Here is a 57,671-nt window from a genome sequence, read left to right as displayed (position 1 = left end):
GGTCCGCCGCGTCCGCCGCCGCGTAGACGGCGTCCGCAAACGGCTGTGCGGCTACAGGATTAGCCTGCGCCGGGACGGAACCCGACTGGCCGGCAGCGGCGGCGGACTCGGCGATGGTTTGGGCTTGTTCGCGGCGGGTGGCGCCTCGGCGGACCGGAACGCCGCTTTGCGCGGAAAGCAGCGTGACCGCGCGCCAGCCGTTGGCGCAGCGTTCCGGGGGAGTGCCGTGCGTGCGCCAGCGGCGCAATCTGAAAGCCTTGACGACGAGAATCGCCGCGCAGACGGCGATGAACAGCCATACCGGCGACCCCCAGAGCGCAACGAGGCCGGCGACGTGGCCGATCGTACCCCAGATCGACGAGTCTGCAACCGTTTCCATATCGTCGTCGGCTTCCGACGTGCGGCCGGTGGCCTGCGAATCGTCGCGCAGCGGATCGTTGAGCGGTACCGGCGGCTGCCGTACCAGCGACTGCGGATCCGGCGGCGTGAGGTTCTCGTTGTCGTCCGGAGTCTTGGTCTCCTTCGGCGTCGGGTAGAACGCGACCCAGCCGTAGCCGTCGAGATTCACCTCGACCCACGCGGCGATGTCGTTGCCGGTGAACTCGACGACGCTGGTGCCGCCCTGTTCCTTCGTACGGTCGGCGGAAACGGCGCCGGAATCGTCCTTCGGGAGGAACCCGAGCACGACGCGCGCCGGCAAACCGCAATCGCGGGCCATCAGCGCCATCGCCGAAGCGTACTGTTCGCTGTCGCCGACCATGGCGGTGCCGCCGAGCAGCTGCGAAATGCGGTAGTTGCCGTGCCCCGGCGTCGACGGATAGTCGGATGCCAGGCCGTGGGAGAACCAGCCGTTGTCGGCGAGGGCCTGCGCAAGCACCCGCGCCGTTTCGCCGTCGCTGCCGCGCGCGCCGGCAATCGTGGCCGCATACGTATGCACTACGGAAGGGACGTTTTCGACTTCCGGCTGGGAAACGTTTGCAGCGTTCGCTTCGTCGATCTGGTCGTCGGTCGGCTCGTACGGCAGCGTTCCGGAAACGGTATAGGTCAGGCCGTCCGACGTTCCGCTGGTGAGGATCGCGGCGTCGGATTCGACGTTGTAGTACAGCGACGACGAGCTTTCGCCGTCTTCGAACGAGATTTCGCTGGCGGCGCCGGCCGTCGGCAGCCACTGCTGCTCCAGCCCTTCATGGGTGGTGAACGTCGCCGTAAACGGCGAGTTTCCGGCCGAATCTTCCTTATTGTTGGGAATGACGGTGCCGTAGCGCCGGTACTGCGAGGAGTCGGCGGCGTCGTTCGTATCGTCGAGATTCCAGACGTTGCCGTCGAAGCGGTCCATGACGGCGAGCCGCACCGCCGACCCCGCGGGCAGCCCGGTGACGGTGAGGAGCGTATCGTCCTTGTGCTCCGCGATATAGGAACGCATGGTGCTCAGCGGGCTCGTATTGTCAAACGATTGCAGCGGAGGGTTGTATTCCGTGCGCAAAGCGGTGCGACCGTTTGCAAACAGCAGATTGGCGCCGAACGCGCCGCCGATCGACAGCGCGAGGATGATGACGATGCTCACCCAGCGCGACAGTTCCAGCGTTTGCCAGCGTTGCGCGAGCCAGACGAGGAACACGATGGCGAACGCGACGCCGGCGATCCAGTACCAGCGGCCCGACGTCGTGCCGAACAGGCCGCAGACGATCCAGCAGGCCAGCAGCGGCACGGCGGACGCGAGCGACAGCGGGCGCTTGCCGGCGAAAACGCACAGCGACGTCAGCAGCGCCGTCCACAGCGCGACCGTCCACAGCGCCAGCAGCGTGCCGTCGGCGGTGCCGACCGGCGGGTTGAGCGCAAGGATGGTGGAGAAGGAGCCGAATGTGCCGCGCCAGCCTTCCGAAATCGTTTGCAGCGTCGGAATGACGTGGCCGATGGTGGTGTCGTTGAACGCGATGATGGGGCCGATGACCCATTGCGCGATGATGGCGAACGCAATCTGCCACCATAATTGCAGCGGCTTGATGAGCGTGGCGGCGCCGATGAGCGCGCCGAGGATGGCGGCCGGGGCGGCGACGGCGAAGAAGAGGGCGAAGGAGCCGTACACCGGTTCCAGCGCGCACGACGCGAGCAGCGTCAGGATGACGACGACGGCGCAGCCGTTCAGCGCGGCCATCGCGGCGGATTGCGAACGCGCCGGCGCCGACGGCCCGGCGGACGAAGCCGTCATCCAGATTGCCGAACGGGTCGAGCCTTCCCACGTTCCGGTGCGCGTGTCCCAGCTGCCGGTGCGGCTTGCGGTCGCGGTGCGGCTTGCGGTCGCGCTGAACGTATGGTGGCGCGAGGTTTCGTGGCCGAAGATTGAACGGCTGGATGTCGCGTGGCTGGACGTTTCATGACCCGCGGTTCCGAGAGGGAGTCCGGAATTCCCAGTAGAGGAACCACCCTTGGGGGAGGAACCGGCGTTGGCAGAGAAAGCGGATGCTGTGAAAGCGTCGGAGGCGGCGGAGTGGGAGGGGGCAGGCTGCGCGAAATCGTCAAGCGAGACAGGGGCTCCGACGATGTGCGTTTCGTCGGCAGGGTTTCCGTCGGGATTTCCGGCAGAATTCCCGGCGCCGTATCCTGCGGCATTGGGGACGCCAGCGTTCGCGGCGTTGGCCTGGCGGGAACGGCGGGAGAAGAACGAACTCACTTCAGGGCTCCGATCGCGGCGGGGAGGTCGGCAAGATTGCCAACGGTTGCAAGAATAAAGCGCGGAAAACGTTGCAAAGCGGGGGTCGCCCCGGCAATCGTTTGCACCACGATGCAGCTCGCTGAACGCGGCATCGAGGCGGCGATGCGCTTGATGGCGTCCAGCGGCATCAGCGAACCGACGGTGATGACGTACAGCGACGCGTTTGCGATGTTGCGCAGCGTCATGTGCGCGAGGTTCGCGGCTTCGGCGGACGTTTCGGGCTCGATCATCGAGCACCAGTCGAGGAACTCGAGGCCGTTCTTCGGGTGCCGATGCACGGAGCCGACGTCGGTGAACAGCGCGCGGTTCTCGGCGAGGCACTGCACGCCGATGGACGCGTGGACGGAGACGGCGAGCTCGAACTCTTCGGCGCTGGCGTAGTCGGCCGGCTGCGCATCGAGCGTCAGCGACGTATCGGTGCGGCGCGTCTCCTGGTACTGGCGCAGCATGAGGTCGCCGCTTTTGGCGGAGCTCAGCCAGTGGATGTGCCGGATGTCGTCGCCCGGCTCGTAGGAACGCAGCCCGTAGAAGTCGAGGTCGTCGTCGACGACCTGCGACTGCGGATGCCCCTCGAGATCGCGCGGCAAGCCGGCGTGCAGCGGTGGGATGGCAATGATTGCAGGATGCACGAGCACCGTCAGTTCGTCGGCAAGCCGCTTCTCGCGGCGCATGAGGCCGAACGGGTCGCCTTTGCGCACCGTCAGTGGTCCGATATGCAGCACCGCTCGTGAAACAGCCGTGAAACTTACGTCGGTGACTTTCGATTCGTGGGGCTTGAGAATCGGGATGCCGAACCGTTCGTGATGGTCGGCAATCGGCAGTTCGGCGCGGGCCGCAGCCGTTGGCGACGCGCTCGGATTCGTTACGGTAACGGTAACGTCGACCCTTTCGTCCACCTTCACCCGCGTGCGCGAGGCGCCCAGCTTCGCTTCGAACGCCGTGTTGCCCAGCGACATCGCGACCGCGCAGGCGCACATGATGGCGAACGCGGTGCCCATTGCGAGCATCTCGCCCCAACGGCGCCAGCAGAACAGCGCGATGCATACGATTGCAAGTGCCAGGAACACCCAGCCGAGCGGGGAAACGCAGCCGACGATTCTCTTCACGGCGGCAAGCATGCGCGATGCCCGCGAGGAGGAGCGGTTGGTGTGCCGAAGCCGGCCACGGCTGCGGCTGCCGCTGCGACGGAAGCTTCGGCTGCGGCCGACGTCGTCGGCTGGTGAGGCCGGCGAGGCCGGTGAGGCCGAGGTGCCTGGGGTGGCCGCGTGTGCCATTGCCGGAGCGCCCGCTTGTGCCATTGCCGGCGCCGCTGCCTGTGCCGCTGGAACGTTTGCGGCCTGCGTCATCGCGTCCCTCCCATGACCGGCGCTGCGGTATCGTTCAAGATCTTCTCGAGCACGGCGTCGGCGCTTTGGCCGGAGAACGTCGCCTCGGACGTCAGCGTCAGGCGGTGGCCAAGCACCGCCGGAACCAGCGCCTTGACATCGTCGGGGATGACGTACGCGCGGCCTTCCGCGGCGGCCCAGATCTTGGCGCAGCGCGTCAGCGCCAGCGCGCCGCGCATCGACGACCCGACAGCGACCGCGTCGGCATGACGCGTGGCCTCGACGATGCGCATGATGTATTCGAGAATCGCGTCGTCGACGAACACCTGCTGCGCCGTCTCGCGCATGCGCAGGATGTCGGCGCCGCTCGCCACGGGCGCCGCGCCGGCAGCGCGGTCGGCCATGTTCGCCTCGCGCAGGATGTTGACGCTGGCGCCATGATCGGGGTAGCCGAGCGCCGTCTTGATGACGAAACGGTCCATCTGCGCTTCAGGCAATGAATACGTTCCCAGCTGTTCAATCGGATTCTGCGTTGCAATCACTGCAAACGGTTGCGGAACGTCGTAGGTTGCGCCGTCGACGGTCACCTTCTGCTCTTCCATCACCTCGAGCAGCGCGGACTGCGTCTTCGGCGACGCTCGGTTGATTTCGTCGGCGAGCACGATGGACGCGAAGATCGGGCCCTCGCGGAAGGAAAACTCGCCGCTCTTCTGGTCATAGAACGTCACGCCGACGACGTCGCTCGGCAGCAGATCCGGCGTGAACTGGATGCGCTTGAACGGCACGCTGATCGAATTCGCCAGCGCTCGCGCCAGCTGAGTCTTGCCGGTGCCCGGGTTGTCTTCCAGCAGCACATGGCCGCCGGCGACGATTGCCGTCAGGCACAGCTTGATCGAATGTTCCTTGCCGACGACCACTTGCGAAACGTTGCGCAGAATCTTGTTGAAATCCGTACGGAACTGCGCCATCGCCGCATCGCTTGCTCCCGCAGGTGCCGGGGAGCCCGAAACGCGGGGAACCGAACCCGCTGGAGTCTGGGGAACCGAAACCGCCGCAGGCGGGATGGAAGCTGCTTTCGGTTCCTCTGGAACGCCGTTTTGAGGAACCGAAACCGAGGGGGAAGCGGAAGTAGTCGGGTTGGGTTCCTCTGAAATGGCGTTTTGAGGAACCGAACCCACAGAAACGATAGGAGTGACTGGCGTCGGTTCCTCTGAGGGGGCGTTTTGAGGAACCGAAGCGGAAGGAGCCGGGGTGGCGGAGGCTTTCGGTTCCTCCGGAGTCGCGGTTTGAGGTGCCGAAGTGCGGTGGATGTTCTTGCCGTTGGGGCGGATGCCGTGCACGATTGTGCGATGCGCGGATTCCAGCGACGCCGGTTCCTCCGCAACCGGCGCAGGAGCCGCGGCGGCTGCGGAGGCTGCGGAGGAACCGGCGGCTGTAGAAGGCGTAGTGGCAACGGGTGCCGAAGTCGGAACGGCTACCGGCTTCGACTTCGCGGGAACAACCGTTTCATCTGCGGAGGGAGGAACCGAAGCGGATGGCGGTACGACTGTTTCGTCGGAAAGGGAAGCGGTGCCGGCAATCTTGGGTACGGAAGCGGTCTTCGCGGGGACGATCGTCTCGTCGGAAAGAGGGGCGGACGCCGACGCCGGGCGCGTCGGGATGATGGTTTCGTCGGACAGAGGGGTGGAAGCCGATGCCGGGCGCGTAGGAACGACCGTCTCGTCGGAAAGGGGAGCGGTTGCCGGGGTCGGACGCGTCGGGATGATGGTTTCATCGGAAAGGGACGCGGGAGCCGTCGCTGGGCGCGAGGGGACGACCGTTTCATCTCCCAGATTCATTGCGTTCTGGGAAACGATCGTGCCGTCGGCTACGCTCGCTAGTCTGGATTCGAGCGACGCCGCGCCGACGCGCGTCATGTCGTTCGGATCCGCGGGGAGCGGCGCCTGCGTGGTGGCGTGCTTCTTGTTTTTCCTGAGATTCATAGTGGTTCCTTTGCTCTCTTTGTTCCTTTTATATATACGGTGCGTTTCTTGCGTTCCAGCGGAGGGACCACCCCCCGGTTCGCCTTCGCCTTCGGCTTGGCTTGCCGACCCCCGCCAGCGGGGGTGAGGGGGGGCGATTTGCGGTTTTTGGCGTCTTGCTCCTCTCACCTTCCAGCGGGGGACCACCCCCCGCTTCGAGCTGCGCTTCGCTTGCTCTCAGCGACCCCCGCCAGCGGGGGTGGGCAGCGGATTAGGAATCGCTTGACGAGGACGAGTCCGAGTCGGGGGCGGACTCGGACGGGGTTTGCGACGGAGTGGGGTCGGGGGTGGCCACCGGGGCGCGGGAGCCGGAGATGCGCTGGGTGGGGAGGGTAGCTTTCTGGTCTTCTATCGATACCTCCAGGGTCCAGCGGGCGTTGTCGGAAACGTTTTCACCGATTTCGATTTTGCCGCCGTTGTTTGCCCACGCGCTCTGTGCATACGTTTTCCCATCAATCGTGAGCGTATAGGTAACGCTCTGCTGGTACGAATCGGTCACGACGCCCGAATCCTTGACGACGACGGTGCCGCGGTCGTCGGCATCCCACGTCACGGAGAACCTCGAGCGATCGACCTGAGGGGGCGCCTTATACGTATGGTCGGCCTTCGACGACGTGCTCGCGCCGGTATGCCCGTTGAGCACCCCGGCCGCGCTCGCCTCCGGACAGCTCGTCCACGGTTCCAGCGTCACGCGCTCGCTGCCGGACTTGCCGGCCTTGTATCCGCTCGCCGAACCGAAATCGAGCTGCACGCCGTCCGCCTCGCCGCCGATTGACCATTCGACGACGCAGGTACGGTCGCCGTCCACCGACGTCTTGAGCGACGGAGTCTCGATCGTGTACCCGGCGGTAATCGGCTTCGACGTGCCGACGACCGCCGCGACGCCCGGCTTGGCCGCCTGCATGGTGGCGCTGACCGAAATCTCCCGGAACAGCTCGTCCGAGCCCAGCTCGAAGCTGAACGAACCGCCGGAACACGACACCGATCCGCGGCTGAGCGTAATCGAGGCGCACCCGGCGCCGTGCGTATTGCCGACGGTGACGGTGCCGGTAATGAGCCGCGGATCCGTCGACGACTGCGCAATCGTGACGCTCGGCGCTTCCGGATTGCCCCAGGCGCTCGCCGCCGCGCTCGCCGTCGACGGCCCGGAACCGACCGCGTTGTGCGCCGAAACGGTAGCGACGAAGCCGCCGGAATCGGACAGCACAGCGTTGGGAATATCGAACTTCGCGCTCGTTACGCCGCCCTTCACGCTCTGTTCCGACGTCCAGCCGTTCGGCCCCGAGAGCACGATCTTGTACGAATCCGGCGCGGTGCCTTCGTACGACGGCGCAGCCCACTTCACCGTCGCCGACAGGTAGCCGCCGGCGACGGTCACGGCCGCCGGCGCGCTCGGCGCGACGTCGGGCATGCCGGAAACGCTATTGGACGCTTCCGACCAGCCGACCGCGTTCTTCGCGCGCACGACGAACGTATACGTCGTGCCGTTCTTCAGCCCGGTAATGCGGCACGACGTCGCCGCGCCGCACGACTTCGAGCCGCCGTCCCACTCCACCTGGTATTCGCTGATCGGGCTGCCGTTCGTCGCTCCCGGCGTCCAGCTGAGATTGACGGCGCCGTCTTCCGGTTCCCCGGCGATCGGCGAGAGCAGCGGCGCCGCCGGCCGGTCGCTGACGTTGAACGTCAGCGTCGCGCTGACCTGCCGCGATTCGCTGCGCGTGGCGTCCTGCACCGTCACCGTCACCGCGTACGTCGCGGCGCCGATGTTCTCGCCGGCCTTGACCGTCACCGACGTGCCGAATCCGGAAACGCTCAGCGCGCCGTTGTTGCTGCGCGCCGACACGACGGTCAGCTGGGCGTCGGGGAACGGGTTGTACGCGCCGTCGGTGACGTCGATCGTCTGCGATTCGCCGGCCTTGATGTCCAGCGTGCGCGATTGCAGCCGCGCCAGTGGCCGGTTCGACGCGACGACGCGCGCGGTGATGCCGGTTTCCAGCGCCTTCGTGCCCGAACCGCTCGAATACGACACGGTGACCGGCACGTTCACGCTCGTTCCGGGGCTCGCCTGCTCCGACGCAGACAGCGTCAGCGTGCCGCCGGCGCTCACCGTCGCGTTCACGTTGCCGGAATTGACGCCGCCGGAGTACGAATACTGCTGCACGGCTCCGGCCGCCGAATGCGTCAGCGCCGTCAGGTCGACGCTGGTCGCCGCTTCGCCGGCGACGACGTCGACGGTAGTCGACGAGAACGTCGGCGCCGGCGCTTCCTTGCCGATGACGGTAATCTGCAGCGTCAGCCACGCCGTGTTGACGCGCGCGCCGCTTTTCGTGACGGCGACGCCGGAACCGGAAACGTCGTCGGCTTCGCCGTCCGCCGCTTCGAACGTAATCGACGCGGGGCCGCTGTAATCCGAGATTGCGGTGAATCTCAGCGTCGTATCGTCCTTAATGAAATCCGAATTCGACGCTTTCGTGGCGGAAACGCCGTCGTCGGCGCGTATGACGGCGCTCTTGCCGGCGCCGACGCGCACGTAGTCGGCGATGTCGATTTCGATCGTCTCGCCGGCGTTCACCGTCAGCGCCGGCGCCTTGGGCCGCAGCGTCGGCGGGAACACGCCGTACGCCGGCACTTCGATGAACGCCGTCGTCGAAATGCCGTATTTCGTATTCGTCACGGTGTACGGCACCGCGCGCGCTTCGTCGGTCAGCTCCACGGCAATCGTCGTCGAGCCGCCGGAAGAGGAACCGGAACCGCCCGAAGACCCGGATTTCTGGCCCCGGTTCCCCGACACGCCGCTGCCAGAGGAACCGGACCCGTTCGAGGAGCCGGATTTCTGGCCCCGGTTCCCCGACACGCCGCTGCCAGAGGAACCGGACCCATGCGAAGAGCCGGAAACGACGGAGGCGTGGTCGGTCGCCGACGGGTCGACCGACACTTCCAGGTCGGACAGGGAGCCGGAAGGATTCGCAATGTACGACGACACGTCCACGTTGACGGTCCGCCGGTCGATCGTCGCCGACGCCGGCACCGGAATGTCGTAGGCGGTCGGCGCTTCGATCGGCGCGTCCGGATCGACGGTGACGGTCAGCGTCGCCGTATCCTTCAAGCCGGCCTCGTTGCGCACCGTGTAGTTGACGTAGAACACCCCCGCGGAATCCGGCGTGGTGAACTCGACCATGTTCCCGCTCACCTTCGCGCCGTCAAGCCCCTGCGTTTCCAGCGTTTCGTCGACGGTCAGGTCGGAATCGTCGGCGCTGATGTCGTTGAGCGCCACCGGCACCGTCGCCTCGGTGCCCGGCCGCAGCGTCACGCTGTCGTCGCGCGCGTACACGCCGGCTGCGGACGCGTCCGCGAACACGCCGACCTTCACCGTCGCCTCCGCCTTCTGCCCGGTCCAGTCCTCCACGGCGTACGTGAATTCGTCGGTGCCGGACGCGTCGGCGTACGCTTCGTACGTCAGGTAGTTCGCGCCGACTTCCACGATCCGCCCCAGCTGCGGCGCGCTTTTGCCCAGGCCCAGCAGCTGCACGTCGTCGCCGTCGGCATCGATGCCGGTGAGCGTGATCGGGATCGAGATTGCCTGCCCGGCGCCGACCTGCGCCTCCACCGACTTCGGCTTTGGGGCCGCCTTGTGTTCGGCGTCGCGTTCGTGCACCGAGAACGTGATCGTTCCGGACGCCGCGTTGCCGAGATTGTCGGTGACGGTGTACGTCGCCTTGTATTCGCCGGCTTCCTGCGGCGCCTGATAGCGCACGTTGTCGCCGGAGACGAACGCGAGCCCTGCGAACGATTCGCCGGTTTCCAGATCGTTGGACACCGACACCGTCGTGCCGTCGGCATAGGTGACGTGGTCGAGCACGTCGACGGAAACGATGCCGCCGCAGCGCACGGTGGCGGTGACGTTGCCGGCTTCCGGCGCGCGGGTGACGGCGGACGCGGCCGGCGGCTGCAGCACGATCGACCCGGTGGACGTGCCGACCGCGTTGGCGACGGTATAGGTGATCGTCACCGGCTTGCTCGGCAGCTGCGTCGCCGTGATGTAGATGCGCTTGTTCGCCACGAGGCCGGCCTTCAGGCCGCCCGCGGCGCCGGCGTCGACCTTCGTGACCGACAGCACGCCGCCGAGCGGGTCGATGTCGTTGGCCAGCGGCTCGATGATGGCGGTGCCGTCCGCCTGCAGCAGCGCGACGTCGTTGACGGCGACCGGCTTCGACGAATCCTTCGACACGGCCGCCACTTCGAAGCGCGCCAGCCCGGTGGTGCTGTTCGTGCCCTGCGCCACCGTGTACGGCACGTAGTAGGTGCCCGGGTCGGCCGCGGTGAGCGTAATCGACATGTCGGCGGCGTTCATCGTCGCCGTCGCGCCGGTGGGGGAGTCGACGGACGTGAGCGACACCGGCGTCGCCGAGTTGCCGTGCACGACGTCGGCCAGGTCGAGCGTCGCGGCGGTGTCGGGCGCCGTCTTCTTCGTGGCGGCGTCGACGGTCGGCGCCAGCGTGCCGGCTTCGCGCACGGTGACGTAGAGCATGCCGCTGGCCGTTTCCTGCCCGTCGGACACGGACAGCTTGACGCGAATCGTGCCGGACGTCATCGAGCCGGCATTGACGGTGAGCTTGCCGTCGGCGCGCGTCGTCGCCACCGCCTGGTCGGTGTTCTCGATCGTCGCGCCGGTCAGCGTCAGCGGGTCGCCGTCGGGGTCGGTGAACGTGCCGAGCGCGTTGACGGTAACGGTAGCGCCCTGTTCGACATCCACCTGTTCGGCGATGTCGGTCTGCTTCGGCGCGCGGTTGCCGTCATCCGAGATTGCGACGGTGACGTTCGCCGACGACGTCTGCCCGCGGCCGTCCGAGATTTCATAGGAGAACGTCACGGTGCCGGAACGCACGCTGCTTGCGTCGAACTGCAGGTAGCGCCCGTCGTAGGCGGCGGCGACGGTCGCGCTGGCGCCCTTCACCGCGCCGACCGACGAAATGGACAGCACCGAGCAATCCGTCTGTTCGTCGTTGCGCAGCACGTCGAGGGTGGCGCGTTCGCCGGCGCGCACGCCGAACGAGTCGTCCACCGCCTTGATTTCGCCGGACTGCGCCGAGCATTCCTGCGCGAACTGGTGGGCGGTATTCGCCGAATCGTCGGTTTCGCTCGTTTCGCTCGTCGTGTCCGAGTCGACGGTGTGCCACTGGATCTTGATGACGTCGGTCGAGTCGTTCGGGTTCCAGATGTTGCCGTTGGACACGTCGTTGAGCACGATGAGCCGGTGGTTGGCGCGGAACGCGAGCTGCGAGGTGGGGCTCACCTCGTCCAGCGTGAGGAAATCGTCCTCGGCGTTCGCGCTCGGCTCGGCGTCGGCGCCGCACACGCGCAGCTCGTTGTTCGCTTCCTGGCTCCATGCGCCGAACACGCAGCCGCCGGTCGAGGCGGGGGTGGCGGGGGCGCCGGAACCGCCGGACACGAACGTGCGCACGGTCTGCTTGCCGCTGCCCAGCGGCACGGTGACGAGGCCGGATTGCGAGGCGGCGGCGACCCAGCCGCTCTGCGCGCCGTCGACCGGCGCCGACTGCAGCGTCAGCTTCGCCGCGTCGGGGTTGCTGGCCGCGGCGGCCGTCGCCTCTACGGCCGCGCTTCCGTTGGGCCATATGAGATTCAGGTTCTGGCTGACGACCGGCACGCCGTCGACGACGGTGAAGGAATCCGCTTCAAGATTCCCGCCGTCGCCCAGCTGCGCCACCTGCGTTGCGTTCGAGGAGCCGGCCGGGATTTTCCACACGGTGCCGTCGGCCGGCTTGAACCCGTAGACGTCGCCGTTATGGTCGACGGCCACGAGGCCGCCGTCGCCCAGTTGAAGCGCCGGGTCGCTGGTCGTCGGGGCGATCGATTCGACGTCGCCGGCATCGCCGGTCCACACGTTGCCGCTCTTGGCGTTAAGCATCGCCGCCGTGCCGCCGTTGACGATGGTGGAAATGGAGGCGTTCGAGGCGGTCTTCGACGCCATGGATACGCTCGACGGGTCGATCGAGGCGGCTTCGGACCCCTGGTCGAGCACGGCGGCGTCGTCATACTGGGCGACGTCGAACTGCGAGGAGGTGGACGTGACGGTGGCCGTCGCCTGCTTGAGCTTGACGTTGAAGCGCGCCGCCTTGCCGTCCTTGAGCGAGGTGACCCACACCGATCCGTCGTCGAGCTGGACGTGGCGCTGTGTGACGGCATGCACCATCGAGGCGCCGACGATGATGAACGTGAGCACGGCCAGTGCGACGGCCGGCATGACCCAGCGCCGCTGGGGCCACCATGCCGGCAGCCGCAGCCGTTTCAGCGAATCCTTTGCGGGTGCTCTCTTCACCTCGTGTGCTCCCTACCTCTGTTGCGTTGCCTTCTTCTCGTGTTCAGGCCTGCCGCTGTTTCGCTGGGGCCAACCTTGCCGGCTTTGCCGGAGCGATTGCTGCCGCTGCCCGGCATTGCGCTACTTGACGGCGCATCCGATGGCCTCTTCGTCGGACGCGTGGCCGCTGTCGCGTACCAGCGACACCTTGATGCATACCTGCGTGGCTTCGCCGGCGTCGAGCGACACCTTCTGCTCGGTCGTCGAGACGGCCGACGTGGCCGTCGCGTCCCCGTCGTTGCCGGAGGAGACGCGCCGCCACATGAACTTGTCGCCGTCCTGCGGGTCCGGATTGCGCCAGGTGAACGTCACCGTCCCGTCGTCGTTGAACGTGCCGGACACGTTCGCCGGCGACGGCACCGTTTCGACGGTTCCGGCCAGTTCCGGCGCGCTCGAGGCGCTGCTTTCCGGTTCGCCGGCCTTGTTGACGCTCGTCGTGGAATGCGACCGGAACGTGGGGCTGACGACGAACGCGAACACGCACGCCAGCGCCAGCACGAGCACGGCGACGGCCGTCGTGATGGCGATCGCCTTGCCATGGCCCGAGCCGTCGCCGCCGGAAGCGCCGCCGGCAGCGGGCCGCGAGCCGGCGAGGCCCGAGGCGCCCATCTGCCCCATGCGCCGCGCGACGGCGTCGGGATAGCGCGGCTCGCCCTCGATCGTCGTCGGCGTGGCGTGCCCGAAGCTTTCGTACTGCGCGAGCTGCATGGCCCGCGCGAAATCGACGGCCGAATAGTACCGGCACGACGGGTCCGGGTTCATGGCCCGGCGCAGCACCCGTTCGACGGCCGGCGGCACGTCGCGCCGCTGCATCGGCGGCACCGGCTTCGTGACGATGCAGGTGGCCAGCTCGGTCGTGCTGCTTGGCTGGTAGCCGTATTCGAACGGCGACGAGCCGACGACCGAGGCGTAGAGCGTGGCCGCCAGCGAATAGATGTCGCCGGATTCGTCGCCGGCGCCGCCGTTGACGACTTCCGGAGGCGCCCATGCCAGCGAGAAGCCGGTGTGCGCATGGTCGTAGACGGAGCTGGCGATGCCGAAATCGGCCAGGGCCGGCAACCCTTGCGCGGTGATGAGCACGTTGCCGGGCTTGATGTCGCGGTGCACGATCCCTTCGCGGTGCGCCGCGGCCAGCGCGCTGGCCAGGTTGATGCCCATGTCGAGCATGTCGTCGGCGTTGAGCGTGCCCTGCGCGATGCGGTCCTTCAGGCTGCCGTTCGGCGCGTACTCGACGACGAGGAAGCTGCGTCCGTTGCTGGTGACGCCGGCCTGGTAGACCGGCAGGATGTACGGGTGCGCCGACAGGCGCGCCATGAACGTCGTTTCCTTGCGGAAGCGTTCCGCCGCGTCCGGTTCGAGCCGCTTCTTGCTCACCTTCACCGCCACGTCGCGGTCGGCGACGATCTGCCGATAGCGGTAGACCACTGCCGTCGCGCCGGAATCCAGCGTTTCCTCGAACTCGTACCCATCGAGTTCAGGCGCCATAGTCTGTGTTCTCATGCTTCTCTTTTCATCCGCCACACGTCAACGGGTGCAGCTTCCGATTGTATCGGCGGCCGGCGCGGTACGTCACCACCCGTCTCATAATCTCACGCCGGCCGCAAGACGGCTGCCGACGGGACGGCGAGTGCAGTGCGGAACCCTAGGCAGATAGGCGTGCGGAATCTTAGACATATATATACATATATATACATATATATAAAGGAGTGACTACCGAATAACTACGCAGTCGCCGCAAGGTAGGCGACGACCGGAATGAGCACGGTGCAGGCGGTTTCGCAGGCGTCGGCGGCGCGGGTAACGGCCAGCGCATGCAGATTCGAGAACGCCGTCGCTGCCAGCGCTGCCAGCGCGGCCAGCAGCAGCCCGATGGCAATCGGAACGGCGAGCGAGGGGTGCGTGGCGATGCCGACGGCCAGCGCGGCGATAAGGCCGACGCCGCAGCCGGCGGCGGTCGTCGCCATTTCCGGCAGCGAGTGAATCTGGCGGGAATCCAGCAGGATCGCCGCGTACGCCACGATGCACAGCACGATGCCGAGCGGCGATTCGTTCGCCGAGATTGCCGGCACCGCTACCAGCAGCGCGACGCAGACGGCGACGCGGCTGCAGAACAGCAGATCGGAACCGGTCAGGTATTTCGCCAGCGTTTCCTTCGCGTCGAACGTCGGCGGCAACCCGAAGATTTCGTCCTGCGCATGCGGCGACTGCACCGAAATGCGCGCGACGGACAGGCAGGCCCACGGCAGGATGTTGACGGCGAGGGCGACGGCGGCGCCGAACACCGTCCAGATGCGCACGACGTAGGCGCGCATCGCGATGGTCAGCAGGGCGCCGATGGCCAGCAGCACGCCGAGCATCAGCGGGGCGGCCGCCTTCCAGCGCTGCTCGTGGCTGCAGGCGAGGCCGACGCAGCCGAACAGCGCGCAGGAGAGCGCCGCGAACAGCAGCGGCTGCGCGTAGGCGTTGGCCGCCGGGTAGAGCGCGGCGCCGAGCTGGTAGCCGGCGATGCCGCCGAACAGGCACGACGCCATCGCGACCCACAGCGCCTGCGACGCCATGTTGCGCCGCTCGAGCGCGACCGACAGCGACATGATGACGATGCCGAAGCCGTAGCACAGCGCCGCGTTGAGGATGGTGGGGGAGAACGTCAGGAAGCACAGCGCGCCGGTGGCCAGCAGCGCGCAGCTGACGATGAGCGCCGTTGCCAGCGTGTTGTTTTCGGTCCAGGCGCGCGACGCCTTGTTGACGCTGACGCCGACGGCTTCCACGACGTCGTCGAATACGGTGAGCGCTTCGTTGTCGGAACGCAGCGCAAGCTTGAGCGTGCCGCCGCGCGCGACGCCCTGTTCGGGCAGCGTTTTCCAGCTGGAGAGGGTGCGGCCGCGGCTGTCGATGAGGTCGTAGCCATTGTGCATGACGGAGGAATCCGAAGCGCCAAGGCGCCCGGCGACTTCGGGAATGATCTGCTCGACCCTGTTCGAGGCGCCGTTGACGGTCACCGCGCGTTCCTTGTAGACGACGGTGACAGGGAACGTCGTTGCTCGCGATGCTGCTTGCGGCATTGCGGTCCTTCCGGTGTTCTCTACTCTTGAGCCGCACGACAGGCCGACCCCTAGCGGCTGGCTTCTCGCAAGCGTAGACCCTGCGCTACGCGAAGAACGGAGATGTACATCTCTTTTCAGCCGAGGATTAACAATATATCCTATCTTTCGGGCGCAAAACGCCATGTTCGCCCTTTGTGAAATCTTCGGATTATTTTTGGAAGGTCGCAAAACGGCGTCGTTCCAACGTTCTTGAGCTTGCTAAAACGTTTTACCAAAATTTTTAGGGGGTATAACTCCGATTTTGTCGATTTTTGAAGTTCGGCTACAGTGATTGCTCATCGCTGTCGGCGGAGTCGAGGCCGTCTCCACCGTCGGCATGAGGAGTAGACGGCCTAAGAAGAAGGAGTTTTCTGCATGGCAGAGAAGATCAGCGCAACCGAAGGCGCGCTCGAGCGCGGGGCGCAGGCGGTAGAAGAAGCGCGCACGACGATCGACAGCCGCATCAAGGACGTCGACGCCAAGCTGTCGGAGATGTCAAGCTACTGGCAGGGCGATGCGGCCGCATCATACACCACGCTGGTGACCCGCTGGGACGAAAAGGCGAACAACCTCAACCGCGTGCTGAATGACCTGCGTGACAACCTGCGTGGAACGGCATCAGACCAGCAGGCAACCGAAGAAGAGCACCAGTCGGCGACCGCACGTCTGTCGGCGCTGCTCGGCTGATACTCAGTTTCACTACCTACCGAAGGAGCATAGCAGCACATGAATACTTTTTCCGTTCGCCCTGAAATGGTCAGCAATCTCGCGTCCGACATCGCCACCGATGTGCAGGGCATCAGCGAGGCGCTCGACGACCTTGACTCGCAGGTCCGTTCCCTGATCAGCAACTGGGACGGCTCGGCGCAGGAGGCCTATCACACCGCCCAAGCGCAGTGGACGCAGGATCTGCAGGAAATGAACACCATCCTCAGCCAGATCTCCTCGGCGACGTCGACGATCAGCCAGCAGTATGTCGAGAGCGACAACCGCAGCGCTGCGCGTTTCTGACGCACCGCTGAACGCGGCATGAAACTTGGGGTTCCGGACGGCTGTACGCCTGTCCGGAACCCTGCTGTTTCCCCAAATCACCTTCTCCCTACGAACGCGCAAGGAATGACATGAGCGCATCCATCATCACAGCCGACCCGGTGCAGCTGGGCGAGGCCGCCGGCGAAATGGAATCGGTGGCCGACCAGCTGACGAACGCGTCGGGCAGTTTCTCGACGGACACGATTTCGACCTTCGGCCTGCTGCTGTCCTACCTCGAATCCCCCTATGACCAGGCCATTTCCGACACGCAGCGGTTCCTGACCGACGTGTCGTCGGCGGTGCAGCATATCGCGGATGCCCTCAAGGGCTGCGCGGAGGACTACGAGCATACCGAAACCACCAACCAGACGCAGCTGGAGCAGATACTCAGCAAGCTCGAGGAAATCGAAACGCTGCTCAAGAGCCAGGGCAGCGGCGGCAGCGGCTCGACCGGAGGCGCGGGCAGCTCCGGAGGCTCCTATGGCGGCGGAGCCGGAGGCGGTTCGTATGGCGGGTCTTCGGGCGGTTCGTCCGGTGGCTCTTACGGTGGAGGCTCCTATGGCGGCGGTTCCGGCAGCGCCACAGGCGGATCCTCCGAAATCTCTTCCGGCACGTCGTCCGGCGATTCGTCCGATGGCTCGTCCAGCGACGATTCGCAGGAAGAGCTGTACGATACCGCGCAGGTCGCGCAGGAAGCGGCGGCCGGCATCAACCTGAAGTCGGCGGACGAGCTGGCGCAGGAAGCCACGGCCGCTAGCGGCAACGGCAGCGGCGACGCGCCGGATGATGGCGATGGGCTGCCGGGCGCTGGCGATGACGGCGATGGAGCTGACGGTGCCCAGAGCGTGCTGCTGGATGATTCCTCCACCGATGGCGACGGCATGTCCGGCAACGTTGAAACCGACGGCAACGCGCCGGATGATGGCGGTGCGGACGACGGTATCGACGGGCTGCAGCAGGAGCTGGGCGCCGCGTCGGCCGGCTCGGCATCCCGTGACGGCGTCGTGTATGTCGACGGCGACGGCGATGGCAACATCGATGCCGCCTTCCGCCTGCAGGATGGAGATACGGCGGCCGTGTCGCTGCAGGACGACGACAACGGCACGCTGATCGGGGTCGACCTCGACAACGACGGCCAGGGCGACGTGGCGATGCGCGTCAGCGACGCCGAAGCGCGCTATGAGGCCATCCGCGAGCAGGCGCAGCAGGAAGTGTGGGAGCAGCTCGCCGCCAGCGATCCGCTGGGGCGCAGCGCCGACGAACTGCAGGCGCTGTACGCGGATGCTGAACCGCTTGAATTCCCTGAAGAGGACAGCATCAACGGCGTGTCGTACACGGCCACGAGCGAAAGGAGCCTGGGGTGACTTCTCCGTCAATAAGCACCACCTTGAAGAACGGCAGCGAAATCGTCGACGACATCAAGGACATCATCGAAGCGGTGGACACGCTGGACAAGCTGGACAGCGTCAGCGGCCTCAAGAACCTGACATCCGCCTTCGAAAGCGGCATCAGCCTGGTCAAGGCGTCCTTCGGCATCGTCGGAGCCATCGGCGAGCAGCTGCTCGGCGTCAATCCGGTCGAGGAATACCTTGAGAAGCCGTTCGCCGGCGACTGGGACGGCATGACCAAGGCCGCGGCGCAGTGGCAGGCCCTGGGCGAGTCGATGGCAACGATCGGCGACGCGTTCTCGAAGGCGTCCAACGTGTCCGAATCGGCGTGGTCCGGCGAAGCCGCCAACCAGTACTCCAACCGCATGGGCCAGCTTTCCTCGCTGATCGGCCAGGCGCCGACCCCGTGCAGCCAGATGAACACGGCGCTGACGGCGCTCGCCGATAACGCCAAGAGCACGTTCGACACCATCTGCGACGGCATTGACGCGGCGATTTCGTGGCTGAAGGTAGCGGTGGAATTGATGTCGAATCCGGTCACCGCCCCTGGTGGTGCGGTAGCGCTGACGGGAGCCGTGGCGACGGCCGGGAAGTACATCGCCGAAGTGGCGCAGTACCTGTCCAACCTGATGCAGGCAATGAGCAATTTCAGCTCCAGCACTGCGGTAATGAGCAGCCTCGCCAGCAGCGCCGATTCGCTCGCCTCCGACTTCAATTCCTCGTCGTCCAGCACGTCGTCCTCTTCGTCGTCGTCCTCTACTTCGGAGTCAACCGGGCACCACCGGCCGATGAGCGGCGACTGGCGGCACAGTTCGTCGTCGCAATCGAAGTCTGACGCTTCTTCGGATTCCAATTCCTCCGGTTCAGGCAGCTGGACAGATACGGTAGAAAATATCGCCTCTGCATCCGGTGAAGCACTCGGCGAAGGCGTGAAGATTGTGGGGGAGACGGCCGGCGCGGTATTTAAGGGTATTGGCGAAGGAGCCCAAGCGACCTTCGAAGGCCTGAAGGAAGGCGCCACGTCAGCTGCAGAGGGTCTATGGGATGGCCTTACCTCAGTCTTTGGCGGCGATGAGGAGACGGAGACTCCGGCCGACCATCTGGGCCCGACTGCCGGAGGTCGCTGAGCCGTATGGGGCATACTGACGATTGAAAAAGCGATTCATTATTAGAGAGGGAACACCATGAGCATGGGATATGACGCCTTTATGGCGAGCATGGAGGAGCTGCGGCTGCAGCTCGAGTCCGACCGCGAGGACATGGCGCAGGCCAAGGCCCAGGCACAGCGCGCGCTGGCCAAGGTCAACGAAGAACAGGCCACCAAACGGCGGTCTGGAGAACTGGGCCATGCATGGCAGGTGCTGCAGCAGCGCATCGACATGAAGCAGACCTGCGAAAACGACATCTTCGGCGGCATCGACAAGTCGCCGGAAGCGCGGGAAGTGCGCCAGACTCTGGCGGAGAACGTCATGAAGTTCAAGCGCTCCATGGCGCAGGACCCTGACAATGAGGCAGCCGAAGCGGTCGATGAACTGCATGAAACGATTGAGGCGCTTCGCGAACAGGAAGCGGAGTTCCTGAAGTGAATCGACGGGCTCTTCCAGCGTTTGCTGCCGGCGCCGTGGTAGCCGCCTATTGCGGCGTGCTGCTGGCGTTTCTTATGCCCGGTACCCGGACCATCGCTGCGGCGTGGTTCACGGGTGCCGGGCTGACGGCGTTGTATGCAGCGGTTGCTATGGTGATGGCGAAAGGGGCGCAGAGCCAAGCTTCGGCATGCGCGGTGCTGTGCGCAAGCCTGCCCTTATCGCTGATTTCCGGCATTTGCATCCTGCTGGACTGGCCCACGCCGATGCTGTGCACGCTGGTGGTGCTGTTGGCAGCATGCGCATTGCAGATTATGCCCAATCTCGTCGTGCACGTTCCCGATCAGTACCTCATCGAGTGGGGCAAGGTGTCGAGCCGGCGCTCGACGGTGCGCGGAGCCATTCCTCCGGCGTCGCGTCCGCTGAAGGGCTCGGACACGACCGGCGAAATGGCTGGTTTTCATGTGGCCTACTGCTGGGGCACGATGATTGCGCTGGGTTTGATTGTGATCGCATACGGCGTGATGCTGCTCGACACGCCGATTGTACCGTTCTCCCAGCTGGCACTTGCCTCCACCGGGTGGTGGCAGAACGTGGCGGTGCTGGTGCTGGGTGTGGCGTTGACGCTGTTCTTGCTGCTCAAGCCGCGGCAATCCGGTCATCCCGCACTGCGCATGGCCTACCGGGTGGGCGGCGCGCTGACGTTCGCGTTCACCGTGGCGGCATTGCCGTCCAGCTGGCTGCCTGCGCTGGCGTTGGCGGCGGTAGTGGCTGGAATCGTGATGGTGGCGGTATCGTTTCCGCTGCAATCCGGCACGCATTCGCTGTTTCTCTCCCGGCTGGGCGACACCTGCACGACGCTCAGCCTGTTCCTCATCCCTCCGGCTGCATTGCTCGCCGGAGGCGCATTCTCGGTGATAAGGGGGATGATGTGACGACGCGGTTTACTCCTGCAAGCGCGGAACGCCAGGTGGGCGCTTTCTGCATCGACATGGCGGTGGTGGCGGCCGTATTCGGCATCATCGTCGGCGTGTCGTCATCCTTGGCCGCAGCGGGCATCGGCGCATTCCAAACGGTGGTGATGATGGCCGTTATCGAAGGCTCGATGGGCGTTACCCCTGGTTTGCTGGCCCTGGGGCTGCGCACTGTGCGCGCCGAAAGCCAGACGATGTTCCAAAGCGGCGTGTTACCTGCAGGCATGCGACGCATCGCCGTGAAATACCTCGTCATTCTTGCTTCCGTATGCGTAGCGTTCATCGGCGTCGTAGCCGTGGCGTGCTCGCCATTGTTCGCGCGCAACCCGCTGAAGCAAGGCTGGGCCGACCGGGCAGCCAAACTCGCCGAAATCAGCATCCGTGACACGCAGGCAGCAGTGGAGGCTGTTCCGGAAATGGTGCCAGAATCGATGGCTGCTTCGGAACCAACGCCGACATTGGAGCCGAACCTCGCACCGGTCATGAATTCGGAAGCGGTCCACCAACCGCAGCCGGAAACGGTGTCCGTGCCGGAATCACGCTTGCAGGCCTTCCCATCCACTCAGGTGCCCCAGCAGCCGCAAGCAGCGCCGTTAGCCCAGGCAGTGCCGCAAGGTCAGCCGGCATTACAGCATCCGCAGGAACTGCAGCAGAAGCCGAAGCGCAAGCGGCATGCAGCTACGCCGACGCCGCCATCTGCTCCGCCTGCCCAGCAACCGCAAGCCAATCCGCCGGTTCCGTTGCCACCTGTGCCTCCGAGACGACCGCAATATGCCGGCGTGCTGGTATTTGCTGACGGTTCACAGCGGCAGGTGCCGGTGCCGGCGAGGATCGCATTGGGCCGTGCGCCGTCTCCGAAGGACGCGCACGACATCGCCGTGGCTGTGCCGGACACTACCGGAACCGTGTCGCGCAACCATGCGCTGCTGATGCTGCGCAGCGACGCGATAACGGTGCAGGACATCGGCAGTACGAACGGCACGCGCATCGCCGCTCCAGACGGCAACGTCACCGAGCTGCAGCCGATGGCCGCTCCGACGCTGATGCCTCCCAACAGCAGCCTGCAGCTGGGCGACATCGCCTGCAAGGTGTTCATTAACCTCATTTCGTAAGAGATTAACCAATCAAGACCAGGAAGAAAGGAATCCCTCATGGCAACCACCATCACCGTCAACCCGGATGCCCTCCAGCAAGCCGCATCGAAGCTCTCGCAGGACGGCATCGTTGTAGCGCAGCGAGTCAAGCGCGCCCGCATCAATCCGCGCAGCGACGTCGGCTCCTTCGGGCAGCCTGTGGAAAACATGCTGAAATCGCTGGATTCCGCGTTCCTTGAGACCGCGAGGAACCTGAATACGCAAAATCAGCAGATGTCGGATCTTCTGAAAAGCATCGTCTCCGAATTCCAGAAGATAGAAGAGAGCAGCATGGAAGTCATCAATAATCTCGATATTGAGGTAGAGAACGCATAGGGTTGCGGAGAAAAAAGAATGAAGAAGAAATTCTCTTTTCCGGTATGGGTATCGGCGGTTATCGGAGCAGTTGCATTGTTCTGTGCATCGCTGCCGGCAGTTGCGCAAGCCGATGACGGATTAAAGCTTTGTCATAACGGTGCGTTGACCACTCAGGCGCAGGTTGAGCAGTGCTCTGACTGGTACATCGATGATATGGGCGTGCGCGACGCATGGGCTGATGGCGTTACTGGTCAGGATGTGAAGGTTGCCGTCATCGATAACCAAGTGATATCCGATTATCCAGCTCTCGCTGATGCTGATATCAGCTACCATTTGTCGGGCGACCGGTTCCACCTGAATAAATCAGCCGGAACCGATGAGAATTGCTATTCAAAATCTGGCCAGTTGTTGATGGGGCCCTCTAAAGTGACGGCAAAAGCAGGGGAGAACCTTGACGATGAGGGGCAGGGAACGGTAATAACGCATGGCACGATGATGGCAGCATATATAGTGGGGAATGGAGAGGGATACGACGGCAATCGAGGAATTGCTGGAGTCGCTCCTCAGGCATCTGTCGACCATTATGCATCTTGGCCCTCAAGTCTAAGCGAAATATCTGTTGGGCTTACTGAATATTGCTATGTAGACGGTGCTCCGGATACGGAATATGATATTGACTATGGCGCTATTATAGCGTCGCAGCCAAAGATAATTAACATGTCTTATAACTCTGCAATATCAGATTCAGATGTAAAAGATTTTGTCGATGCCTTACGTCATGGAATCATAATGGTTTCTGGCAGGGCAAATGATACTACTCGTGGAAGCCTTGATTTGGTTGGAAACCCTTTCTCCAACAATTATTTTCCAGGTGTCGTTACCGTCAATGAAGTGAATTCAAGTGGGGAAATAGCTGCGGTATCTAATGTTGATGACGGTAATGTAGTTATTCTTTCCCCAGGCGATGAGGTGCTGGATAACAGCAATTCTGCAACGGATGCAACTTTTAATGCCGTGGGTTCAGGTGGCACCAGTACGGCGACGGCTATCCTTTCGGGTTATCTCGCTTTGGCGTGCCAGAAGTGGCCGAATGCGACCGGCAATCAGATTCTGCAGTCCTTGGTGCGCAACACGAAGGATAACGATACCGGCGAAGCCGTGCTGGATGAGACCCATTACCGCGGATTTGGGGAAGTTGATTTGACGAAACTGCTGTCGGTCGATCCGACGCAGTATCCCGATATCAATCCCATTCTTGAGCAGCAGGTCCTTCGTTCTGAGAAGCACGAGGAGACGAAAGGCATGTATCAGAAGGATGACTCGCTGCAGGCCTACCAAAACAAGGAAATCGATAATTTCGGCGGCGACTCGATATTAGTAAGCCCATCTGCGTATCTAATTGGTGAAGAGTATCAGCGTCAGGTGAATGCATGGAAGAAAGTCGAGCAGTGCCAAGCTGACGGTGGCGAGAATTGCATGCAGTATTCCGCTACTGCCACTGCAGATAAAACCTCCCAGACAACCTCTTCAACTTGGATAAACGATATCCGGTCGCAGGGCTTGCCTTTGCGTATATGGATTGCATTGGGAATCGTGTGCGCCGGATTGATTGCGGGGCTAGTGACTGTAATCGTCATATGCGTTAGCAAACGGCGCCGTTCACGTATTGCATCCGAGGCTCGCAGACCGTTGCCGCGATAGATACGGGAAAACAAAAACGACTGAAAAGGAGAAATCATGAAGACTGTCAGTGCAGAAGAACAACTGACTGAAATCGCCACCACAGAACCATGGGATATTAGCGTTCAGATTAAGGCGCTTAAGGAGATGCTGTCTGAATATACTGAGAATATTCAGGCAGTTAAATCTACCTGCGTGCGGTCAGATAATTTTAGCGGTGAAACAGCAGATCAAGTTTCGGCGCTGATGGAAAAAATTACGAATCAGTTCAATCCGGATGTATTTTATCGGGAGACAATAAAACCGGCGGAGAAGATTGTCGATCAATACAATGGCGCTATAGCGCGAGCCAAGAGCATTGAGCTTCCTGGTGATCATCTAGATGGAACGACGTCGGCATTGATTTCTGGTGCAGTGACGGCTGTGAACGTCTTAGTTCCGGCCTTGGGCTTGATTAGCGGGGTACAAGGGCAGGATGCCGTCGACATGATTAATGGCCAGTTGAAGGCAAAACGTGAAGAAGCGGCGCGAGAAGCCTATAAAAACATCACTGACAACTTGGTGAGAACTCTTCCTACGGATCAGAAACCCATTGAGTTGGTTGAGGTGCCGACCATTGCCATTACCGATGGGCCAACGGAGCCGCAAGGGCCGACCGATCCCTCGGATAGCAGCGAGACGCCGACACGGCAGAGCGATTCATGGATTGATTCGGGTAGCGGTGCTTGGACGGGTGCCGGGCTTGCCGGGGCTGCCGCCGTGACAGGAGCTGCGGCCTTGAAGTCGACCTCCTCGAAGGGGGCGGCTGTCTCGGGATCCGCTGGGCAGTCGGCGTCTTCGTCTGCGTCTGGGGCTTCTTCGACGCGAGCGGCTTCGGGCGCTGGATCGTATGCTTCCGGTTCGTATGCGGGCGCGTCGGGATCGTATGCGGGTTCTGGGTCGTATGCCGGTTCGGGTTCGTATGGATCTGGTTCGTATGGGTCTGGGTCGTATGGTTCGGGTTCGTATGCGGCTGGCGCTTCGACGGCTGCGGGCGATGACAGCTCGACGTCGGGGTATTGGTTCAACCCGCAGACCGGTCGCTGGGAGCCGCGGCGCAATGATACGGCGAGCGTGGATTCGGCGATGAGCGGCGGCTATTCGGTGGCTGGCGGCGTGGGCGCTTTGGGTTCGTCGGCGTTGGCTGGCGGCATGGCCGCGAAGGCGTCGGGCGCGTTCGGTTCGGGTTCGGGTCTTTCCGCTTCGGGGCTGTCGGCGTCTGGCTTGTCGGGCGCGGCGGCTTCGGGCGCGGCCGGGTCGGCGGCTGGCGTGTCGGGGTATGCGGCCGGGTCGTATTATGCGAATCCGGGCGTGGCGGGTACCGTGACGCCGGCGAGCTCGATCAAGGGCGCGCAGGGCATGGCCGCGGGCGCTGGCAAGGCGACGTCCTCGGCGTCGGGCAAGTCCTCGTCGTCTTCGACGTCGCCGATGATGACGCGTGGCGGCCAGGGCGGCTCGAAGGACGAGAAGAAGAAAAAGTACCGGATGGGGTACGTGGCTCCGGAGGTGGAGCCGTTCGATCCGTATGAGGGCAAGCCGCTGGGCATGATGGCCGGGCATGTCGTCGAGCCGGAGGAAGAGGAAGTCGTTGCGGAGAAGGCGGCGAAGAAGAAGAGGTGGTTCAGGAGGTGAGGTGAGCCCCTGCTGCGCAGGGGCTTGACCACCCCTCGGATCGCGGCTTCGCCGCTCTCCGATCCCCGCCAGCGGGGATGACCACCCACCAAAAACCGCTTCGCGGTTTTTGACTCCCGCCAGCGGGAGTGAGATAGGAAGGATTTTTGCTGTGGGATTTGCGCCTTTGAGGGGCAAAACCGGTGCCGGTGCCAGGAAAGCGGCGCCGGAAGCCCAAATCAATGAAACGCGCATGAAGCCGCCGAAAACGGACTATGGCGAGGTGACGCTGCAGGCGCCGCCGGAGCTGGAATCCAGCGACGGCATCAGCTCGCTGCTCACGTCGCTGGTGCCGCTGCTCGGCTCCGGCAGCGCGATCGTCATGACGCTGCTGAGCAACTCCGGCATTACCGGGCTGCTCACCGGCGGCATGTTCCTCGTGTCGTCGCTCGGCTTCGTCGCCGTCAACGGCATCCGGCAGCGTTCGCAGCGCATGGCGAATCTTAATTCATCGCGGCGCGAATACCTCGCCTATCTGACGAAGACCCGCAAAACCGTGCGCGCAGCCGGCGCTCGCCAACGCAACGCGGCGCTGTTCACGGCGCCCGCGCCCGATACGCTGCTGTGTCTGGCCGCGGAACCGGCCCGGCGCTGGGAACGCAAGCCTTCCGACGACGACTTCCTCGCCGTGCGTCTCGGTACCCGCGACGAAGACCTGAGCCTGAAACTCAAGGCTCCCGACATGCCGCCGGTCGACGCCCTCGACCCGGTATGCGCGTCGGCCGCGCACCGTTTCATGATGGCGCACCAGCGCATCTCCGGCATTCCCTACTCGGCGCGGCTGACCGACTACAAGCGCGTGGAGATCATGGGCGCGCGCAAACGCAAGCATGAGCTGCTCAACGCCATGCTGTGCCAGGCCGCGCTGTGGCACTCTCCGGAACACCTGCGCATCGCCGTGCTCACCACGTCGGCGTCGGTAGGGGAGTGGCAGTGGCTGGCCGCGCTGCCGCATGCGCTGACCGCCGACGCCCTCGGCAAGGAACGGCAGCTGGCGGCCGCCCCCGAAGACGTCATGCTGTTCACCAGCGTCAAGGAAGCGCAGGCGACGCTGAGCCGCGAACTGGGCTCCCGCGCCCGCTTCTCCGGTTCCAAAGGCGCCGGCGCGCCGCACTTCCTCATCGTCAACGACGGCTACGAGCGCGCCATGCTCGAGCAGAACGCGACGTTCTTCCCCGAATACGGCACCGAAGGCGTCACGCTGATCGACGCGCCGGAATACTGGGGCGACCTCGACGAGGCGCATGTGCTGCGCGTGCTGTTCGACAGCACCGTCGCCACCGAAGGGCTCAACGCCACGCGCGATACCGACGTCGAGACCATCGACCTCATTGAAAAGGGACACAAGCCGGTGAAGCTGCTGCCCGACATGATGCCGTCGTGCGGGGCGCTGAGCGTGGCGGAACGGCTGGCGCTCGCCTGGCAGGCGCGCGACGAGGAAGCCGTGCAGGAAGGCACCGGGGAAGAGCGCATCTCCTCGAAGCTGCCCGACCTGCTCGGCATCGACGACATCCGGCACATCGACTTTACGAAGAACTGGGCGCGGCGCGAAGGCAAGCAGCGCCTGCGCGTGCCGATCGGCCTGTACGACGACAAGTCCGTCGCCGTCATCGACATCAAGGCCATGGAGCAGCACGGCATGGGCCCGCACGGCGTGCTCGTCGGCGCCACCGGCTCCGGCAAGTCCGAAGTGCTGCGCACGCTCGTGCTCTCGCTCGCCCTCACCCACAGCCCCGAACAGCTCAACTTCGTGCTCATCGACTTCAAGGGCGGCGCGACGTTCGCCGGCATGGAAGGCATGCCGCACATTTCGTCGATCATCACCAACCTGGGGCGCGAAGCCTCGCTCGTCGACCGCATGGCCGACGCGCTGCAGGGCGAGATCACGCGGCGCCAGGAGCTGCTGCGCCAGGCCGGCAACTTCGCGAAGGTCGCCGACTACGAGGACGCGCGGCTCAACGGCGGCCGCAGCGACTTGAAGCCCTTGCCGGCGCTGTTCATCGTCGTCGACGAGTTCTCCGAACTGCTCTCCGAGCACCCTGACATCATCGAATCGTTCGTGCAGATCGGCCGCGTCGGCCGCTCGCTGGAAATCTATCTGCTGATGGCATCCCAGCGCCTCGAACAGGGTAAGCTGCGCGGCCTCGACTCGCACCTGTCGTACCGCGTGGGCCTCAAGACGTTCACCGGCGACGAATCGATGGCCGTGCTGGGCACGAAGGACGCGTTCACGCTGCCGAACCTGCCGGGCATCGGGTACCTGAAGACCCCCGACGGCACGATGAACCGGTTCCGCGCCTCGTACGTGTCCGGCGCGCTCGAAGGCAGCCGCGAAACGACGTTCAGCGTCGCCGTCGACCAGATGCGCGCCACCGGCTTCGCGCCCGCGCACAAGATCTGGCTCGACCCGCTCACCAAGCCGAACCCGCTCAACGACTTCCTGCCCGACCTGGCGGCAGGCGACGCGCACGGACTCGTGTCGGCCCGCTGGCACGACGCCGGGTTCAAGATCCCGGTCGGCATCATCGACAAGCCGCTCGAACAGCGCCGCGAAACGCTCGTGCTCGACATGGCCACGACCGCCGGCCACGTCGCGATCTGCGGCGCGCCGCTGAGCGGCAAGAGCACGTTCCTGCGCACGATCGTGTCGTCGATCGCGCTGACGCACGATCCGCGCGAAGCCCAGTGCTACATCCTCGACTTCGGCGGCGGCACGTTCGCCAGCCTCGCCTCGCTCAGCCACGTCGCCGGCCTGGCGATGCGGCGCGACGAGGAGAAGATCCGGCGCACGATCGCCGAAATCGAGAACATCCTGTCCGCCCGCGAACGCTTCTTCGTCGACCACGGCATCGACTCGATGGACACCTACCGCAAGCTGCGCGCGGCCGGCAAGGCCGACGACGGCTACGGCGACGTGTTCCTCATCGTCGACGGCTGGGGCACGATGCGCAGCGAATACGAGGACATGGAGCCGCGCGTCCAGCAGATCGTCGCGCGCGGCCTGGCCTACGGCGTCCACTTCGTCGTGTCGATGAACCGCTGGATGGAGCTGCGCGGGCAGATCGCCGACCTGATCGCCACGAAGCTCGAGCTGCGCCTGGCCGACGTGGGCGACTCGAAGATCCCCGGCAAGAAGGCCGCCGCCGTGCCGTCGATCCCCGGCCGCGGCATGCTGCCTGAAGGGCTGCACTTCATGGTCGCCGCGCCGCGCATCGACGGCAGCGACGACGCAACGACCTTGAGCGAAGGCACCGCCGCGATGGTCCAGCAGATCAACGCAGCCTGGCACGGCGGCGCCACGCCGAAGCTGCGGCTGCTGCCCTCCGAACTGGAATACGGCGCCTTCGCCGCCTCGCTCGCCAAGTCGGGCGCGGCAGCCAGGGCCGGCCAGCTCGCCCTCGGCCTCGACGAGGAAACGCTCACGCCGCTCGTCCACGACTTCAACGTGGAACCGCACATGTACATCTTCGGCGAGGCGCAGTCCGGCAAGTCGTCGTTCATCCGGCTGATGATCCGCGAAATCGAACGCAGCTATCCCGACGGCGGCGCGATGATCCTCGCCGCGGATCTGCGGCGCGCGAATCTCGGGCAGATTCCGCAACGCTACCTCGCTTCGTACATCACCAGCGAAGCGATGGCGCGCGACGAGTTCGAAGGGCTCGCGAACGTGCTCAAAACGAGGCTCCCCGGCCCCGACGTCACCGCCGAACAGCTGCGCGAGCGTTCGTGGTGGAAGGGACCGGAAGTATACGTGCTCGTCGACGACTACGACCTCGTCGCCACGAAGAGCGGCAATGCGCTGGCGCCGCTCGTGCCGTTCCTCGCGCAGGCCGGCGACGTCGGGCTGCACGTCATCGTCGCCCGGCGCACCGGCGGCGCCAGCCGTGCGCTGTTCGACCCCGTCCTCTCGGCGATGCAGGACCTGTCGATGCCGGGGCTGCTGCTGTCCGGCGACCCCAACGAAGGCCAGCTGATCGGCAAGGTGAAGGCGAAGCAGGCCAAGCCCGGCCGCGTGCAGGTCGTTACCCGCGACCGCGGGCTGTTCAACGCGCAGCTCGCCCACGCCGCCGAAACCCGGTGAGCGCAACCCGATGAACGAAATCCGATGAACGAAATCCGATGAACGAAATCCGATGAACGAAACCCGATGAACGGAATCTGACGAACGTTCGCAACAGGAGAGAATCTTGGCTAATAAAAAGGACCTTGCCGAAGCGGAACGCTACTCGCGGCGCCGGCTGCTCACCGCGTTCGCGAGCGGCATTCCCGACGACGTCGAGCTCGAGCCGAAGAACAACAAGATGCCGGTGGCGGTCGGCATCGCGCTGACCGTCGTCATCGTCATCGTCAGCGTGTTCTACGGCGTGCTCAAGCCGTCGCTGCCCGACGACTGGGACAACAACAAGCTCATCGTCGCCAAGTCGTCGGCCGCGCGGTACGTGAGCGAAAACGGCACGCTGCACCCGGTCATCAACGCCGTCAGCGCGCGGCTGGCGATACCGTCCGAGGATTTCGAGGTCATCAGCGTGTCCGACGACCAGCTCGCCGGCATCCCGATCGGCTCGACGATCGGGATTCTCGGCGCGCCGGATTCGCTGGCCACCAGCGAGAACCTCGTGTCCGGATACATGTCCAGCTGCGCGGGGGAGGCGACGCTGGCCAACTCGATCGCCGCCGCCAAGCCGGCCGGCATTGCTTCGAGCGGTACCGGAGCGGTCGTGCACAACGGGGACGCATACTACCTGGTCAACGGCGGCAAGCGGTACGCGCTGCCGGGCGACGCCAACGAACGCGACGCGTTCCTGCGCGCGTTCGGGCTCGCGCAGAGCGGCGACCATCCGGTGCCGGTGCAGTGGCTGAACCTGTTCGCCAACGGCGGCGACATCGCCAGGATCTCGCTGGACGGGGAAGGCAAGGCCGTCGCCGGAACGTCGCTGCACATTGGCGACGTCATCGCGGCGAAGGAGAACAGCGCGGCGAAGTACGTCGTCACGTCCGCCGGTACCGTCGCCGCCGTCAGCGACTTCGAATACTCGCTGTACGCGGTCGGGCGCACGGCCGCGCAGACGACGCCGCAGCTCGTCGACGTCGCCGCGATGCAGGGGTTCACGAACGCGAAGGCGCCGCTCGTGCCGCAGGGCTGGCCGTCGGGGACGCTCGAGACGATCGACGGCGGCGCGCAGCCGTGCGCCGTGCTGCCGATGCAGGCGGCGGACGGGGTCAAGCCGGCGGATAGCGTGATGCTTGCTTCGTCGGGTTCCTCTGGGTCCGGTTCCCCCGGGTCCGGTTCCTCTGGCTCTGGTTCCGGTTCCTCCAATGGTTCCGGTTCCTCTGGAAACGGCGTGTCGGGGAACTCGAGCCAGGATTCTGGTTCGTCGAGCGGGTCGGGTTCCTCCGGGAGCGGCGTGTCGGGGAACTCGAGCCAGGATTCTGGTTCCTTGAGTGGGTCGGGTTCCTCTGGGAGCGGCGTGTCGGGGAACCGGACCCAAGATTCTAGTTCCTCGAGCGGGTCGGGTTCCTCTGGGGACGGAGGGACGCTGGACGTTACCACTGCCGTCAGCGGAGGGCAGGGGGCGCTTGTGCGGGCGGCGACCGGGGGCGACACGACGCAGGGCGCCGTGTTCGCCATCGACTCGACCGGCACCGCGTACCCGATTCCCGACGCCGGCGACGAGGTGCTCGCGCGGCTCGGCTACGGTTCCGGCGACGTCGACAGCATTCCGCGGGCGTGGATCGACATCTTCCCCTCCGGCGTCGAACTGAGCGTCGCCGCAGCCGGCGCGGCGCCTTCCGCGGCGTCGTCGGTCGCCGCCGCCGCTTCGGTTTCTTCTTCCTCTTCTGAATCTTCTTCCTCCTCTTCGGAATCTTCTTCAGATTCGGCGGGGAAATCTTCCTCCTCTTCGGCGGCGGTGGACGCTTCGGTGGACGGGGACGCTACGGAAGCGTGCCAGGTCGGGGACATGCACAAGGAGACGACTCAGCCGTGGACGAGCGCGCTGTTCGATCTTGATTCGCTGCACGAAACGGCGACCGGCGCGGGCGTAACGGTCGCCGTCATCGATTCCGGCGTCGATACCGCCAACGAGCATCTTGCCGGCGCCGTCGTGTCCGGCAAGACGTACGTCGATGGCGACAAGTCGGACGGGACCGTCGACGAATACAAGCACGGCACCGCCGTCGCCGGCATCATCGCGGCGCGGCCGGTGGACGGCTCGTCGGTCGTCGGCGTCGCGCCGGAAGCGACGATCCTTCCGGTGCGCGTGTACGCGTCGATCTCATCGTCTGACGGGAAGGAAACCGGCGGACCGACGATGCAGGACATTGCGGCGGCGACCAAATACGCCGTCGACCGGGGCGCGAAGGTCATCAACATTTCGATGGGCGACGACACCGAATCGATTGCGATGCAGGAAGCCGTGTCGTACGCGACGCAGCACGGGGCGCTGATCGTCGCCAGCGCCGGCAACCGGCAGACGGCGTCCAATACCGCCGACAGCGTGCGGTATCCGGCGATCTACGAGGGCGTCGTCGGCGTGACGGCCGTCGACACCACGCTCGCCGCCACCGACGATTCCATCCACGGCGCGCAGGTCGACGTCGCGGCGCCCGGGCAGAGCGTGGCGACGACGGCGCCGGGGGCGATGGATTGCGTGTACGCCAACGACGCGGCCGCCTCCAGCTTCGCCACCGCGTATGTCAGCGGCGTCGCGGCGCTGATCGCGGCCGCGTACCCGAACGAGACGCCGGCACAGTGGAAGGAGCGGATCGTCGCGTCCGCCAACCGTTCGTCGCTCGACTCGCGCACCGACGAGCTCGGGTGGGGTCTGGTCGATCCGCAGTCGGCGCTGGCGATGACGCTTGGCGGGGGTTCTGGTTCGTCGAGCGGTTCGGGTTCCTCGAGCGGTTCTGGTTCCTCGAGCGGTTCCGGTTCCTCGGATGGCAGGGCCGTGACGGCGCTGCGCGGGCCGGTGGCCGCGTCCTCCGCGATTGCGTACGCCACGTCGTCGGCTTCTTCGGGCCTGACGGTGGCGAATGCGGGGGTTGACGGGACGGAATCCTTGGCCTTGAAACCGGCGACCGACGCCAACGGAACGCTGAAAACGCTCGTCGGCATCGCGCTCGTCGTCGTGTGCACGGTAGCCGGCGTCTGCGTCGTGCGCTTCCTACGCAAAACCTACCCGGCTCCTCCGCGCCGCAGCCGCTAGGATGGTGGGCATGGGTGTTGATGGGGTTGAAACGGCGCAGGTCAAGGAACTGGTGGCGACCGGAGCAGGGGCCAAGACGCGGCTGCTGGCGGGGGCGCCTTGCAGCGGGAAGACGGAAGCGGCGTTCCGGGCGATGCGGGAAGCCATCGGGCGGTGCGGGGAATCTCGGGTCGCGATGGCGGTGGCGAACCGGCAGATCGCCGACGCGCTGTCGGACCGGCTGATCCGCGAACTCGGCGTCGTCTCGCAGGCGCGGCCGGTGACGACGCTCAACGCGCTCGCCTTCCGCCTGGTAACCGACTACGGGAACGCGACTGGCAAGAAGCCGCCGCGCCTGATCAACGGCGCCGAACAGGACATGCTGCTGCGGCGCGTGCTGGCAGCGCACGTCGCGGAAGCCGAACGTGGCGACGATTGCGCGACGTGCCGGCTGCTGCGCGACTATTTCGCCACCGATTCGTGGGGCGCCATCGTCTGCGACGGTACTGGCAGCGCTGCCGGCGCCGGACGGGCGCAAGGAAGCGGGTTCCAGGCCCGTGGAAACCGTAGCGGTCCCGGGGAACCGGACGGGAACCGGCCCGCGGCCACGCAGCCGGCTACCAGCGCGGCGCGGTTTGCGGACGGAATCAACGCGTCGTTCATCGACCAGCTGCGCGACATGATCGCGCGGCTCAACGAATCTGGAACCGACGGCTCGCGCGAGGATGCGCTGCTTGCCGCCGTCGGCAACGCCGGGCTGCGCGGCGACCGCCTGAAGATCCAGTGGCGGCTTGCGTTCGCGCTGCGGCGCGAATACGAAGCGCTCGTGCAGCGCACGTTCCCGGGGGAGTACCGGCTCGATTCGTCGCAGCTGCTCGCCGAAACGGCGCGGATGGTGCGCAACCACGCCGGCGAGGGGGCCGGAACGCTGGCGGCGTGCCTGCCGCGGGTGCTCGTCGTCGACGATTTCCAGGACATCACGCTCGCCGGATTCGCGTTCCTCGAGGCGCTGCACGGCGCCGGAGTCGAGCTCGTGCTCGCCGCCAACGCCGACGAATCGGTGCAGACGTTCCGCGGTTCGTACCCGGAGCACCTGATTGCGCAGGCGCAGCGGCGGCTCGGCGCCGACGTGCTGCGGCTGCCCTACCGTCCTTTCGTAACGAGGAAGGAAGATTCCCGCAGTGCGGGTAGGGAAGGGAACGCAAGCGGCGGTCCCTACGGCAATAATGCCGCTAATAATAAGGAGTCTGTGAACCCCGGGGAAAACGGGGAGGGGAACGCGAGCGGGGAATCTCGGGAAAGCGGCGCGGCGGAACGCGAATCGCGGCGCGAGACGGTGCAGCGGCTGCGGGAAATGGTGGCGGACGAAGAGATCCGCTCGCGCGGCGGCGAGATTCTGGACGACGAGGAACCGACGTATCTGGAGACGCTGGCGGCGCGCGTCAGCCTGTCCATTCCTTCGGCGGAAGGTGGCGACGTTCCGCTCGTCAAGCGGCCCGGGAAGATGCCGGCGTTCGACGGCGCGTATCCGCTGCGCGCGCTGGCGCCGGCCGACCCGCGGCTGGCGGACGGCACCGTGCGCACGGCGCTGTACCGCAGCGGGCGCGACGAAATGGACGACGTCGCCTGGCAGGTCAAGACGCTGCATCTTGATCCGCAGAGCCCGCGGCAATGGAACGACATGGCGATCATCAGCCACGACAACGCGCTGATCCGCGAGCTGGGGGAGCGGCTGCGGCGCGACGGCGTGCCGGTACGCTACTCGTCGGTGACGCGGCCGCTGATCGAGGAGCCGTTCGTCGAGGGGCTGTTCGCGCTGATCGAGCTCGCCGAACTGCGCAACGCCGGCTTCGAGGGGCGGCTGGAGCCGCTCTCGCGCACCGCCGCGTACGTGCGCAGCCGCGTGCAGATGGTCGCCGACAGCGGCCTCGTGCCGGCGGAAACGTCGGCGTTCGACGAAGACCGGCCGGTGCGGATGGACGGGGTGAAGGCGGCGCTCGAATCTTTGGGAGCGCTCGAAGGCGTGCTCGACGAGACCGGCGACGTCGCGCTCGGCTCCGACGCGCCGCTCGCGCAGCTGGGCGCGGGGTGGGACGCGTTCAAGCGGCGCATCATCGGCTCGCGGCATGCGGCGGAGGGCGACGGGGCTGGCGGTGGCGACGGTGCTGGCACTGCCGCTGGTGACGGCGATGGTGCCGGCGATGGTGCAGGCGATGGTGCAGGCGGTTTCGGTGGTGGTGCGGGTGCGCAGATCGTGACCGATGACCGGCTCATCGACGTCGATACGCAGGATGACGACATGCCGTTCGGTGCCGACGCGCTGCTGCTGATGCTGGCGGAAGACGGGGCGCCGGCGGTGCAGCGGATGCTCGCGGAGGTTGCGGGGCTCGGCGACGGCGAAGACGGTGAGGAAAGCGGCGCTGGAAACGGCACGGAAAGCGCCGGCAGCAAGCATGGCGCGAACGCTGGGCGTTCCGGGCGCACGGGGAACGCGAACGTTCGGGCGTTTCTGGCAATCTGGAAGAAGGTGGACAAGATTGCGGCGACGCTGCGCTCGCAGCGCGACCAGGCGCCGGCGTTCGCGCTCGAGGCGGCGTGGCTTGCCTGCGACGTCGCCGGCCGCTGGCAGCGCAAGGCGCTGTACAACACCGCCGCCGGCCGCGACGCCAACGACCGGCTCGACATCGCGATGCGGCTGTTCGAATACGCCGGGTCGTTCACCGATGCGACGACGATCGACGGCTTCATCGCGCAGGTGCGGCAGCTGCAGATCGAAGCGGATTCGCTCGCCAAGGTCGCGCCGGTCGACCAGGCCGTGACGCTGACGACGCCGGCCGGCGCGGCTGGACGGCACTGGCCGCTCGTGTGGATTCCCGGCGTGCAGGAAGGGACGTGGCCGAATCTCAAGCAGCGCAACACGCTGTTCGGCGGCGAGGATCTCGTCGACGTCGAACTGTACGGCACGGCGGAATCGCTCGGCGAGACCGGCGGCGCGGCGGCGCGCTACTTCGGCGAGGGGCGGCGGCGCGAAACGCTCGCCAACGAACAGAAAGGGTTTCTCGTCGCGCTCACCCGCGCCAGCGAGCAGGTGCGGCTGAGCGCGGTGCTCGACGACGACGCCGCCCCATCCGATTTCCTCTATACGTATGTGCCGGAACGTTTCAGCCGCGAACGCGACGCCGACGAAACGGCGCGCGAGTACAGCGCGCCGGGCGACGGCGACGGCGCGCTCGACGTCGACGTGCGCGGGCTGGTGGCGCTGTGCCGGCGCACGCTGCTCGAAGCGGCGCCCGGCTCCGCGGCTGCCCAAGACGCGGCGGCGACGCTCGCGCTGCTCGCCGACGCCGGCGTCGACGAAGCGCGCCCCGAGGAATGGAATTTCATTATCCAAGATTCAGGTGCCGCGGCTTCGGTAAAAGCTCCGGTTCCTCAACACGCCGTTTCCGGAGGAACCGGATCCAATCTTTCCCGGGGTGGGGAAGGTCGGGTTCCTCAACACGCCGTGAGTGGAGGAACCGGATCCAATCTCTCTGGGGATGTGGGAGGTTCGGTTCCCGCGGCTTCGGGTTCCTCTGGCGCGGTTGCGATGGCTCCGGTTCCTCAACACGCCGTTGCGGGAGGAACCGGACCCAATCTTTCCCGGGGTGGGGAAGGTCGGGTTCCTCAACACGCCGTGGGCGGAGGAACCGGACCCAATCCCTCCGGGGGTGGGGAAGGTCGGGTTCCTCAACACGCCGTGGGCGGAGGAACCGGAAGCACGCAGGCTGCAAATGGAGGCCGCGCTGGGAAAGGGGCCGGGACGACGGGGCAATCTCGGACCCTGGAAAACGGCGGGGAGATGGTGGTGACGCTGTCGCCGTCGCAGGTGGACGCAATCTGGGGGTGCCCGGTGTGCTGGATGATGGAGCGGCGCTTCGGCGGTCCGCAGGCCGGCAGCGTCGACGCGTCGTACGGAACGATTATCCACGCGGTGGCGCAGTTCGCCGTTGAGGAAGGTCTTGACAAGCCCGACTTCATGGCCGGCGAACCGCTCGATGCGCGGGTCGAAGGAGTTGAGAAGCGTCTTGTCGGCTATTACGAAACGATGCGGATCGATCCGGCGTCGGTCGACGGCGCCGACCAGCGGTTCAAGGCGATGGACAAGGACGAGAAGACGCTGGGGATGCTGCACGCGATGGCGAAGTATTTCGTAAACGTCAACGACGCCGGGTACGAGTCGGTCAGCGTGACGGCGCCGGGAACGTACGTCTCGAGCGCTGCCGAAGAGCAGTTCTGCGGGCTGTTCTCGCTCGACGACATCGCGGCCGCATACAACGCGATTGGCGACGTGACGCCGGTGGGCGCCGACGACATGGCGGCGCTGCTCGGGTTCCTCGTCGGCGGCTGGCCGGAGGAGTTCCGCGAACATATGACGCGGCTGAAGGTGCGGCTGACGGGGCGGATCGACCGCGTCGAACGGCGGCAGGGGAAGAACGGCCGGTTCGTGCGGCTCATCGACTTCAAGACCGGCGAGAAGCCGCCGACCGGAGCCGAGCAGTTCCAGGACCTGCAGCTGGCGTGCTATCAGCTGGGGCTGTGCTTCCCGGAAGGGCGGCGGCGCGGGGCGTCGGGTTCCTCGTCGGCGGCCTCGGCTCAGGCGGGGGTGCCGGCTCAGGCGGGGGTGCCGCCGATGCTGGCAATGCCAACGATTGCGCACAGCGAGCTGTTCTACGTCGCCAAACACGACTGGCCGGCGGCGCGCGGCGCGAAGGCCGAAACGTATTACCAGCAGCCGCTGCTCGTCGACGGCGCCATCAACGCGGGGCAGTACCATTCGCGGCCGTACATAGCGAGTCTGGACAAGGTGTTCCCGATGGAGCTGCCGACGGAAGCGCCGGCCGGCGTGCGCGAAGAGGTGTGGCGGGACGTGCTGGGGCTGCGGGGAACGCTGGCCGTATGGTCGCTGACGATGATCGGGCGCGTCTTCTACGCGGGGGCGGCGAGCCGGTCGTCGTCGATCGTGGCGCGGCCGTCGAAACAGCATGTGCAGTACTGCTCCAGCAATCCGAAGAAGTCCGGCGTGTGCCCGGCGTGCGCGGGCGAGCAGGTGACGGTGCTCGGCATACAGGAGAACGGGGAAGGAGTCTCGGCATGAGCGCAAAGAAGACGCCGTCGGCGGAACAGCAGGCGATTATCGACGCGCCGCTGGGCGACGACATCCTCGTCGTCGCCGGCGCGGGGTCGGGCAAGACGTTCACGATGACCGAGCGGATCATCCATATGATCGAGCGCGGCGTGCCGGCGGAGAAGATCCTCGGCCTGACGTTCACGCGCAAGGCCGCGTCCGAGCTGCTGTCGCGCGTCACCGCGGCCGTCGCTGCGAACCGGAAGGCGGCGGGGGAGTTCGGCGGCTCGACGCGGCTCGGTGGCGGCGCTGAAAACGTTGGCAACGCTGGGAACGCTGAAAACGCTGGCAACGCTGGAAATGCTGAAAACGTTGGCAGTTCCGGGGATGCAGCCAGCGCGGCGGAAGCGTTCATGAAGCCGGAAGTGCAGACCTACGACGCGTTCTTCCAGGGCATCGTGCGGCAGTACGGGCTGCTTGTCGGCTTCGACCAGAATACGCAGCCGCTGAGCGACGCCGGCGCCAAGCAGCTCATCGCAACCGTTCTCGACGACAATATGGACCTGCTGTTCGGGCGCGATTTCGAAGTCGGCGCGTTCTCGGCGCTCGTCGGCGACGTCTATGCGCTGTCGAACGATATCGCCAACTCGATGATCGGCGGCGATTGCGGCACGTTCGAGGAGGCGGCGGCGCGGATTCATGCGTGGGACCGCGGGTTCCTCGAGTATCTTGACGCGGTCATCGGCGAGGATGCGGTCGCCGGCAGCGCCGGCGTGACGAAAAAGCCAGACCCCGGGAAGGGAGACTACGAGAAGAAGCTGCAGCGCTGGGCGGAGCGGAATCTGAAGAAAGCGCCGCAGATCGCCGCGTCGAACGCGGCGGCGATGCGCGACGCCACGAAGCGGCGCGAATTGCTGCTGGATCTCGCCGAACGGTTCACGCAGGCCAAGCGCGAGCGGCACATGGCGGAATTCTCCGATTTCACCGTCGCCGCCTACCAGCTGCTGACGCGGTTCCCGTCGATCGGCGCGAAGTACCGGCGGCAGTATTCGCATGTGCTGCTCGACGAATACCAGGACACGAGCACGACGCAGGCGGCGCTGCTGGCGTTGCTGTTCCATCCGGGAGAGGGATCCGCGGACGGCGGCGGCTTCTCTGGCGGCGGGTATGCAAACGTTGGCACGGAACGCAGCGCGGTATGCGCGGTAGGCGACCCGTTCCAGTCAATCTACGCGTGGCGCGGCGCCTCGCCGGGCGCGTTCCGCCTGTTTGCCCGAGATTTCGAACTGCCGGCCGGCTACCGGCCGCTGCCGATCACCGTCACGCGGCGCAATTCGAAGACGGTGCTGGAAGCGGCGAACAACCTTACCGAAACGCTGCGGCGCCGGCCGCGGCGCGAAAGCAGCTCGCTGATGCGCGAAGTGGACGTCGCGCCCCTGGCGACGGTGCCGAACGCGCCGGAAGGAACGCTCGGCGTGCTCGGGTTCGCGACGGTCGGGCTGGAGGCCGACGGCGTCGCGCGGTTCGCGCAGGAAGCGCTCGCGCAGCGGCGGCTGCGGATCGCGGCGGGGGAGGAACGCGACGAGCCGGGCGCGCCGGTGGCCGTGCTGTTCCGCTCGAAGAAGCTGATTCCGATCTTCGCCCGCGCGCTCGAGGAACGCGGGCTGAAGGTGCAGGTCGTCGGGTATTCGGCGCTGCTCGAGCGGCCGGAAGTGCGCGACGTGCTCGCGCTGCTCGCCGTCGTCGCCGACCATGCCGATTCGCTGTCGCTGATGAGGCTGCTCGCCACGCCGCGTTTCGGCATCGGCGCAGACGACTTGGAGCGGCTCGCGAAGCTGGCGGCGCGCGAAAACGAAACGTACCAGTTCCAGATGCTCGTGCAGGCCGGGCTTGCCGACCCGGACGCGGGGGACGCTGAACGGCGCGCGGCCATCAAGGAACACCGCAACCGGCTGCCGAACGCGATTTTCCTCATCGACCTGATGATGGACGAGGGGTTCGAAGCGCTGATTGACGGGGCCGATGGCGGTGACGGCGACGACGGTGCTGGAAGCGGCAACGGCGCAAGCCGTAACGGGAGCGGCAATGGCAGCCGCGGCGCAAGCGGCGGCTTCACGCCGGCGGGGCGCGCGGCGTTCAAGCGCGCGTCGCGGATGCTGCGGGAAGCGCAGAACGGCACGGCCGGCTCGCTCGCCGCAGCCGTGCGCCGCGCCGCCGAAGCGCTCGATATCGACATCGACGTCGCGGTCGCCGGCGCGCTCAATGCTGCAAACGGTGGCAGCGCTGCAAACGTGGGCGGCGGCAACCCTATCGACGCGGTGCTGGGTCTCGTCAATGCGTACGTGCAGGAGATGGCCGGCATGGTCACGCCGACGCTGCGCGGGTTCCTCGCGTGGGTCGACGACCTGAAGAACGTGCCGGATGATGCGCTGGCGACGCTGCAGGACGAAGGCGCCGACGTCGTGCTGATGACGGTGCACCAATCCAAGGGCCTCGAATGGGACGCCGTCGCCGTGGTCGGCCTTGAAGCGCGGAACTTCCCCAGCAGCCAGGGTGACAATCTGACGGTGGAAACGGTGGGGTACTTGACCGATCCGTTCGCCGAGACCTTCGGCGAGCAGCTTCGCGCCGCCCGACGCGAGGAACCGCAATCCCCTGAATCTCCCACCCCTGCTTCCGGTTCCTCCGCCGACGGCGTGTCGGGGAACCCGAGCCGGGAAGAACCCGGCGCAGCTGGGTCCGGTTCCTCTGAAGGCGGCGTGTCGGGGAACTGGAACGAGGAGTGGAAGGAAATCTGGGATGAGACGTTCGGGTTGCCGCCGACGTATGGCGAGGCGTGGCGGCGCCCGGAGTATGAGGAGACGGCGACGACGTGGCTGACGACGCCGACGGCGGTGCCGGTGCCGGTGCGCGTCGACGCGGCGATCCTGCCGCGCTTCCCGCACACGGCGCCGGTGGACATCGACCCGGTGACGATGCTCAAGGATCTTCCGGCGGACGCGACGCTGCTCGACGACGAAGTCTTCGGCACGCTGCGCGAGCCGGCGAGCATCGCCAACGGCGAGCCGGACGCGTGGCTGCAGCGCTTCCCGACGCAGTGCGAGGAAACCGGCACGCGGCTGCACGCCGACGAGCGGCGCCTGATGTACGTCGCGCTCACCCGCGCCAAGTACGACGCGCTGCTGGCGTACAGCGAAACGGCGGAAGAGGGCCGCTCGGTCGACGTCGCGTACGCGCCGGGCAAACGCAGGCGCGAACCGTCGGATTTCTGGGTCGAAACGTTCGAATCGATGCGGTTCCATCGCGGCGTCGACTCGGCCGGCCGGCCGGTGGCGCCGGTGAACATGCCGGGAAATCTCGGGCAGCCGTTGCCGAGCGCCCCCGTTCCGTACGGCTACTTCATCGGCGAGGCCGCGCAAGGCTACTGCGACGCCGTCATCGGCGGCGCGTGGAACGAGCCCATCCAAGATTCGGGCGACGCCTCCAATCACCTGCCGTGGCCATGCCCGCTGCCAGCGGAGACGGGGAACCGGCTCGCCGCCTCCGCTCGCGCCGCCGCTTCCGGTTCCTCGGCGGGAGGGACGCTGCTGCAGAAGGCGCGGCGGCTGCTGATGGACCGCGATCTGGCGCCGGCGCGGGCGCAATCCGAAGCCGCGCTCGACCGGGACGTCGAGCGCAAGGCGGCGGCGGTGCTCGGCAAGCAGCGCACGACCGTCACGACGCTGCAGGCGCATTCGGGAGACCTGGGTGAAGCCGAGCGCGCCGAATATTTCCGCGGGGTCGTGCGGCCGGTGCCGCGGGTCTCGTCGGCAGCGGCCTCCGCCGGCACGCGGCTGCATGCGTGGGCGCAGCGGTATTTCGAGGCCGGCGATCCGGACGCGCTCGTCAGCCGCGAGGCGATGGAAGCGCAGGTGCGCGCCGAAGCGGGGGCGCAGCGTTCTAGCCGCCACAGCCAGCAAACGCAAGCAGCCCAAGCGACCGAAGGAACCGAAGCGGCGCCGGCGACCCGCGAACAGGCACGGGAAACGCAGTGGAAGGAGCGGCTCATCGGGTCGCGGTGGGCGCAGCGGGAGCTGGCGTGGGCCGAACGGTCCATCGTCATGGCGCTCGAGGTGCCCGGCGCCAGCGGCGCCGCCACGCTCGTCGTTCCCGGGAAGCTGGACGCGGTGTTCCGGGGCGGACTGGACCCGGCCGACGAATCCAAGACCTTTACGATCGTCGACTGGAAAACGGGGCGCAAGCCACGCGAGGCGGCCGATATCGAAACGAAGCTGCGCCAGCTCGACTACTACCGTCTGCTGTTGGCCAGAATCGAGGGGGTTCCGCTGGAAAGTATCGACGCTACGCTCTACTATCTGAGTGAGGCTGACGAAGCCGCCCGCGAGCTGCACGCCCGCGGCAAGACGGAAGCGCAGATCCTGGCCGAACTGGCCGGCGGCGTTCCGCGAATCTCAGACGACGACTGACGGCACGGCGCTGCCAGCGGCACGGGCCGCGAAAGCGCCGCGGCGTGGGGGAACGCACCGCGCCGCTCAGCCGTGCTTGAACGCACAGCAACGCGCGGCCTGCGTGGGCGGGCACACACGCCGCGCGGCAAAGGGGAGCGCGATGACTGACAACGCGTACACCGATACCGCCGCCGGCCGCGACGCACGCGACGAACGCACGTTCCGGCCTGCGCAATGGGACGATCTGGACAATCTGGCCGCGCTGTTCGAGGCGACGTGGCCGGTCGACGAACCGGTTGAATCCGCCGAAGCCGCCACGCTGCTCGGCCGCTGGATGACGCTGCACTACATGGCGCTGACCAGCGAAGGCACCGTCTGCGAGGCTCCCGACGGCACGCTGCTCGGCGTGACGCTCGTGCGCCGGCCGGGCGAGCAGCCGCTGTTCCCCGCCGCTCCGGCGATGATGAACGACATCGCCGCGCGGATTGAATCCTACGGTCCGCTGGCGGCGGCGCAGCTCGCGGTCTTCCGGCGCATGTTCGTCATCGAGGGGATCCTGGAAGCCGACAGCGCCATCGATCTGGACACGGAAGCCGAGCTCGAACTGTTCGCCGTGGCGTCCGCCGCCCGTGGCACGGGCGTCGGCGGCGAGCTGTGGCGCCGGCTGCTGGCATCGCTGAAGGAACGCAACGTCGAGGCGTACTTCCTGCACACCGACTCGACCTGCGATTTCGGTTTCTACGAACACAAGGGGCTCGACCGCGTCGCCGAGCGGCTGCACGCCGACCACCCCGAAGACGGCGTCGACGGGATGCCGCTGACGATGGACCAATATATATACCGCGGGCGGCTGGACGTGCCGCGGCCGCAGTGCAGCGTCGCCAAGATCGGGGGTGCGCTGCGATGAAGGGCGGTTCGCGCTCGCCGTACGCAAGGATGTTCGCATTGCCGGGAGCGAAGGCGTTCTCGGCGTCGGCGGCGCTGGCGAGGCTGCCGATTTCGATGATGTCGCTGGGCATCGTGCTTGCGTTGAACAAGATGTACGACAACTGGACGATCGCCGGCGCGATGTCCGCCGCGTACATCCTCGCCGTCGCCGCCGTCACGCCGTTCTACGCGCGCTTCTTCGACCGGTTCGGCCAGCGCCGCGTCGGCCCGATTGTGCTGACGGTGCAGGTCGTCTCGATGTTCGGCTTCGCGTTCGCCGCGCTGTTCCGCGTGCCGGTCGGCGCGCTGTTCGTGCTGGCGATCGTGATGGGCGCCACGCAGTTTTCGTTCGGCGCGCTCGTGCGCACCCGCTGGGCGTACCTGCTGCAGCGCACCGGCCACAACGAGCTGCTCGACACCGCCTACGCGTTCGAAGCGGCGGTGGACGAAATCGTCTATATTTTCGGGCCGATTCTCGCGGCGACGCTGGCGACGTCGGTCCATCCGGTCGCGCAGCTGTTCGTGCCGGCAGCGGCGGCGCTGATCGGCGGTTCCGTGTTCTTTGCGCTCAAAAGCTCGCAGCCGCCGGTGCTGCGGGAGGAGAAGACGCTGCCGGTCGATCCGGACGATCTCGACGTGCGGCTCGCTCGCGGCGACTTCGACGCCGTCGGTTCCGACGCGTATTTAAAGGAGATTGGCGCCGACGGGAATCTTTCGCAGGTCTATACGCGGCCCGGCAGGCGGCATGCGGCGAAGGAAGCCGCGCACCGCGGCGGCGCGGCGGCCGGGGGTGCGAACGGTTCGGCGGCAAGCGGCGGCTTCGTGCGTGCTGCGGACGGAACGGTCGTGCTGGACGCCGCCGGCCAGCCGCTGGAAACGGCGCAGCAGGTGCGCAACGTGCTGCTGTATGCCGGCATCCTGCCGCTGATGCTCACGTTCCTCGTGTTCAACATGAGCTTTTCGGCGTTCGACGTGTCGATGACGGCCGCGATGGAGCACGACGGGCTCGAGCGGTTTCTCGGCGTGCAGCTCGCGATGATCGCGCTCGGCTCGTTCATCGGCGCCATCGTGTTCGGCTCGCGCCAGCACCGCGGCTCCCACTGGCGCCGCATGGTGGCGTGCCTGGCGATCCTGGCCATCGGGTTCGCGCTGATGCGCGTGACGATGGACAACTACATCGTCCTCGGCATCGTCGAGGTGCTCGCCGGCCTCGTGGTCTCGCCGCTGCTGGCGACCGGCAACCTCATCGTCAAGGAAACGGTGCCGCAGGACGCGCTGACCGAGGGCCTGTCATGGCTGACGACGGCCAATTCGGTCGGCACGTCCCTCGGTTCGATGATCGGCGGCCTGGTGATCGACCATATCGACGCGCATGCCGGCGTGATGATGACCTGGATCGTCGTCGCCGCCTCGATTCCGTTCGCGCTCATCGGCTGGTTCGTCGTCACCCATAAGCGGGGATAGTTCCGCCCGTTACGGCAGCCGTCCCGTACGCGGCTGCCGGCGCCGTGCGGAAAAGCACAGCGGGAACGTGCCCAAGGCACCGTTCCCGCTGTGCTGAAGTGAAGAATCTTTATTAAAGATTACAGATTTACAGATTGAGGAACTTGTCGAGTCCGACGGTCAGCCCCTGCCAGTTTCCGGTGGACAGCTGGCGCACCGCCAGCAGCACGCCGGGCATGAACGAGCCGCGGTCGAAGCTGTCGGCGCGGATCGTCAGCGCTTCGCCGGCGTTGCCGAACAGCACCTCTTCGGTCGCGTTCATGCCGCGCAGGCGCACGGCGTGGACGTGGATGCCGTCGACGGTGCCGCCGCGCGAGCCGTCGTCGGTTTCCGTCTTGTCCGGCACGGCCCCCAGGCCGGCTTCGCGGCGCGCTTCGGCGATGCCCTGCGCCGTGTGGATGGCGGTGCCGCTCGGCGCGTCGACCTTGTCGGGATGGTGCATTTCGATGACTTCCGCCGACTCGAAGTACGGTGCGGCGACGCGCGCGAAGTGCGCGGCCAGCACGGCGGAAATCGCGAAGTTCGGCGCGATGAACACGGCCTGGTCCGGCCGCGGGGCGTACTGCAGCGCCGCTTCGATCTGGTCGAGCTTGTCCTCGGTCCAGCCGGTCGTGCCGACGACGACGTCGACGCCCTGGCCGATCAGCTGCTTGACGTTGCCGAACGATACCGACGGCACGGTGAATTCGACGACGACGTCGGTATTGTCCGGCGTGATCTGCGCCAGGTCGTCGCCGGCGTCGAGCGCCAGCGCCAGCTCCATGTCGTCGGCCGCGTTGACGGCGCCGACGACCGTCGCGCCCATGCGCCCCTTGGCGCCCACTACGGAAACTCGGATCATGGTGTCCCTCCATTCCACAATTCCATGCGTTCAGCGGCCGGGCCGCCCACGCCGCCCGCCTGCTGAGCCAAGATTACCGTCGCGCCGGTATTTTGTTTCGCCGCCATCGCTCGTGGGGGAGGGCTCGCGGTAGCGTTGAAGGCATGACTCAAGACGGAACCATTCACCTGCTTGACCCCGCCCCCTTCGGCCGCGTACTGCCCGCCATGGTGACGCCGATGAAGGACAACGGCGACGTGGACTTCGCGACGGCCCAGAAGCTGGCGAAGCAGCTGGTCAAGGACGGTGCCGACGGCATCGTCGTGAATGGCACGACGGGCGAATCGCCCACCACCCATATCGAGGAGAAGGTGGAGCTCGTCCGCGCCGTCAAGGAAGCGGTGGACGTGCCGGTCATTTCCGGCGCCGGATCCAACGACACCGCGCATACCGTCCGCATGGTGGAGCAGACGCAGGAAGCGGGGGCCGACGCGGTCCTCGTCGTCTGCCCCTACTACTCGCGGCCATCCCAAGAAGGAATCTTCTGCCATTACCAGGCGGTGGACGAATCCGCCGACAAGCCGATCATCGTCTACGACGTCCCGGGGCGCACCGGCGTGCGCATCGGGCTGGAAACCTACTGCCGCCTTGCCGAGCTGAGCCACGTCACCGCCGTCAAGGACGCCACCGGCGACATCGCCGGCGCCGTGCGCAAGCGCCTCGAAACCGGCCTGACCTGGTATTCGGGCGACGACGCGCTCTACCTGCCGTTCCTGTCGATTGGCGCCGTCGGCATCATTTCGGTCGTCGCGCACGCGGCCGCCGGCCCGATGGTGCAGCTCGCCGAAGCGTTCGACCGCGGCGACATCCACGCCGCACAGCGCCTGGCGCTGCAGATCGCCCCGGCCATCGAAGCGCTCAACGGCGACGGCTTCCAGGCCGTCATGGCGAAGGCGGCGCTGCACGAGCGCGGCCTGCTGGACTGCACGCGCATGCGCCTGCCCAACATCGGCCCCAACGGCGCCCAGCTGGTCAAGGCACGGGAAGGGCTCAAGGCATCGAAGCTGCTGTAGCTTCCGTCGCCGGCTGGCAACGTTGCGGCCTTGCGAACGCGGCGCGCTTTGGAACCGTGCAGTTGAACTGCCCGAGATTTTCCACGCGCGCACGTTCCCGCTTTCGCGAAGCAAGGCTGTGCCGGTTGCCCGGGCCGGTTTTTCCGCTTGGGATGGATTCTCGCCTACGGCCCGGCTGCCGTGGGCAAGAATGGAGACATTAAGACCCAGCCGGCCGCACAGGCTGCCGGCGACCAAGAGAATCCATAGGAAATGACACAGAAAACAACTGCAAAGAAGTCAGGCGCCAAGGGCGCAGCGCAGGCCTCGCACAAGGCCACGGCAGGCGAACGCGCCGTCAAAGCGGTCAAGGCTGAGAAGGCAGCCCGCGCGGGCCGCGGCTCCAGGGCTGCGGCGAAGGCCGGCGCCAAGGCCCCGCGCAGCGCGAAGGCCACGCTGAAGAACGCGGCGAAGGCCGCATCGCGCCGCCTGCCGTCGCGCGCCAACGCCGCCATCGACCCGAAGAAGCGCCAGATCGCCACCGGCGAAGGCAAGGACCCGGCCACGCTCGTGGCTCCCCCGAAGTACCGCAAGGGCTCGATGCGCATCGTGCCGCTCGGCGGCCTGGGCGAAATCGGCCGCAACATGAACGTCATCGAATACAACGGCCACATCCTGCTCATCGACTGCGGCGTGCTGTTCCCGGAGGAGGAGCAGCCGGGCGTCGACCTGATCCTGCCCGACTTCAACTACATCAAGGACCGCCTCGACCAGGTCGAGGCGCTCGTGCTCACGCACGGCCATGAGGACCACATCGGCGGCGTGCCGTACCTGTTGAAGCTGCGCCCGGACATCCCGCTGATCGGCTCGAAGCTGACGCTGGGCTTCGTGGAGGCCAAGTGCGAGGAGCACCGCATCAAGCCGGTCATGCACGAGGTGACCGGCCGCGACAAGATGAAGGTCGGCCCGTTCAACCTTGAGTTCATCAACGTCACGCACTCCATTCCGGACGCGCTGGCCGTCTACGTGAAGACGCCGGCAGGCTCGCTCATCGACACCGGCGACATCAAGCTCGACCAGCTGCCGCTCGACCACCGCATCACCGACCTCGTCGAATTCGGCAAGCTCGGCGAGCAGGGCGTCGACCTGCTGATGATGGACTCGACGAACGCCGAGGTCCCCGGCTTCGTCAAGCCGGAAACGTCGATCGGCCCGGCCCTCGACCTCGCGTTCGCGCAGGCCACCCGCAAGATCATCGTCGCCAGCTTCTCCAGCCACGTCCACCGCGTCCAGCAGGTCGTCGACGCCGCCCACAAGTACGGCCGCAAGGTCGTGTTCGTCGGCCGCTCGATGGTGCGCAACATGTCGATCGCCGCGGACCTGGGCTACCTGCATCTGCCGGAGGACACCGTCATCGACCTGAAGGAGGCCAAGGACTACCCGGACGACAAGCTCGTCTACATGTGCACCGGCTCCCAGGGCGAGCCGATGGCCGCCCTCGGCCGCATCGCCGACGGCAACCACCGCGACATCACGATCAACGAGTTCGACACCGTCATCCTCGCCAGCTCGCTCATTCCGGGCAACGAGCACGAGGTATACAAGGTCATCAACAAGCTCGTGCAGCGCGGCGCCCGCGTCGTCAACCGCGACAACGCGGCTGTGCACGTCTCCGGCCACTGCAACGAGGGCGAGCTGCTGTACATGTACAACATCGTCAAGCCGAAGGCGGCCATGCCGATCCACGGCGAGAACCGCCACCTGGTGGCCAACGGCCTGATCGCCGTCAAGACCGGCGTCGACCCGCAGAACGTCGTGCTCGCCGAGGACGGCGACGTCGTCGACCTCTATCACGGCCAGGCCGCCATCGTCGGCTCCGTGCCGTGCGGCTACGTGTACGTCGACGGCGACTCGGTCGGCGAACTGACCGAAGAGGAGCTCGAGAAGCGCCGCATCCTCGGCTCCGAAGGCTTCGTCTCCAGCTTCGTCGTCGTCGACACCGACGCCGCCGAAGTGGTCTCCGGCCCCAAGATCTACCTCAACGCCGTCGCCGAGGACGAAAGCGAATTCGAATCGGTGCGCCTGCAGGTCGTCGACCAGCTGGAAAACGCCATGCGCGAAGGCACGAAGGACACGCACAAGCTCCAGCAGCTCATGCGCCGCACCCTCGGCAGCTGGGTGGCGCGCAAGCTGCACCGCAAGCCGATGATCGTCCCCGTCGTCGCCGACATCGCCGCCGATATGGACGATATGCTCTCCAGCAACGAATAAGGGAATAAGCGCAGGCGAACGCAGCCTGAAAATCTTGACGATCTTTGGAAAGAAGGTAAGCAATGCCAGGAGCGAATCTTACGCGCCAGGAAGCGGAAGAACGCAAGTCGGCCGTGCGCGGCCCGATTGAATACCATGTCGCGCTGGACCTGACCCGCGGGCCGAAGGACTTCCTGTCCACGACGACGGTGACGTTCGGCGCCGAGCCGGGAAGCTCGACGTTCCTCGACCTGATCGCCGACGGCGTCGAGTCGGTCTCGTTGAACGGGCAGGAGCTGGACGCGGCGCAGGCGTACGCCGACAGCCGCGTCGAGCTGGCGAATCTCAAGGAACATAACGAAGCCCGCGTCACCGCGCGCTGCCAGTATTCGAATACCGGCGAAGGGCTGCACCGCAGCGTCGACCCGTCCGACGGCAACGTGTACCTGTACACGCAGTTCGAGGTGCCGGACGCACGGCGCGTCTACGCCGTGTTCGACCAGCCGGACCTCAAGGCCGTGTTCAAGTTCGAGGTGACGGCGCCGGAAAGCTGGACCGTTATCGCCAACATGCCGGTGAAGGAAACCGAAGCCGTCGACGGCGCGCAGACCGAAGACGGCACGCTCGGCGACAAGCCGAACGAAGGCGTCAAGCGCTGGACGTTCGCGCCGACGCCGACGATGAGCTCGTACCTGACGGCGATCTGCGCCGGCCCGTACGCCGAATGGCACGACGAATACGCGAACGAGGACGGCCGGACGGTGCCGATGGCGATGTACTGCCGCAAGGCGCTCGCCGACGCGCTCGCGAAGGACGTCGACTACCTGTTCGACGTCACCAAGCGCGGCTTCGCGTTCTACACGAAGACGTGGAGCGTGCCGTATCCGTACGCGAAGTACGACCAGATCTACGTGCCGGAATACAACGCCGGCGCGATGGAGAACATCGGCCTCGTGACGATCCGCGACTCCTACGTGTTCGAATCGAAGGTGACCGACGCCCTCGCCGAACGCCGCGTGGTGACGGTGCTGCACGAGCTCGCGCACATGTGGTTCGGCGACTACGTGACGATGAAGTGGTGGAACGACCTGTGGCTCAACGAAAGCTTCGCCGAGTTCACGTCGACGCTCGCCACCGCGGAGGCGACCGAATGGACCGACGCGTGGGCCACGTTCTGCTCCGGCGAGAAAAGCTGGGCGCTCAACCAGGACCAGCTGTCGACGACGCACCCGATCGTCGCGCCGATCAACGACCTGAACGACACGTACGTCAACTTCGACGGCATCACGTACGCCAAGGGCGCTTCGGTTCTGAAGCAGCTCGTCGCGTACGTCGGCCGCGAACGGTTCTTCGAAGGGATCCACAACTACCTCGACCGCTACGCGTACTCGAACGCGACGCTCGCCGACCTGCTCGCCGAGCTCGAAGCCGTCTCCGGCCGCGACCTGAAGGCGTGGAGCAAGGTGTGGCTTGAGGAAGCCGGCATCAACACGATCACGACGGACCTGGCGACCGATGCCGACGGCGCCATCACCGCCTTCACGCTGCGCCAGAGCGCGCCGGCGGACCACGACGTGCTGCGTCCGCACGCGCTCAAGGTCGGCTTCTACGAAGAGGACAAGGAAACCGGCAAGGTCGTGCGCGTGCGCGACATCGCGCTTGACGTTTCCGGCGCCGCTACCGAAGTGGACGAGGCGGTCGGGCTGCCGCGCCCGGCGTTCCTGCTGACGAACGACGACGACCTGACCTACACGAAGCTGCGGTTCGACGCGGCCTCGCTCGAGTTCGCGCTGGAGAACCTCTACCGGTTTGACGACGCGCTCGCCCGCGCCGTCATCTGGCTGGCGCTGTGGGACATGACGCGCGATGGCGAGCTGCCGGCCGCGCGGTTCGTCGACACGTCGCTGGCGGCGCTCGCCACCGAAACCGAATCGACGACGTTCCGCTACGCCCTCTCCCAGGTTTTCGCCACCGTCTGGCATTATTGCGACCCGGCGAAGCGCGACGCGCTCGCCGAAAAAGTCGCCGCCGCGCTGTGGAAGCTCGCCGGCGAGGCGAAGGCCGGTTCCGACGAGCAGTTCCAGCTGGTCGGCGCCTACCTGACGTACGGGGTGCCCGGCGACGCCGACTTCGTCGCCAACGTGCGCGGGCTGCTCGACGGTTCCGTGTCGTTCGACGGGCTGGACATCGACAACAACCTGCGCTGGTCGCTCATCCGCGCGCTCGTGTCGGTCGACGCGATGACCGACGAAGAGGTCGACGCCGAACTGGCGAAGAAGGACACCACCGAGAACCGTGAGTTCGCGTACGGTGCGAAGGCGTCGCGCCCGACCGAGGAAGCCAAGCACTGGGCGTGGCAGCAGGCGCTCGGCAACGATTCGCTGACCAACGCGCAGCTTGAGGAAGTCGCCGCCGGCTTCGCCTCGACGCACGACCCGGCGCTCGCCGGCGAGTTCGTCGAACCGTATTTCGAAGCCGTCGACGGCATCTGGAGCGGCAAGACGTTCCACATGGCCGAAACGCTGATCGAGGGGCTCTACCCGGCCTACGCCGACCCGGCCGCGCTCGTCGAAGCCGGCAACGCGTGGCTCGCCGCCCACGCCGACGCCGACAACGCCCTCAAGCGCATGGTCAAGGCCAACGTCGAGTCCTCGGAACGCACGAAGCGAGTCGCCGCCTACAACGCCGGCCTCGCGGACAGCGCCGCTGGAACTCAGGCCGACTGAAAAATCTCCCACCCTCTACGTTCCAGTCGCTGCGGTGACGTAAGCGACTGGAATCTAGATTTCCTTCTACGTTCCAGTCGCTGAGCGCTCGCAGGCGACTGGAACGTGGCAATCTGTCTACGTTTCAGTCGCTGGTAACGCCTCAGCGACTAGAACGTATTTTTCTTTCGATAGTTCAGTCGCTGACGTTCCCAGCGACTGAACTATTCTGTCCTGTCTACGTTCCAGTCACTGAGGCGACGTAAGCGACTGGAATGTAGAATCTTGCGCATACTTCAGTCGCTGGGACTCTCACCGACTGGAATCTAGATTTTTCTCTACGTTCCAGTCACTGAGCGCTCACAGGCGACTGGAATGTAACAATCTGTCTACGTTCCAGTCGCTTACAACACCTGAGCGACTGAAACGTATTTTTCTGTCTATTTTCCAGTCACTGAACGCTCGCAGGCGGCTGGAAAATAGAGAATCTGCTATATTCCAGCGGTTAGCGCAGCGGATAAGAGATGGCGAGCACAGCGGAATAGTAGACGGCTAGCCTAACGGATAGTAGGTTTCCAGCTCGCCGGCCTCGGCGGCGATGTCGATGCCGTTGGACGCAACGCAGACGCGGGCATCCGGATTATCCATATCAAAGGAAAACTCCGATTTCGCAAGCTGATAGGCCTGCGCAAGCGCGCCTTCGGAATCTTGTTCAAAAAAGCCGGCCTGCGCGTCGGTAAACGCTTCGTACTCCTCTTCATATCGCTTTTTCGAATACGAAGCGTCGACCAGATCGGCGCGCCGCAAGCAGTCGACGGTAGCTGCGCCGCTGTCCCCATTCAACTCCGGATTGCCGCTTTGCAGCATGAACGCATCTTGGACGATGCCGACTTCCCGGTTCCAGCACTCCTCCCAGTCAACGCTGAATTTGGAACGTTCGGCATCGGTCATCCGCGAAAGGTCGGCGTTGGTGGACGATCCGTACAGTCCGTTGGAATACTTGGCATAGATTGGTTCCGCGTACCCTTTGTCGACAACGCACTGCCGGTAGTTCGACCACGCCGTTTCGTAATCGGCGATGCCGACGGCGCCGTCGTTGCCCAGCGTACGCTCCAGGATCTGGCGTTGCGCCGTGGAAATCGAATCCGATTCCTCCTCCATCAGCGTACGGATGCGTTCGGAAACGTTTGCAGCGAGTTTTGAAGGGACGGACGAAACGCTGGAAGCGGACGGTTCCGGCTGGGCGCCGGTCGCGCCGCCGCATCCCGAGAGCGAGAGGCTGCACGCTAGCGCAATGGCGAGGAAAGAGACGGCTCGTTTCATTCGGCACCTCGACGTGGACGGGCAACCCCCAACGGTTGCCGGATTGGAACGGTCTTGGCGAAGACCGGCATTCGGGGTCAGTATAACGATGCCGGCGAGCGGTTGCAGGGTGCGTTCCGTTTTTCGAAGCCTTGTTTTTGGAGAAGATATGCGCGCCGCCGGGGCGCGTCGCGGTGGGAAAAGCAGCGGTGCGAGTAGGATTGGGGGCAGGCTTTTCGCGGCGGCTTTGCGGCCGCGTGATTTTCGAACACAACAACAGGGGTCTTGTAATGCCACGAATGTTTGGTACCGATGGAGTGCGCGGGCTGGCGAACCGCGACCTGACCGCGCAGCTTGCGCTTGACCTGGGCGACGCGGCGGTACGCGTCCTCGGCGACGACGCCGCGCCCGGACGCCAGCCGGAAGGGCGCCACCGCGCGCTGATCGGCAGGGATACGCGCGTTTCCGGCGACTTCCTGGCGTCGGCGCTCGCGGCCGGCATGTCGGCGGGCGGCTTCGACGTCATCGACGCAGGCATCATCCCGACTCCGGGCGTCGCGTACCTGACGAGCGTGCTGAACGTCGAAATGGGCGCCGTCATTTCCGCCTCGCACAACCCGATGCCGGACAACGGCATCAAGTTCTTCGCGCGCGGCGGCTTCAAGCTTCCCGACACGAAGGAAGACGAGATCGAAGCCGTGCTCGGCCAGGACTGGGAGCGCCCGACCGGCGCCGGCGTCGGCCGCGTCAGCCACGACACCGTCACCGCAACGAACCTGTATATCGACCATCTCGTCTCCACGATTGCGCCGATCGGTCCCGACAAGGTGCAGCCGAAGCCCCTGCAGGGCCTCAAGATCGTCGCCGACTGCGCCAACGGCGCCACGTCCGTCGTCGCTCCGGAAGCGCTGCGCCGCGCCGGCGCCGACGTCATCGTCATCAACGCGTCGCCGGACGGCTACAACATCAACAAGAACGCCGGCTCGACGCACCCCGAGCAGCTGCAGGCCACCGTCAAGGCGACCGGCGCCGCGCTCGGCGTCGCGTTCGACGGCGACGCCGACCGGTGCCTCGCCGTCGACGAGGACGGCACGCTCGTCAACGGCGACCAGATCATGGGCATCCTCGCCCGCGCCAAGAAGCGCGCCGGCAAGCTCAACCACGACACGCTCGTCGTGACGGTGATGAGCAATCTCGGCCTGAAGCTTGCGCTCGCCGACATGGGCATCAAGACGGTCGAAACCGGCGTCGGCGACCGCTACGTGCTCGAGGAGATGCTGCGCGGCGGCTACTCGCTCGGCGGCGAACAGTCCGGCCACGTCATCAACCGCGAGTTCGCGACGACTGGCGACGGCACGCTGACGGCGCTGACGCTGTGCAACGAAGTCGTCCAGTCCGGCAAGAGCCTCAAGGAACTCGCCGCCGACTTCCCGCAGCTTCCGCAAACGCTGATCAACGTTCCCGACGTCGACAAGACTGCCGCCGGCACCAACGAAGCGGTGCTCGCCGCCATCGCCGCCGAAGAGGAGCTGCTCGGCGACACCGGCCGCGTGCTGCTGCGCGCTTCCGGCACCGAACCGCTCGTCCGCGTCATGGTCGAAGCGGCGACGCAGGAACAGAGCGACGAAGTCTGCGCGCGGCTTGCGCAGGTCGTCGCGCGCGAACTTGCGCTGTAGGGAATCTCGAATAGGAAACAAGATTTTTTCAACGGAACGGAACCGATCGCAGTGAAGAAAAGCAACGTCGACATGGAACTCAACCGCGACATCGAGCGCTGGCTGAAGGAATGCGAACAGGAAAACGGCGGCATCCTGCCGATCGTGCAGGCCGGCGAGCCGGTGCTGCGGCGCCAGACGGTGCGCTACGAAGGGCAGCTGAGCAAGCAGACGATGAAGAAGCTCATCGAGGCGATGCGCCGCACGATGCTCGACGCTCCCGGCGTCGGTCTGGCGGCGACGCAGGTGGGGCTGCCGTTCTCGTTCGCCGTGCTTGAAGACCATGTCGGCGAGGATGAGGACGGTTCCGCCGATCCGCGCGAGTTCGCCGAGTTCCCGTTCCACGAGATCATCAACCCGTCCTACGAGCCGGTCGGCGACGAAACCCGCGACTTTTTCGAAGGCTGCCTGTCGGTGGAGGGCTACCAGGCGGTGCGGCGGCGGTATCTCGATATCGTCGCCCGCTGGGAGGACGTCGACGGCGTGCGGCACGAGGAACGGCTGCACGGCTGGCCGGCGCGCATTTTCCAGCACGAAACCGACCATCTGTCCGGCGAGCTCTATATCGACAAGGCGTTCATCCGCTCGCTGAGCAGCGACGAGAATCTCGGCGACCTGTGGGCCGCCGATCCCGACGTCACCGAAGCCCGCGAACAGCTCGGCTTCTAGCGGCCCGCGTCGCCGTCGTACGGCTGGAGCAGCGCCGGATCTTCCCGGCGAATGAAATCTCCCATTCCGGGGACGGTGAACGCGATTTTGCCGCGCGCCGGGGAATAGATCAGGCCGAGTTCGATCAGCGAACTGCGCACCATGCTCAATTGCTTCGCCGACGCCTTCATCGTCGCCGCTACGTCGCCGATGGCGCATTCGTCGCCGCCAAGGGATGCCATGGCCGCAAGGTATTCGCGTCCCCTTTCGCTCGCCCGCTGCCAGCGCGCCTTGTACAGGCCCTCGTCCAGCACCGTCTGCGCTTCGGCGATGCCGTGTTCGACGGACGGCACGTCGATGGGGGAGGATTCCGCATTGTTCCACGTCGCGGCCCCATACGCCTGGATGAAGTACGGGTACCCATCGGACAGCTCCACCAAACGGGCGGCTGCTCCGGCGGTCAGCGTCGCGCCTCTCGACTCGACGGGTTCGCAGAATCCCTGCAGGGTTTCGTCCATCGACAGATTGTCAAGCCTGCGATACAGGAAAAGGCGTTCGGCGTACGAACGGGAACGCGAGAGCACTCCCGGCAGGTCGGGCAGCCCGGCGCCGATGATATAGAACGGCAACGCCCGCTGGCCCATCGTATGCTGCAGCGTAATGAGCGCGCCCAGAAGGCCTTCATCCATTTCCTGCAGCTCGTCGATGAAGAAGAAGAGCCCGGAATTCACTTCCTGCAGTTCCTTGGCAATCGTCTCCACCATCGTTTGCAGGCGGAATATGTCGCCTGCTTGCGACTGTACAGACTGTCCATCGCCAAGATTCAACCCGATTTTCACGGGAGCGAGTTCCAGCGACACCGCGCTGACCCGCTGGATGGCGTTGGCTACCCGTTCGCGGATTCCGTCGTTGCGAACGGTCGCCATAAGGGAGGTCAGGCCGTCGAACAGCGCGGCGAAACCCGTTGCGGCATCCGGCGTGGCTTCCATACACAGCACCGCCATGTCGCGTTCCTCCGCCATGTCGGCGAGCATATTCAGGAGCACCGTTTTCCCGATGCCGCGCAGTCCGGAAAAGATCATCCCCTGGCCGGTTTCGCCGAGCCGCACCTGCTCGAGCAGCTCGTCCATCGCGTTGATTTCCCACGCGCGGCCCGCTAACTGGACCGGGCGCCGGCCGGCTCCCGGCTTGAATGGATTCAGCGTACGTGCCATGGCCTTCCCCTATACGTTGCGTTATGTTCCGTTCCTCCAGTGCGCGGGAACGCAGCGGCTGGGAGCGGTGAAATCTTGAAGTATAAAAGATTCTACCCCTAATCTAAAGGGAAAACGAACGTTTTCGGTAATTCTAAAGGAGTCTAAATGAATCTAAAGAAGTCTAAAGCCATCTAAATCAAGATTCAAGTGAACAATGAAGTACGTTCCCAGCGACTGAAACATAGGCTGGGGGATACGTTTCAGTCGCTGCGAAGCCGCCACCGACTGAATCATTCCCTGAAACCTACGTTCCAGTCGCCGGAAGGCGGTGAGCGACTGGAATGTAGATTTCCGGATACGTTTCAGTCGCTCACGTCGCCTCACCGACTGAAACGTAGTTTTTCAGATACGTTTCAGTCGCTGGGAGGCCGTCACCGACTGGAATGTAGATTACCGGATACGTTTCAGTCGGTGAGGCGCTGTCAGCGACTGGAACGTAGGCCGCGCGATATGTTCCAGCGCCGGTGTCGCAACAGATGGGTGGGAGGTGTTGCGCCGTGCGGGGAAATGGAGACGGGGTTAAGTTAGGGGGTCTAGGTTCTTGGAACTAGGGAATCCACGGGAGAAGGATGTCCGTGGGCCTGTGGGGACAAGGAGCAGCATATGGCTGAACTAACTGACAAGCAGAAGGCGATCGTAGCGAAGGCCTCCAAGGAGGACCTCAACGGCTGGCATTACATCAAGGTGAAGGGCGAGCCGTACGAAATCGGGTTCCAGCACGGCTACCTGCTCGTCGACGAATTCAAGGACGCCATCCGCGTCTACAAGCATATGACGATGGAATCGTTCGGCATGAGCTACGACTTCTTCGTCGAGAACGCCGTCAAGATGCACAAGCCCATCATCGAGAAGGACTTCAAGGAATACTACGACGAAATGCAGGGCATGGCGGACGGCTTCACCGCCGCCGGCTACGAAACCTCGCTCGACGACATCATCGGCTGGAACGCGTGGATGGAAATGACCGGCTACTGGTGGCCGCAGGTCGCCAAGGAGTACACGAACAACCCGCCGAAGAAGAGCTCGCACTGCTCCGGCTTCGTGGCCACCGGCTCGGCCACCGTCGACGGACGCCCGGTCATCGCCCACGAAAGCTTCGACGAATTCTGGAGCGGCCAGTACTTCAACGTGTGCGAGGCCATCGAGCCGACGAACGGCAACAAGATCAAGATGCAGACGGTGCCGGGCTACATCGCCTCGATGATGGACTTCTACGTCACCTCCGGGGGCCTGGGCATCACCGAAACGACGCTCGCCGGCTTCGTCGGCTACGACACGACGAAGGCCCCGGAGTACGTGCGCGCCCGCAAGGCCACGCAGTACGCGAACTCGATCGACGAGTGGATCGACATCGAGAACAAGGACAACAACGGCGGCTACGCGAACATCTGGATGCTCGTCGACGCCAAGACCGGCGAAAT

Annotated in this window: 32 protein-coding genes and 1 pseudogene (2 of these 33 cut by a window edge); 24 read left to right on the top strand and 9 right to left on the bottom strand. The window is 65.6% G+C overall.

Annotated elements, in window-relative coordinates; translation table 11 throughout:
• Positions 1–2,155, bottom strand: partial view of a transglutaminase TgpA family protein gene (locus AC1AXT_RS05280; RefSeq protein WP_476541335.1) — the 5' portion only. Its footprint begins 149 nt before the window's first position; 2,155 of the gene's 2,304 nt are visible here — the first part of the coding sequence; the start codon lies at positions 2,153–2,155; the stop codon falls past the left edge of the window.
• Between AC1AXT_RS05280 and AC1AXT_RS05275 the strand changes: the two genes are divergently transcribed.
• On the top strand, positions 2,121–2,378 hold the full coding sequence (locus AC1AXT_RS05275; protein ID WP_476541333.1) for a hypothetical protein: 258 nt from the start codon (positions 2,121–2,123) through the stop codon (positions 2,376–2,378). The two genes, AC1AXT_RS05280 and AC1AXT_RS05275, sit on opposite strands and share 35 nt — an antisense overlap.
• Before the next feature lie 289 nt (positions 2,379–2,667).
• Here AC1AXT_RS05275 and AC1AXT_RS05270 read toward each other — a convergent pair whose 3' ends face one another.
• The 5 genes from AC1AXT_RS05270 to AC1AXT_RS05250 all read right to left on the bottom strand — a co-directional run bounded on the left by AC1AXT_RS05270 (position 2,668) and on the right by AC1AXT_RS05250 (position 15,497).
• Positions 2,668–3,831: a DUF58 domain-containing protein gene (locus AC1AXT_RS05270; protein WP_476541331.1), complete on the bottom strand. Its 1,164-nt coding sequence runs from the start codon at positions 3,829–3,831 to the stop codon at positions 2,668–2,670.
• Positions 3,832–4,055: 224 nt separating this feature from the next.
• Positions 4,056–5,402: an AAA family ATPase gene (locus AC1AXT_RS05265; protein WP_476541419.1), complete on the bottom strand. Its 1,347-nt coding sequence runs from the start codon at positions 5,400–5,402 to the stop codon at positions 4,056–4,058.
• An 868-nt stretch (positions 5,403–6,270) separates the two neighbouring features.
• Positions 6,271–12,396: an Ig-like domain-containing protein gene (locus tag AC1AXT_RS05260; protein ID WP_476541329.1), complete on the bottom strand. Its 6,126-nt coding sequence runs from the start codon at positions 12,394–12,396 to the stop codon at positions 6,271–6,273.
• Positions 12,397–12,516: 120 nt separating this feature from the next.
• Positions 12,517–13,935, bottom strand: a complete 1,419-nt coding sequence (locus AC1AXT_RS05255) for a serine/threonine-protein kinase (protein ID WP_476541327.1) — start codon at positions 13,933–13,935, stop codon at positions 12,517–12,519.
• A 221-nt stretch (positions 13,936–14,156) separates the two neighbouring features.
• Positions 14,157–15,497 (bottom strand): hypothetical protein, encoded by a 1,341-nt coding sequence (locus AC1AXT_RS05250; RefSeq protein ID WP_476541326.1) that lies wholly within the window; start codon positions 15,495–15,497, stop codon positions 14,157–14,159.
• A gap of 396 nt (positions 15,498–15,893) precedes the next feature.
• On the opposite strand from AC1AXT_RS05250, the gene AC1AXT_RS05245 reads away from it, so the two are divergent.
• From AC1AXT_RS05245 to AC1AXT_RS05165, 17 genes and pseudogenes are all read left to right on the top strand, one after another.
• Positions 15,894–16,205, top strand: a complete 312-nt coding sequence (locus AC1AXT_RS05245) for a WXG100 family type VII secretion target (protein WP_476541324.1) — start codon at positions 15,894–15,896, stop codon at positions 16,203–16,205.
• 39 nt (positions 16,206–16,244) lie between these two features.
• On the top strand, positions 16,245–16,529 hold the full coding sequence (locus AC1AXT_RS05240) for a WXG100 family type VII secretion target (RefSeq protein ID WP_476541323.1): 285 nt from the start codon (positions 16,245–16,247) through the stop codon (positions 16,527–16,529).
• A gap of 110 nt (positions 16,530–16,639) precedes the next feature.
• On the top strand, positions 16,640–17,914 hold the full coding sequence (locus AC1AXT_RS05235) for a hypothetical protein (RefSeq protein WP_476541321.1): 1,275 nt from the start codon (positions 16,640–16,642) through the stop codon (positions 17,912–17,914).
• Positions 17,911–19,065, top strand: coding sequence for a WXG100 family type VII secretion target (locus tag AC1AXT_RS05230; protein ID WP_476541319.1), 1,155 nt, complete (start codon positions 17,911–17,913; stop codon positions 19,063–19,065). The genes AC1AXT_RS05235 and AC1AXT_RS05230 overlap by 4 nt, the downstream gene beginning before the upstream one ends.
• A 57-nt stretch (positions 19,066–19,122) precedes the next feature.
• Complete coding sequence (locus AC1AXT_RS05225; RefSeq protein ID WP_476541317.1) at positions 19,123–19,524, top strand: hypothetical protein; 402 nt, start codon at positions 19,123–19,125, stop codon at positions 19,522–19,524.
• 35 nt (positions 19,525–19,559) lie between these two features.
• Positions 19,560–20,456 carry a hypothetical protein gene (locus AC1AXT_RS05220; RefSeq protein ID WP_476541315.1) on the top strand — a complete coding sequence of 299 codons (897 nt, stop codon included), beginning with the start codon at positions 19,560–19,562 and terminating at the stop codon, positions 20,454–20,456.
• A 56-nt stretch (positions 20,457–20,512) separates the two neighbouring features.
• Entirely contained in the window at positions 20,513–21,607 is a 1,095-nt protein-coding gene (locus tag AC1AXT_RS05215; protein WP_476541314.1) for an FHA domain-containing protein, read from the top strand.
• A gap of 39 nt (positions 21,608–21,646) precedes the next feature.
• A complete protein-coding gene (locus tag AC1AXT_RS05210) occupies positions 21,647–21,964 on the top strand; it encodes a hypothetical protein (RefSeq protein ID WP_476541312.1) in 318 nt (105 codons plus the stop codon).
• A gap of 18 nt (positions 21,965–21,982) precedes the next feature.
• Positions 21,983–23,647, top strand: a complete 1,665-nt coding sequence (locus AC1AXT_RS05205; protein WP_476541310.1) for a S8 family serine peptidase — start codon at positions 21,983–21,985, stop codon at positions 23,645–23,647.
• 756 nt (positions 23,648–24,403) lie between these two features.
• On the top strand, positions 24,404–25,297 hold the full coding sequence (locus AC1AXT_RS05200) for a hypothetical protein (RefSeq protein ID WP_476552988.1): 894 nt from the start codon (positions 24,404–24,406) through the stop codon (positions 25,295–25,297).
• Positions 25,298–25,529: 232 nt separating this feature from the next.
• The gene (gene eccCb / locus AC1AXT_RS05195; RefSeq protein WP_476541307.1) at positions 25,530–29,417 is read left to right on the top strand and encodes a type VII secretion protein EccCb; all 3,888 of its coding nucleotides are present in this window, start codon (positions 25,530–25,532) and stop codon (positions 29,415–29,417) included.
• Positions 29,418–29,523: 106 nt separating this feature from the next.
• The gene (locus AC1AXT_RS05190; protein ID WP_476541305.1) at positions 29,524–32,541 is read left to right on the top strand and encodes a type VII secretion protein EccB; all 3,018 of its coding nucleotides are present in this window, start codon (positions 29,524–29,526) and stop codon (positions 32,539–32,541) included.
• A gap of 1 nt (position 32,542) precedes the next feature.
• Positions 32,543–33,619: pseudogene (locus AC1AXT_RS05185) on the top strand (UvrD-helicase domain-containing protein); the annotation flags it as partial.
• 1,590 nt (positions 33,620–35,209) lie between these two features.
• The gene (locus AC1AXT_RS05180; RefSeq protein WP_476552995.1) at positions 35,210–37,654 is read left to right on the top strand and encodes a PD-(D/E)XK nuclease family protein; all 2,445 of its coding nucleotides are present in this window, start codon (positions 35,210–35,212) and stop codon (positions 37,652–37,654) included.
• A complete protein-coding gene (locus AC1AXT_RS05175) occupies positions 37,651–42,090 on the top strand; it encodes an ATP-dependent DNA helicase (RefSeq protein ID WP_476562795.1) in 4,440 nt (1,479 codons plus the stop codon). Before AC1AXT_RS05180 ends, AC1AXT_RS05175 begins: the two co-directional genes overlap by 4 nt.
• Before the next feature lie 142 nt (positions 42,091–42,232).
• Complete coding sequence (locus tag AC1AXT_RS05170; RefSeq protein WP_476541300.1) at positions 42,233–42,979, top strand: GNAT family N-acetyltransferase; 747 nt, start codon at positions 42,233–42,235, stop codon at positions 42,977–42,979.
• Positions 42,976–44,463: an MFS transporter gene (locus AC1AXT_RS05165; RefSeq protein ID WP_476541298.1), complete on the top strand. Its 1,488-nt coding sequence runs from the start codon at positions 42,976–42,978 to the stop codon at positions 44,461–44,463. Before AC1AXT_RS05170 ends, AC1AXT_RS05165 begins: the two co-directional genes overlap by 4 nt.
• A 127-nt stretch (positions 44,464–44,590) precedes the next feature.
• On the opposite strand, the gene dapB is transcribed toward AC1AXT_RS05165, so the two are convergent.
• On the bottom strand, positions 44,591–45,343 hold the full coding sequence (gene dapB, locus AC1AXT_RS05160) for a 4-hydroxy-tetrahydrodipicolinate reductase (RefSeq protein WP_476541297.1): 753 nt from the start codon (positions 45,341–45,343) through the stop codon (positions 44,591–44,593).
• Positions 45,344–45,486: 143 nt separating this feature from the next.
• Here dapB and dapA point away from each other — a divergent pair, with 143 nt between their 5' ends.
• The 3 genes from dapA (at position 45,487) to pepN (ending at position 51,350) form a co-directional block, all read left to right on the top strand.
• Positions 45,487–46,395: a 4-hydroxy-tetrahydrodipicolinate synthase gene (gene dapA, locus AC1AXT_RS05155; protein WP_476541295.1), complete on the top strand. Its 909-nt coding sequence runs from the start codon at positions 45,487–45,489 to the stop codon at positions 46,393–46,395.
• 252 nt (positions 46,396–46,647) lie between these two features.
• Complete coding sequence (locus tag AC1AXT_RS05150; RefSeq protein WP_476541293.1) at positions 46,648–48,645, top strand: ribonuclease J; 1,998 nt, start codon at positions 46,648–46,650, stop codon at positions 48,643–48,645.
• A gap of 62 nt (positions 48,646–48,707) precedes the next feature.
• Positions 48,708–51,350, top strand: a complete 2,643-nt coding sequence (gene pepN, locus AC1AXT_RS05145; protein WP_476562934.1) for an aminopeptidase N — start codon at positions 48,708–48,710, stop codon at positions 51,348–51,350.
• Positions 51,351–51,881: 531 nt separating this feature from the next.
• On the opposite strand, the gene AC1AXT_RS05140 is transcribed toward pepN, so the two are convergent.
• Positions 51,882–52,652 carry a hypothetical protein gene (locus AC1AXT_RS05140; RefSeq protein WP_476541289.1) on the bottom strand — a complete coding sequence of 257 codons (771 nt, stop codon included), beginning with the start codon at positions 52,650–52,652 and terminating at the stop codon, positions 51,882–51,884.
• A 269-nt stretch (positions 52,653–52,921) separates the two neighbouring features.
• On the opposite strand from AC1AXT_RS05140, the gene glmM reads away from it, so the two are divergent.
• Together glmM and AC1AXT_RS05130 are read left to right on the top strand one after the other, a co-directional pair.
• Positions 52,922–54,307, top strand: coding sequence for a phosphoglucosamine mutase (gene glmM, locus AC1AXT_RS05135; protein WP_476541287.1), 1,386 nt, complete (start codon positions 52,922–52,924; stop codon positions 54,305–54,307).
• Between the two features lie 72 nt (positions 54,308–54,379).
• On the top strand, positions 54,380–55,015 hold the full coding sequence (locus tag AC1AXT_RS05130) for a peptide deformylase (RefSeq protein WP_476541417.1): 636 nt from the start codon (positions 54,380–54,382) through the stop codon (positions 55,013–55,015).
• Here the strand turns inward: AC1AXT_RS05130 and AC1AXT_RS05125 are convergent.
• Entirely contained in the window at positions 55,012–56,208 is a 1,197-nt protein-coding gene (locus AC1AXT_RS05125; RefSeq protein WP_476541285.1) for an ATP-binding protein, read from the bottom strand. The two genes, AC1AXT_RS05130 and AC1AXT_RS05125, sit on opposite strands and share 4 nt — an antisense overlap.
• A 645-nt stretch (positions 56,209–56,853) precedes the next feature.
• Between AC1AXT_RS05125 and AC1AXT_RS05120 the strand changes: the two genes are divergently transcribed.
• On the top strand, positions 56,854–57,671 hold the 5' portion of the coding sequence (locus AC1AXT_RS05120; protein WP_476541283.1) for a C45 family autoproteolytic acyltransferase/hydolase. 544 nt of this gene lie beyond the right edge of the window; 818 of the gene's 1,362 nt are visible here — the first part of the coding sequence; the start codon lies at positions 56,854–56,856; its stop codon lies beyond the right edge, outside the window.

Source organism: Bifidobacterium sp. LH_450 (assembly GCF_056356715.1).
Note: the sequence above shows the minus strand (reverse complement) of the source record. Positions and strands in the feature narration are given on the sequence as shown.

What these genes read in the sequence shown, in the direction of transcription:
- AC1AXT_RS05275 (WP_476541333.1), top strand. Translation starts at nt 2,121, where the DNA reads ATGACGACGACGGCGCAGCCGTTCAGCGCGGCCATCGCGGCGGATTGC.
- pepN (WP_476562934.1), top strand. Translation starts at nt 48,708, where the DNA reads ATGCCAGGAGCGAATCTTACGCGCCAGGAAGCGGAAGAACGCAAGTCG.
- eccCb (WP_476541307.1), top strand. Translation starts at nt 25,530, where the DNA reads ATGAAGCCGCCGAAAACGGACTATGGCGAGGTGACGCTGCAGGCGCCG.
- AC1AXT_RS05240 (WP_476541323.1), top strand. Translation starts at nt 16,245, where the DNA reads ATGAATACTTTTTCCGTTCGCCCTGAAATGGTCAGCAATCTCGCGTCC.
- AC1AXT_RS05170 (WP_476541300.1), top strand. Translation starts at nt 42,233, where the DNA reads ATGACTGACAACGCGTACACCGATACCGCCGCCGGCCGCGACGCACGC.
- AC1AXT_RS05270 (WP_476541331.1), bottom strand. Translation starts at nt 3,831, where the DNA reads ATGCTTGCCGCCGTGAAGAGAATCGTCGGCTGCGTTTCCCCGCTCGGC.
- AC1AXT_RS05140 (WP_476541289.1), bottom strand. Translation starts at nt 52,652, where the DNA reads ATGAAACGAGCCGTCTCTTTCCTCGCCATTGCGCTAGCGTGCAGCCTC.
- AC1AXT_RS05175 (WP_476562795.1), top strand. Translation starts at nt 37,651, where the DNA reads ATGAGCGCAAAGAAGACGCCGTCGGCGGAACAGCAGGCGATTATCGAC.
- AC1AXT_RS05130 (WP_476541417.1), top strand. Translation starts at nt 54,380, where the DNA reads ATGGAACTCAACCGCGACATCGAGCGCTGGCTGAAGGAATGCGAACAG.
- AC1AXT_RS05150 (WP_476541293.1), top strand. Translation starts at nt 46,648, where the DNA reads ATGACACAGAAAACAACTGCAAAGAAGTCAGGCGCCAAGGGCGCAGCG.
- dapA (WP_476541295.1), top strand. Translation starts at nt 45,487, where the DNA reads ATGACTCAAGACGGAACCATTCACCTGCTTGACCCCGCCCCCTTCGGC.
- AC1AXT_RS05215 (WP_476541314.1), top strand. Translation starts at nt 20,513, where the DNA reads ATGGCGGTGGTGGCGGCCGTATTCGGCATCATCGTCGGCGTGTCGTCA.
- AC1AXT_RS05245 (WP_476541324.1), top strand. Translation starts at nt 15,894, where the DNA reads ATGGCAGAGAAGATCAGCGCAACCGAAGGCGCGCTCGAGCGCGGGGCG.
- AC1AXT_RS05225 (WP_476541317.1), top strand. Translation starts at nt 19,123, where the DNA reads ATGAGCATGGGATATGACGCCTTTATGGCGAGCATGGAGGAGCTGCGG.
- AC1AXT_RS05255 (WP_476541327.1), bottom strand. Translation starts at nt 13,935, where the DNA reads ATGAGAACACAGACTATGGCGCCTGAACTCGATGGGTACGAGTTCGAG.
- AC1AXT_RS05235 (WP_476541321.1), top strand. Translation starts at nt 16,640, where the DNA reads ATGAGCGCATCCATCATCACAGCCGACCCGGTGCAGCTGGGCGAGGCC.
- AC1AXT_RS05250 (WP_476541326.1), bottom strand. Translation starts at nt 15,497, where the DNA reads ATGCCGCAAGCAGCATCGCGAGCAACGACGTTCCCTGTCACCGTCGTC.
- AC1AXT_RS05205 (WP_476541310.1), top strand. Translation starts at nt 21,983, where the DNA reads ATGAAGAAGAAATTCTCTTTTCCGGTATGGGTATCGGCGGTTATCGGA.
- AC1AXT_RS05165 (WP_476541298.1), top strand. Translation starts at nt 42,976, where the DNA reads ATGAAGGGCGGTTCGCGCTCGCCGTACGCAAGGATGTTCGCATTGCCG.
- AC1AXT_RS05180 (WP_476552995.1), top strand. Translation starts at nt 35,210, where the DNA reads ATGCGGCTGTTCGAATACGCCGGGTCGTTCACCGATGCGACGACGATC.
- dapB (WP_476541297.1), bottom strand. Translation starts at nt 45,343, where the DNA reads ATGATCCGAGTTTCCGTAGTGGGCGCCAAGGGGCGCATGGGCGCGACG.
- glmM (WP_476541287.1), top strand. Translation starts at nt 52,922, where the DNA reads ATGCCACGAATGTTTGGTACCGATGGAGTGCGCGGGCTGGCGAACCGC.
- AC1AXT_RS05125 (WP_476541285.1), bottom strand. Translation starts at nt 56,208, where the DNA reads ATGGCACGTACGCTGAATCCATTCAAGCCGGGAGCCGGCCGGCGCCCG.
- AC1AXT_RS05210 (WP_476541312.1), top strand. Translation starts at nt 21,647, where the DNA reads ATGGCAACCACCATCACCGTCAACCCGGATGCCCTCCAGCAAGCCGCA.